This window comes from Streptomyces yokosukanensis, assembly GCF_001514035.1.
Lineage (GTDB): Bacteria > Actinomycetota > Actinomycetes > Streptomycetales > Streptomycetaceae > Streptomyces > Streptomyces yokosukanensis.
In genome coordinates this window covers 372,506-428,560 of the sequence record NZ_KQ948208.1, presented here as the reverse complement: position 1 = coordinate 428,560, position 56,055 = coordinate 372,506, and the positions used below count along the sequence as shown (strand labels likewise).

Annotated in this window: 53 protein-coding genes, 1 pseudogene and 1 riboswitch (1 of these 55 running past the window's edge); of the genes and pseudogenes, 22 read left to right on the top strand and 32 right to left on the bottom strand. The window is 71.8% G+C overall.

Going from position 1 to position 56,055, the window contains the following annotated elements; translation table 11 throughout:
- Positions 1–4: 4 nt before the first annotated feature.
- Complete coding sequence (locus AQI95_RS08545; protein WP_067119844.1) at positions 5–1,234, bottom strand: N-acylneuraminate cytidylyltransferase; 1,230 nt, start codon at positions 1,232–1,234, stop codon at positions 5–7.
- A 17-nt stretch (positions 1,235–1,251) separates the two neighbouring features.
- On the bottom strand, positions 1,252–2,565 hold the full coding sequence (locus tag AQI95_RS08540) for a DUF6716 putative glycosyltransferase (RefSeq protein WP_067119841.1): 1,314 nt from the start codon (positions 2,563–2,565) through the stop codon (positions 1,252–1,254).
- Positions 2,566–2,763: 198 nt separating this feature from the next.
- On the opposite strand from AQI95_RS08540, the gene AQI95_RS08535 reads away from it, so the two are divergent.
- From AQI95_RS08535 to AQI95_RS08520, 4 genes are all read left to right on the top strand, one after another.
- A complete protein-coding gene (locus AQI95_RS08535; protein ID WP_067119838.1) occupies positions 2,764–3,741 on the top strand; it encodes a glycosyltransferase family 2 protein in 978 nt (325 codons plus the stop codon).
- The gene (locus AQI95_RS08530; protein ID WP_067119835.1) at positions 3,738–5,072 is read left to right on the top strand and encodes a polysialyltransferase family glycosyltransferase; all 1,335 of its coding nucleotides are present in this window, start codon (positions 3,738–3,740) and stop codon (positions 5,070–5,072) included. The genes AQI95_RS08535 and AQI95_RS08530 overlap by 4 nt, the downstream gene beginning before the upstream one ends.
- A 180-nt stretch (positions 5,073–5,252) precedes the next feature.
- On the top strand, positions 5,253–6,395 hold the full coding sequence (locus AQI95_RS08525; RefSeq protein WP_208614106.1) for an acyltransferase family protein: 1,143 nt from the start codon (positions 5,253–5,255) through the stop codon (positions 6,393–6,395).
- Between the two features lie 62 nt (positions 6,396–6,457).
- Positions 6,458–7,408: a class I SAM-dependent methyltransferase gene (locus AQI95_RS08520; RefSeq protein WP_067119832.1), complete on the top strand. Its 951-nt coding sequence runs from the start codon at positions 6,458–6,460 to the stop codon at positions 7,406–7,408.
- 22 nt (positions 7,409–7,430) lie between these two features.
- On the opposite strand, the gene AQI95_RS08515 is transcribed toward AQI95_RS08520, so the two are convergent.
- Entirely contained in the window at positions 7,431–8,081 is a 651-nt protein-coding gene (locus AQI95_RS08515) for a TetR/AcrR family transcriptional regulator C-terminal domain-containing protein (RefSeq protein ID WP_067119829.1), read from the bottom strand.
- 68 nt (positions 8,082–8,149) lie between these two features.
- Here AQI95_RS08515 and AQI95_RS08510 point away from each other — a divergent pair, with 68 nt between their 5' ends.
- Positions 8,150–9,523 (top strand): FAD-dependent oxidoreductase, encoded by a 1,374-nt coding sequence (locus tag AQI95_RS08510; RefSeq protein WP_067119826.1) that lies wholly within the window; start codon positions 8,150–8,152, stop codon positions 9,521–9,523.
- Positions 9,524–9,530: 7 nt separating this feature from the next.
- On the opposite strand, the gene leuE is transcribed toward AQI95_RS08510, so the two are convergent.
- Together leuE and AQI95_RS08500 are read right to left on the bottom strand one after the other, a co-directional pair.
- Positions 9,531–10,181: a leucine efflux protein LeuE gene (gene leuE, locus AQI95_RS08505; RefSeq protein ID WP_067119824.1), complete on the bottom strand. Its 651-nt coding sequence runs from the start codon at positions 10,179–10,181 to the stop codon at positions 9,531–9,533.
- Between the two features lie 51 nt (positions 10,182–10,232).
- Positions 10,233–11,813 (bottom strand): acyl-CoA mutase large subunit family protein, encoded by a 1,581-nt coding sequence (locus AQI95_RS08500; RefSeq protein ID WP_067119822.1) that lies wholly within the window; start codon positions 11,811–11,813, stop codon positions 10,233–10,235.
- An 80-nt stretch (positions 11,814–11,893) separates the two neighbouring features.
- Here AQI95_RS08500 and AQI95_RS08495 point away from each other — a divergent pair, with 80 nt between their 5' ends.
- A complete protein-coding gene (locus AQI95_RS08495) occupies positions 11,894–12,721 on the top strand; it encodes a L,D-transpeptidase family protein (RefSeq protein WP_067119820.1) in 828 nt (275 codons plus the stop codon).
- Positions 12,722–12,914: 193 nt separating this feature from the next.
- On the opposite strand, the gene AQI95_RS08490 is transcribed toward AQI95_RS08495, so the two are convergent.
- The 8 genes from AQI95_RS08490 to AQI95_RS48315 all read right to left on the bottom strand — a co-directional run bounded on the left by AQI95_RS08490 (position 12,915) and on the right by AQI95_RS48315 (position 19,642).
- Positions 12,915–13,994, bottom strand: a complete 1,080-nt coding sequence (locus AQI95_RS08490; protein WP_067119818.1) for a coiled-coil domain-containing protein — start codon at positions 13,992–13,994, stop codon at positions 12,915–12,917.
- Positions 13,994–14,656: an RNA polymerase sigma factor gene (locus AQI95_RS08485; RefSeq protein ID WP_067119815.1), complete on the bottom strand. Its 663-nt coding sequence runs from the start codon at positions 14,654–14,656 to the stop codon at positions 13,994–13,996. Before AQI95_RS08485 ends, AQI95_RS08490 begins: the two co-directional genes overlap by 1 nt.
- Before the next feature lie 263 nt (positions 14,657–14,919).
- Complete coding sequence (locus tag AQI95_RS08480) at positions 14,920–15,756, bottom strand: hypothetical protein (RefSeq protein ID WP_067119812.1); 837 nt, start codon at positions 15,754–15,756, stop codon at positions 14,920–14,922.
- A 111-nt stretch (positions 15,757–15,867) separates the two neighbouring features.
- The gene (locus AQI95_RS08475) at positions 15,868–16,509 is read right to left on the bottom strand and encodes an RNA polymerase sigma factor (protein WP_067119809.1); all 642 of its coding nucleotides are present in this window, start codon (positions 16,507–16,509) and stop codon (positions 15,868–15,870) included.
- Between the two features lie 148 nt (positions 16,510–16,657).
- Positions 16,658–17,044: a hypothetical protein gene (locus AQI95_RS08470; protein WP_067120433.1), complete on the bottom strand. Its 387-nt coding sequence runs from the start codon at positions 17,042–17,044 to the stop codon at positions 16,658–16,660.
- A 129-nt stretch (positions 17,045–17,173) separates the two neighbouring features.
- Entirely contained in the window at positions 17,174–17,776 is a 603-nt protein-coding gene (locus AQI95_RS08465; protein ID WP_067119806.1) for a hypothetical protein, read from the bottom strand.
- 76 nt (positions 17,777–17,852) lie between these two features.
- Complete coding sequence (locus AQI95_RS50330; RefSeq protein ID WP_208614105.1) at positions 17,853–18,053, bottom strand: DUF4328 domain-containing protein; 201 nt, start codon at positions 18,051–18,053, stop codon at positions 17,853–17,855.
- A complete protein-coding gene (locus tag AQI95_RS48315) occupies positions 17,987–19,642 on the bottom strand; it encodes a beta-N-acetylhexosaminidase (RefSeq protein WP_159056484.1) in 1,656 nt (551 codons plus the stop codon). The genes AQI95_RS50330 and AQI95_RS48315 overlap by 67 nt, the downstream gene beginning before the upstream one ends.
- 154 nt (positions 19,643–19,796) lie before the next feature.
- Between AQI95_RS48315 and AQI95_RS08455 the strand changes: the two genes are divergently transcribed.
- The 7 genes from AQI95_RS08455 (at position 19,797) to AQI95_RS08425 (ending at position 25,378) form a co-directional block, all read left to right on the top strand.
- Positions 19,797–20,369, top strand: coding sequence for a 2-oxo-4-hydroxy-4-carboxy-5-ureidoimidazoline decarboxylase (locus tag AQI95_RS08455; RefSeq protein ID WP_067119804.1), 573 nt, complete (start codon positions 19,797–19,799; stop codon positions 20,367–20,369).
- Positions 20,370–20,561: 192 nt separating this feature from the next.
- Complete coding sequence (sdhC, locus tag AQI95_RS08450) at positions 20,562–20,942, top strand: succinate dehydrogenase, cytochrome b556 subunit (RefSeq protein WP_079071136.1); 381 nt, start codon at positions 20,562–20,564, stop codon at positions 20,940–20,942.
- A 5-nt stretch (positions 20,943–20,947) separates the two neighbouring features.
- The gene (locus AQI95_RS08445; RefSeq protein ID WP_067119797.1) at positions 20,948–21,430 is read left to right on the top strand and encodes a succinate dehydrogenase hydrophobic membrane anchor subunit; all 483 of its coding nucleotides are present in this window, start codon (positions 20,948–20,950) and stop codon (positions 21,428–21,430) included.
- A 19-nt stretch (positions 21,431–21,449) separates the two neighbouring features.
- Positions 21,450–23,204 carry a succinate dehydrogenase flavoprotein subunit gene (sdhA, locus tag AQI95_RS08440; protein ID WP_067119794.1) on the top strand — a complete coding sequence of 585 codons (1,755 nt, stop codon included), beginning with the start codon at positions 21,450–21,452 and terminating at the stop codon, positions 23,202–23,204.
- Complete coding sequence (locus AQI95_RS08435) at positions 23,204–23,968, top strand: succinate dehydrogenase iron-sulfur subunit (RefSeq protein ID WP_067119791.1); 765 nt, start codon at positions 23,204–23,206, stop codon at positions 23,966–23,968. Before sdhA ends, AQI95_RS08435 begins: the two co-directional genes overlap by 1 nt.
- Positions 23,969–24,113: 145 nt before the next feature.
- The gene (locus tag AQI95_RS08430; RefSeq protein WP_067119788.1) at positions 24,114–24,524 is read left to right on the top strand and encodes a VOC family protein; all 411 of its coding nucleotides are present in this window, start codon (positions 24,114–24,116) and stop codon (positions 24,522–24,524) included.
- 47 nt (positions 24,525–24,571) lie between these two features.
- A complete protein-coding gene (locus AQI95_RS08425) occupies positions 24,572–25,378 on the top strand; it encodes a TetR family transcriptional regulator (protein WP_067119785.1) in 807 nt (268 codons plus the stop codon).
- Here AQI95_RS08425 and AQI95_RS08420 read toward each other — a convergent pair whose 3' ends face one another.
- Positions 25,379–26,923 carry an ABC transporter substrate-binding protein gene (locus AQI95_RS08420; protein ID WP_079071135.1) on the bottom strand — a complete coding sequence of 515 codons (1,545 nt, stop codon included), beginning with the start codon at positions 26,921–26,923 and terminating at the stop codon, positions 25,379–25,381.
- A gap of 215 nt (positions 26,924–27,138) precedes the next feature.
- Complete coding sequence (locus AQI95_RS08415; protein ID WP_067119778.1) at positions 27,139–27,378, bottom strand: SCO4848 family membrane protein; 240 nt, start codon at positions 27,376–27,378, stop codon at positions 27,139–27,141.
- Between the two features lie 172 nt (positions 27,379–27,550).
- Here AQI95_RS08415 and AQI95_RS08410 point away from each other — a divergent pair, with 172 nt between their 5' ends.
- A complete protein-coding gene (locus AQI95_RS08410; protein WP_067119775.1) occupies positions 27,551–28,777 on the top strand; it encodes a D-alanyl-D-alanine carboxypeptidase family protein in 1,227 nt (408 codons plus the stop codon).
- Here the strand turns inward: AQI95_RS08410 and AQI95_RS08405 are convergent.
- Positions 28,725–29,648 carry a YihY/virulence factor BrkB family protein gene (locus AQI95_RS08405; RefSeq protein ID WP_067119770.1) on the bottom strand — a complete coding sequence of 308 codons (924 nt, stop codon included), beginning with the start codon at positions 29,646–29,648 and terminating at the stop codon, positions 28,725–28,727. The two genes, AQI95_RS08410 and AQI95_RS08405, sit on opposite strands and share 53 nt — an antisense overlap.
- A 131-nt stretch (positions 29,649–29,779) precedes the next feature.
- Here AQI95_RS08405 and dprE2 point away from each other — a divergent pair, with 131 nt between their 5' ends.
- The gene (gene dprE2 / locus AQI95_RS08400; RefSeq protein WP_067119767.1) at positions 29,780–30,535 is read left to right on the top strand and encodes a decaprenylphospho-beta-D-erythro-pentofuranosid-2-ulose 2-reductase; all 756 of its coding nucleotides are present in this window, start codon (positions 29,780–29,782) and stop codon (positions 30,533–30,535) included.
- Between the two features lie 32 nt (positions 30,536–30,567).
- Here the strand turns inward: dprE2 and AQI95_RS08395 are convergent, their stop codons facing one another.
- The 3 genes from AQI95_RS08395 to AQI95_RS08385 all read right to left on the bottom strand — a co-directional run bounded on the left by AQI95_RS08395 (position 30,568) and on the right by AQI95_RS08385 (position 33,954).
- Positions 30,568–31,152 carry a 2'-5' RNA ligase family protein gene (locus AQI95_RS08395; protein WP_067119765.1) on the bottom strand — a complete coding sequence of 195 codons (585 nt, stop codon included), beginning with the start codon at positions 31,150–31,152 and terminating at the stop codon, positions 30,568–30,570.
- Positions 31,153–31,320: 168 nt separating this feature from the next.
- Positions 31,321–32,337, bottom strand: coding sequence for a tryptophan--tRNA ligase (trpS, locus tag AQI95_RS08390; protein ID WP_067120430.1), 1,017 nt, complete (start codon positions 32,335–32,337; stop codon positions 31,321–31,323).
- 165 nt (positions 32,338–32,502) lie between these two features.
- Complete coding sequence (locus AQI95_RS08385; RefSeq protein WP_067119761.1) at positions 32,503–33,954, bottom strand: glycine hydroxymethyltransferase; 1,452 nt, start codon at positions 33,952–33,954, stop codon at positions 32,503–32,505.
- Positions 33,955–33,986: 32 nt separating this feature from the next.
- Positions 33,987–34,076: riboswitch (ZMP/ZTP riboswitch) on the bottom strand.
- A 102-nt stretch (positions 34,077–34,178) separates the two neighbouring features.
- On the opposite strand from AQI95_RS08385, the gene rocD reads away from it, so the two are divergent.
- Positions 34,179–35,384: an ornithine--oxo-acid transaminase gene (gene rocD / locus AQI95_RS08380; RefSeq protein ID WP_067120428.1), complete on the top strand. Its 1,206-nt coding sequence runs from the start codon at positions 34,179–34,181 to the stop codon at positions 35,382–35,384.
- On the opposite strand, the pseudogene AQI95_RS08375 reads toward rocD, so the two are convergent.
- Positions 35,381–36,220, bottom strand: a pseudogene (locus tag AQI95_RS08375) (glutathionylspermidine synthase family protein); the annotation flags it as partial. The gene rocD and the pseudogene AQI95_RS08375 overlap by 4 nt on opposite strands.
- Positions 36,221–36,223: 3 nt before the next feature.
- Positions 36,224–36,568: a hypothetical protein gene (locus tag AQI95_RS08370; RefSeq protein WP_067119758.1), complete on the bottom strand. Its 345-nt coding sequence runs from the start codon at positions 36,566–36,568 to the stop codon at positions 36,224–36,226.
- Positions 36,569–36,702: 134 nt separating this feature from the next.
- Here AQI95_RS08370 and AQI95_RS08365 point away from each other — a divergent pair, with 134 nt between their 5' ends.
- Positions 36,703–37,527, top strand: coding sequence for a DMT family protein (locus AQI95_RS08365; RefSeq protein ID WP_067119755.1), 825 nt, complete (start codon positions 36,703–36,705; stop codon positions 37,525–37,527).
- 212 nt (positions 37,528–37,739) lie between these two features.
- Positions 37,740–38,612, top strand: a complete 873-nt coding sequence (locus AQI95_RS08360; RefSeq protein ID WP_067119752.1) for a helix-turn-helix domain-containing protein — start codon at positions 37,740–37,742, stop codon at positions 38,610–38,612.
- A 38-nt stretch (positions 38,613–38,650) separates the two neighbouring features.
- Here the strand turns inward: AQI95_RS08360 and pdxR are convergent, their stop codons facing one another.
- Entirely contained in the window at positions 38,651–40,072 is a 1,422-nt protein-coding gene (gene pdxR, locus AQI95_RS08355) for a MocR-like pyridoxine biosynthesis transcription factor PdxR (RefSeq protein ID WP_067119749.1), read from the bottom strand.
- Positions 40,073–40,118: 46 nt separating this feature from the next.
- Here pdxR and AQI95_RS08350 point away from each other — a divergent pair, with 46 nt between their 5' ends.
- From AQI95_RS08350 to AQI95_RS08340, 3 genes are read left to right on the top strand one after another with little or no spacing between them, the layout of a single operon-like run.
- Entirely contained in the window at positions 40,119–40,619 is a 501-nt protein-coding gene (locus AQI95_RS08350) for a carboxymuconolactone decarboxylase family protein (RefSeq protein ID WP_067119746.1), read from the top strand.
- Positions 40,616–41,056, top strand: coding sequence for a carboxymuconolactone decarboxylase family protein (locus AQI95_RS08345; protein WP_079071134.1), 441 nt, complete (start codon positions 40,616–40,618; stop codon positions 41,054–41,056). Before AQI95_RS08350 ends, AQI95_RS08345 begins: the two co-directional genes overlap by 4 nt.
- A complete protein-coding gene (locus AQI95_RS08340) occupies positions 41,053–41,775 on the top strand; it encodes an isocitrate lyase/PEP mutase family protein (protein WP_067119743.1) in 723 nt (240 codons plus the stop codon). Before AQI95_RS08345 ends, AQI95_RS08340 begins: the two co-directional genes overlap by 4 nt.
- Positions 41,776–41,781: 6 nt before the next feature.
- On the opposite strand, the gene AQI95_RS08335 is transcribed toward AQI95_RS08340, so the two are convergent.
- The 6 genes from AQI95_RS08335 to AQI95_RS08310 all read right to left on the bottom strand — a co-directional run bounded on the left by AQI95_RS08335 (position 41,782) and on the right by AQI95_RS08310 (position 50,128).
- The gene (locus tag AQI95_RS08335; RefSeq protein WP_067119740.1) at positions 41,782–42,747 is read right to left on the bottom strand and encodes an ABC transporter substrate-binding protein; all 966 of its coding nucleotides are present in this window, start codon (positions 42,745–42,747) and stop codon (positions 41,782–41,784) included.
- 1 nt (position 42,748) lies between these two features.
- The gene (locus AQI95_RS08330) at positions 42,749–44,707 is read right to left on the bottom strand and encodes an ABC transporter permease (RefSeq protein ID WP_067119737.1); all 1,959 of its coding nucleotides are present in this window, start codon (positions 44,705–44,707) and stop codon (positions 42,749–42,751) included.
- Positions 44,707–45,897: a quaternary amine ABC transporter ATP-binding protein gene (locus tag AQI95_RS08325; RefSeq protein WP_067119734.1), complete on the bottom strand. Its 1,191-nt coding sequence runs from the start codon at positions 45,895–45,897 to the stop codon at positions 44,707–44,709. The genes AQI95_RS08330 and AQI95_RS08325 overlap by 1 nt, the downstream gene beginning before the upstream one ends.
- Positions 45,897–47,429, bottom strand: a complete 1,533-nt coding sequence (locus tag AQI95_RS08320) for a GMC family oxidoreductase (protein WP_067119731.1) — start codon at positions 47,427–47,429, stop codon at positions 45,897–45,899. Before AQI95_RS08320 ends, AQI95_RS08325 begins: the two co-directional genes overlap by 1 nt.
- 45 nt (positions 47,430–47,474) lie before the next feature.
- Complete coding sequence (locus AQI95_RS08315) at positions 47,475–49,004, bottom strand: aldehyde dehydrogenase family protein (protein WP_067119728.1); 1,530 nt, start codon at positions 49,002–49,004, stop codon at positions 47,475–47,477.
- 194 nt (positions 49,005–49,198) lie between these two features.
- Positions 49,199–50,128: a LysR family transcriptional regulator gene (locus tag AQI95_RS08310; RefSeq protein ID WP_067119706.1), complete on the bottom strand. Its 930-nt coding sequence runs from the start codon at positions 50,126–50,128 to the stop codon at positions 49,199–49,201.
- 102 nt (positions 50,129–50,230) lie between these two features.
- Here AQI95_RS08310 and AQI95_RS08305 point away from each other — a divergent pair, with 102 nt between their 5' ends.
- Positions 50,231–51,667, top strand: coding sequence for an MFS transporter (locus AQI95_RS08305; RefSeq protein ID WP_067119703.1), 1,437 nt, complete (start codon positions 50,231–50,233; stop codon positions 51,665–51,667).
- A gap of 108 nt (positions 51,668–51,775) precedes the next feature.
- Here the strand turns inward: AQI95_RS08305 and AQI95_RS08300 are convergent, their stop codons facing one another.
- From AQI95_RS08300 to AQI95_RS08285, 4 genes are all read right to left on the bottom strand, one after another.
- A complete protein-coding gene (locus AQI95_RS08300) occupies positions 51,776–52,765 on the bottom strand; it encodes a malate dehydrogenase (protein WP_067119700.1) in 990 nt (329 codons plus the stop codon).
- A 351-nt stretch (positions 52,766–53,116) separates the two neighbouring features.
- Positions 53,117–54,502, bottom strand: coding sequence for a helix-turn-helix domain-containing protein (locus tag AQI95_RS08295; RefSeq protein ID WP_067119697.1), 1,386 nt, complete (start codon positions 54,500–54,502; stop codon positions 53,117–53,119).
- Positions 54,503–54,655: 153 nt separating this feature from the next.
- On the bottom strand, positions 54,656–55,324 hold the full coding sequence (locus AQI95_RS08290) for a response regulator (protein ID WP_067119695.1): 669 nt from the start codon (positions 55,322–55,324) through the stop codon (positions 54,656–54,658).
- 34 nt (positions 55,325–55,358) lie between these two features.
- Positions 55,359–56,055, bottom strand: the 3' portion of a protein-coding gene (locus AQI95_RS08285; RefSeq protein WP_167361935.1) for a sensor histidine kinase. It continues 488 nt past the right edge of the window; the window shows 697 of its 1,185 coding nt (coding positions 489–1,185); its start codon lies off the right edge, out of view — the gene reads right to left on this strand; the stop codon is at positions 55,359–55,361.

Here is a 56,055-nt window from a genome sequence, read left to right as displayed (position 1 = left end):
GTCCTTACTTGGGGAGGGAATCGAGAGAGGGGCCGAGGATCCAGCTGGCGATCTCTCGGATCGCGCCGTCACCGCCGGGGAGGGTGGTGACCGCGCGTGCGGCGCCGCGTACGACGTCGTGAGCGCTTCCGACCGCCACGGGCCAGCCGACGAGGGCGAAGCACGGCAGGTCGTTGACGTCGTTGCCGACGTAGAGCACGCGCTCAGGCGCGATGCCCTGCTCCTCGCACCACTGCTTGAGGGCGAGGTCCTTGCGGTCGATGCCGTGCAGCACCGGGAGCTTCAGCTTCCGGGCGCGGGCGGCGACCACAGGGTTCTGTTCCGTGGACAGGATCAGCATCTTCAGCCCGCTCTTGCGCAGGGCCGCGATGCCGAGTCCGTCGCCGCGGTGCACGGAGACGAACTCCCGTCCTTCGGAGTCGATCAGCACCCGGTCGTCGGTCTGGGTGCCGTCGAAGTCAAGTACGACCGCGTCGATGTCGTCGGCGGTGGGCAGCGAACCGGGGCGGTCCGCGTCGAAGAGGGGCGCCAGCGCCCGGGCGCGGGCCAGGTCGTGCGGGTCGTCGATCTCCAGCACGCGCGCGGGGTCGGTACGGACGAGTTCCGTACGGCCGAAGAAGCGGTGCCGGTGCTCGCGGAAGCCGGCCGCGTCCATCGCGTAGGCGGCGCCGGTCTCCAGGAAGTCCTGGGGGCGGTCCTGGCGGCGGGGGCGGAAGGACTTGTCGTGGTTGACGCCCACCCCGCCCTCGCCCTCCGCGTCGGCCTCCCGCCAGACGAAGCCGTGGAACGGGGCCACGGTCACCGCCGTGTCCGCGCCGTTCTCGGCGACCGCGCCGGCCACCCCGTCGATGTCCTCGCGGATGATGAACGGGCTGGTGCACTGCACGAGCAGGACCACGTCGACGGGCGCGCCGTGCAGCGCCTCGTGGGCGTCCATGGCGTGCAGGACCGCGGCCTCGGAGGTCGCCGTGTCCCCGGCGATGGCAGCCGGGCGCAGCACGACCTCGGCGCCGGCCTCCCGCGCGGCGGCGGCGATGGCCTGGTCGTCGGTGGAGACGACGACATCGGTCACCAGCCGGGTCGCGCGGCACTCGCGCACCGCGCGGGCCACCAGCGGGACACCGCCGACGGGGGCGAGGTTCTTCGCGGGCACGCCCTTGGAACCGCCGCGCGCGGGGATCACCGCGAGCACTCGGCGCACCGCGGCGCCTTGGCCCGTTTCCGGGTTGGACATGGGGTCTCCTTGGAAGGTCACAGCTCCCCCATCCGCCGGATCACCGGGGCGACCCGCTGCACGCCGTGGCGGTAGGCGCCACGCGCGGCACGGCGCACGATCTGGCGGACCGGTCCGGGCTCCTTGTCGGCGGCGGGCACACCGGGCAGCGGGACGCCGTCGGGGCCGAGGTGGTGCCGGGCGAGGATGCCGGGCAGATAGCCGGGCGCGGTCTCGGGGGTGTAGTAGGGGGTGAGGGGCGGCAGACCGCCGGGGCGGTCCAGCAGCTCGGCGATGCGTTCGCGGGCGGTGTCGAACGCCGTGGCGTACGTGCCGTCGGCGGCGACACCCTGGCGGGACACCCACTGCTCGTCCGCCGTCGGCCGGTGCCCGGCGTCGAGCTGGTCCCAGGAGGCGAGGCAGCCGGAGCCGGTGAAGTGGTGGTTGCCGAGCACCTCGCGCACCCCGAGGTCGGTGAGGACGACCGTGGGGATACGGCGGTGCAGGGCCTCCAGGGCGGCCGTGGAGCTGACCGTGACCAGCAGGTCGGTGCGGTCCAGCACCTCGCCCATGTGGCCGTACACCAGCCGGAAGTTGGCGGGCAGGTCCTTGCCCTGGACCAGCTTCTGGTACGGCAGTTCCTCGATGTGGGTGGTGTGCTCGCCCGGCTTGGAGCGCAGCTTCAGCAGCACCTCGCGCTCGGGGTGCCTGCGGGCGTGCTCGATGAGCCGGTTCAGCAGGTACGTACGGTCCTTGCGGCTGTCGGGTACGGACGGCTGGGCCGCGAACACCACGGTGTACGGCTCGTGTTCACCGGTGTACGGCGCCCCGCCGAGGAAGGGCAGCGCGACCTCGGTGACCGCGGAGGCGTCGGCGCCCACGCCCTCGTACACGGCCCGGAAGCGGTCCGCGTCGTGCCGGGAGTTGGCGAGGACGAGGTCGGCGCCGTGCCGCAGCAGCAGCCCGTCGGCGAGCTTCTCGTAGACGACACCGACGTATCCGGTGACGACGAGGGGACGCTTGCCGGCGCCTGCCCAGGCGGCGCGCAGCCCGTGCAGCATGGCCTGGACGCCGCCGCCGACGAGCGCGAGGATGAGGACGTCGTACGACGCCTCACCCATGGCACGAAGGAACTCGACGCCGGTGACCTCCCGCAGGGAGTCGGCCCGGACGCCGACCTCCTTCAGCTGGCGGGCCGTCGGGGTGGCGCGTCCTCGCAGGAGGTAGCCGTCGAGTCGGATCTCGGCGTCCGCGGGAGCGAGCCGCTGCGCGGTGAGCGCACCCCATTTCCACCGGGTGTCGGAATCGGCGAGGACGGCGACCCGCAGGGACTTCGTAGCACTTGCTGGCACGCCGAAGACGCTAGAAAGCCATTCCGAGGTTCCGCCCAACCCGAATACAACAAACGGTTAACAGCACATCGCCGAATGGCGAATCAGGCCGCGTAGGCAGCGGAAAAGAGCCCGGTTCACAGGTTCGCCACGTGCCGTTCACCCAGCATCAAGCAGACGGTCAAGACGAATGACGGGCTGCGCCCTAACGTCCCTGACGTGGTCAAGCTCTCCGTCATCGTGCCGTTCTACAACGTGCAGCAATACGCACCCGACACGCTCAGGAGCCTCGAGGCGAACGCGCGTGAGGACTTCGAATTCATTCTCGTCGACGACTGTTCCCGCGACGGGACACCAGAGATTCTCGCGCGCGCGGAGCGCGAGCTGCCCGGGGCGGTCTACGTCCGGCACGAGAAGAACGGAGGGCTGGCGACCGCCCGCAACACCGGCATCGACCGGGCGCGCGGCGAGTACCTGACATTCCTGGACGGCGACGACTGGCTCGCCCCCGGCTACTACCCGCAGCTGGTCTCGGCCATAGACGAACTGGGCTGCGACTTCATCCGCACCGACCATGTGCAGTGCACCGCACGCTCCCGCCAGGTGCACCGGGTGCCGGTCGGGCGGCGCGGCGTGGTGCTGAGCCCGCGCGAGGCGATCCTGCCCGCCGACCGTTCGACGTCCGTCGACTACGCGTACGCGTGGGCGGGCATCTACCACCGCCGGCTCGTGGACAAGGGCCTGCTGCACTTCACCGACGGGCTGCGCACGGCCGAGGACCGGCCGTGGATCTGGAAGCTGCACCGGGAGGCGGACTCGTTCGCCGCGGTGAGCATGCTCGGTGTCTTCTACCGGCGCGGGGTCGCCTCCTCGCTCACCCAGATCGGTGACGTCCGGCAGCTCGATTTCATTCGAGCGTTCGATCAGGTGATCGCGGAAACCGCACAGGACCGGGAGGCGGACCAACTGCTGCCGAAGGCGGTCCGTACCTATTGCGCCATCATTTCCCATCATCTGGGATCCATCGAAAGGTTCGAGCCCCCGGTGGCGAAGAAACTGAAATCCATGAGTGCCGCGGCCCTGCGGCGCATGCCACAGGACGTGCTGGACGAGGCGCTGGACTCCATGGACATCCAGCGCGCCGGCAAGCTGCGCCGACTGCGCCGCCGCCCCGCCTCCGCGGGGGCCGCCGCGTGACCACCCAGATCTTCCAGGCGTCGACCCTGTACGGCACGGCCACACTGGCCGCCGCCCTGGACTCCGGCTGCTTCCGCCCGGCCGACCGGCGGATCCTGCTGGTCTGCAACAACGCGGCCGCGCCCGAGACCACGCCCGCGCTGGACGAGGCCCCCGGCTTCGAGAAGCTGCGCGACCGCTTCGACGACGTGATCTCGTACAACGCGACCATCTTCCCGTTCCACCCGGGCGGCTGGGCGCCCCGCGTGGACGACATGCCGCTGTGGGAACGCTTCTTGCGGCACGAGTGGCAACTGGGCGACGAAGACGTGGAGTTGGCCGTCGAGTCGATCCAGGTCAACCCGTCCCTGGCGCTCGCGCAGATCTTCACCGGCGCCCCGGTGACGGTCTACGCAGACGGCCTGATGAGCTACGGCCCCACCCGCAACAAGATCGACCCGCTGGTCGGCACCCGGGTGGACCGCGTGCTGCACCTGGACCTGGTGCCCGACCTGAAGCCGCTGCTGCTCACCGAGTTCGGAGTGCCGGGCGAGGTCGTGCCGACGGCCGCGTTCACCAAGGTGCTCGCCGGGCTCGCGCCCGCCGGCGTCGAGCTGCCGGAGGTCGAGGAGCCGGCGCTGCTGCTCGGCCAGTACCTGTCGGCGCTGGAGATCCTCACCGCCGAGCAGGAGGAGAACCTGCATGTGCGGATGCTGAGGGGCGCGGCCGCGCTCGGGCACACCAAGGTGGTGTTCAAGCCGCACCCGTCCGCCCCGGCCGGCTTCACGCGCTCGCTGGAGCAGGAGGCGGAGCGGCTGAAGGTCGAACTGACCGTCGTCGACACCCCGGTCCTCGCCGAGGTGCTGTACCAGCGGATGCGTCCCGCGCTGGTCGTCGGCTGCTTCTCCACCGCCCTGCTCACCGCGCAGGCCCTCTACGGCCTTCCCGTCGCCCGGATCGGCACCGAAGTGCTGCTGGAGCAGCTGACGCCGTACGAGAACAGCAACCGGGTCCCGGTGACCATCGTCGACGCGCTGCTGCCCGAACTCGGCGACCGAGGAGCGGTCACCGAGCAGCGTGCCGGCATGGACGTCGAGGCGCTCGGCGGGCTGATCCGCGCGGTGGGCTTCGCGATGCAGCCGAAGATCTACCCGAGGCTGCGCACGGAGGCCGAGTCCTGGCTCGCCCGGAACCTGAACGCGCACACCGTGCGCTACTTCAAGCGCCGGCGTCTGTCGTCGCTGGCCCTGCCGGGCGGGGTGCCGGCCCAGCTGGCGTTCATCCCGCGCAACGCGACGGTCCGCCGGGTGGCGCGCACCGCGCGCAGTCTGCGCAACTCCGTACGACGCTGAGGCCGCAGCTCCGTTCGACGCCGAGGCCGCGCCTCCGCAGGACGCCGAAGCGGGCGGGCCCATCACCGGGCCCGCCCCTTTCCGTTCACCTGGGCGTCAACTCAACTACAAAGTCATTTCAGTTAATTTCACACAAAGTACCGAGACGATCAGCGGTTGTTCGGGTAAACGTCGAACATCATGGCTGCTTCATCCCCCACCCTTCCCGCCGTTCCCGCTGTCTCCAGCCCGAGAACGGCCCCCGTCCCCAGGCCTCAGAGCCGGCTGCTCGCCCTGGACGGTCTCCGGCTGGTCGCCGCGCTGATGGTCTGCCTCTACCACTACGTCGGCCGCGGCGGCACGGTCTCCGCGTCCTGGCACGGGAGCCCGGACCACATATTCCCGACCCTGTCCCGGGCGGCCGTCTACGGCAACTTCGGCGTGCAGTTCTTCTTCGTCATCAGCGGTTTCGTGATCTGCATGAGCAGTTGGGGCCGCACCCTCGGCGACTTCTTCCGCTCCCGGGTCGCGCGCCTCTACCCCGCCTACTGGGTGGCCCTGGTCCTGGTCACGGTCGCCTCGCTCCTGCTGCCCGTCGTGGTCCACGCGGTCCGGCTGGACGAGTTCCTGGTCAATCTGACGATGCTCCAGCAGCCGATGGGCGCGACGCGGATCCTCGGCGTGTGCTGGACGCTCTGGGTCGAGGTCCGCTTCTACGTGCTGTTCGCGCTGCTGGTCGTCCTGCGCGGGGTGACCTACCGCCGGGTGGTGCTGTTCGCCTGCGTCTGGACGGCGGCGGCCGTCCTGTGCCACTCCTCCGGCAACAACCTGCTGAACCAGGTGATCATGCCCGAGTACGCGCCCTTCTTCATCGGCGGTCTGGCGCTGTACCTGATCCACCGCTTCGGCAGCGACCTGCTCGCATGGGGCATCGTCGCGATGTCCTGGCTGCTCGCGCAGAGCGAGGCCACCGGCAACCTGTGGGGCCCGCACCCGCACCGCAACCCGTACGTCGTCGTCCTGATCGTCACCCTCGCCTTCGCGGCCGTGGCCGTCGTGGCGCTGGGCTGGATGCAGTGGGCCTCCTGGCGCTGGCTGGTCACGGCCGGCGCGCTGACGTACCCCTTCTACCTGGTCCACGAGCACCTGGGCTGGTTCGCCATCCGCGTGCTGCACCGGGGCCTCGGCCTGCCCCCGTGGGCGACCCTGGTCACGACCGTACTGGGCATGCTGGTGCTGGCGTGGCTGATCCACCGGTTCGTGGAGAAGCCGTTCGGCCCTCGTCTGAAGCGGGCACTCAAAGAGCGGAAGTTGGGAATCAGTTCACCTGGTGTTGAGCTTTGAACCGAAGGGTCGGGCAGGTGCACTGAACTCATCGACCGCCGAATCTAGGGAGTGCCTCCCGCATGGCCACGACCCAGGAAGTGACGCGACCACCCCAGCGTCTCGACGACGTCCCCGGCTGGTTCCCCGTGCTCGACCAATGGCTCTTCGACTGGTTCCTGAACCGGCAGGAGGCCGGCGGCGCCCATGGCGACCTCCTGGAGGTCGGGGTCTACATGGGCAAGAGCGCGATCTTCGTCGGCAGACACCGGCGGCCCGCCGAGAAGTACACCGTGTGCGACCTCTTCGAGGGCGAGGCCCCGGACGACGCCAACCGCGCCGAGTCGACCAAGTCGTACAGCGCGCTGACCCGACAGGTCTTCGAGCGGAACTACCTCTCCTTCCACGACGAACTCCCCCGCGTGCTGCAGGGCCCCAGCTCGCTGGTGCCCGATGAGGTCGAACGGGGCTCCTGCCGGTTCGTGCACATCGACGCCTCCCATCTGTACGAGCATGTCCACGGCGACATAGGGGCGGCCCGCGATCTGCTGCTCCCGGGCGGCATCGTCGTCCTGGACGACTTCCGCTCCGAGCACACGCCCGGGGTCTCCATAGCCGCCTGGGAGGCCGTGCTCAACCGCGGCCTGCGCCCCATCTGCCTGAGCACCCAGAAGCTGTACGGCACCTGGGGGGACCCGGGGCCGGTCCAGGAGGAGCTGCTGGCGACGGCGCGGGACCGCTCCGACTGCCATCTCAGCGTCCAGGAGGCCGCCGGCCACCGGATCATCCGGCTGAAGTCGAAGGGCATGCAGGCGCCGGAGTTCCCGCCCGCCCGGCACGCGCAGACTCCGACACAGGCCGTGGCGCCACCGCGGCAGGCCCCGGCCCCGACGCCCGCTCCGGCGCCCGCGCCCGAGCCGCCCCCGGCCCGGCGGGCACCGCGCAGCACGAGCCGAGCCCGCCGCGTCGCCGTCGACCTGCTGCCCCCACTGATCACCCGGGCCATCCGCAACGCCCGCACGGGCAGGCGCTAGGCGGTGTCGTCGGCCGGGGAGGTCACCTGAGGCCGTACCGCGCGCCGATTCCCGCGACGACGATCGCCAGCCCTTCCTCGAACTGCGCGTCGTAGCCGTCGAAGAGCAGTCGTCCGGCCTCGGCGGCCAGCGGGAACTCGGCCAGCCGCCGGGCGCGTTCCTCGATGTCGTACCCCTCCCGGCGTTCGCCCGGGAGGGGCTGCACGCCCTGTTCCTCGATGACGAAGCCGATGGTGTAGGCGTAGGCCGTGCGGCCCGCCTGCACCGCCTGGGCGAGGGTGAGTCCGGCCTCCGCCAGCAGCCGCAGGTTCGCCTCCAGCGCGGGGGCGTGCTCCGCGCCCGTGAAGAGTGAACCGCTGTAGACCTTCGCCCCGTCGCGGTAGCCGAGCAGCGCGGCCCGCAGTCCGCGGCTCGATGTCAGCAGCCGCTCACGCCAGGTGTCGGCGGGATCGAGCGGACCGTCGGCGGCCATCCGCCGGTGGATCTCCGTCGCCATCTCGTCCAGCAGCGCCTGCTTGTCCTTGAAGTGCCAGTACAGCGCGGGTGCCTTGACGTCCAGCTCGTTCGCGATGGCCCGCAGGGTGAGGCCCTCCAGGCCGACCTCGTTCAGCAGTCGCAGGGCGGCGTCGGCGACGCGGCGGCGGTCCAGGGGGGCGCGTTTCTCGGGGCTCACGCTTGACAGCTTAACAGCGTTAAGGGCACGCTTGCGAGCGACGGCACTTAACAGCGTTAAGGGAAAAGATGATGGATGTCCTGATCGTGGGCGCGGGCCCCACCGGCCTCACCCTCGGCATCGACCTCGCCCGCCGGGGCGTGGACGCACTGATCGTGGAGCGGGCCGAGAAGCTGTTCCCCGGTTCGCGCGGCAAGGGGCTGCAGCCCCGCACCCAGGAGGTCTTCGACGACCTCGGCATCCTCGACGCGGTCCGGGCGGCGAGCGGCCCCTACCCGAAGCAGCTGGTCTGGAAGGACGGCGAGCGGCTCGGCGAGGAGTCGATGTTCGACAAGGTGGAGACCGGCGAGGGCGCGCCGTTCACCGAGCCGTGGATGATCGCGCAGTGGCGCACCCAGGAGATCCTGTACGGGCGGCTGGTGGAGCTGGGCGGGCAGGTGGCCTTCGGGCGCGAGGTGACGGGCCTGGAGCAGGACGCGGACGGCGTGACCGCGTGCTTCGCCGACGGCACGACCGTGCGCGCGGCGTACGTCGTCGCCGCCGACGGCGGTCGCTCGGCGATCCGCCGCGCGATGGACGTGGGCATGACCGGCGAGACGGTCGACCCGGCGCCGTTCCTGGTCGCGGACGTCCGGCTGCGGGGCCTGGACCGCGACTACTGGCACACCTTCCCCAAGGACGACGGCACCGGCGTCGCACTGTGCCCGCTGGCCGGCACGGACGACTTCCAGCTGCAGGGCCGCCTGGCGGAGGGCACGGAGACCGACACGACCCTGGACGGCATCCGCACCCTGGTGGCCGCGTACACCCACCTGGCCGCCGAGGACATCACGGAACTGCGCTGGGCCTCCGGCTTCCGCCCGCGCACCGGCCTCGCGCACCGCTTCCGGGTCGGCCGGGTCTTCCTCGCCGGCGACGCGGCCCACGTCCACTCCCCGGCCGGCGGCCAGGGCATGAACACCAGCGTCCAGGACGCCTACAACCTGGGCTGGAAGCTGGGCGCGGTGCTGCGGTCCGGGGCGCCGGACGCCCTGCTCGACACCTACGAGGAGGAGCGCCGGGCGAACGCGGCGGCCATGCTCGACCTGACGACGAGCGTGCACCGCGGCGAGGTGCGCCGCGGACGGTCGACGGTGCAGCTGGAGCTCGACTACCGGGAGTCGTCCCTGAGCGCGGAGACCCGGGAGAACCCGTCGCGGGTCCGGGCGGGCGACCGGGCCCCGGACGGCACGGTGGACGGCGTCCGGCTCTTCGACGCGTTCCGGGGGCCGCACTGGACCCTGCTGGGCGCGCAGACCCCGCTCCCCGGCGTGCGGGCCCTCCCGAAGGCCCCGGAGCCGTACGGCCCGGGGGTCTTCCTGGTGCGCCCGGACGGCTATGTGGGCTGGGCGGGCGACTCGGCGGACGGGGTCGAGGCCTACCTGGCGAGGGCCGGCCTCTGACCCGGCCCTACGAACCGGCCAGCGTCAGCTTCACGGCGAACCCCAGGAACAGCGCCCCGGCCGCCGAAGTGGCCGTCGCGGACAGCCGCTTGCGGCGCCGGAACGCGGCGGCGAGCCGGGTGCCGCTGAATATCAGCGCGCTGAGGTAGAGGAAGCTGGCCAGCTGCCCGAAGGCGCCGAGGATGACGAACGACAGGGCCGGATAGGCGTAGTCCGGGTCGACGAACTGCACGAAGAAGGCGACGAAGAACAGGATCGCCTTCGGGTTGAAGAGGCTGACGACGAGCGCGCGCCGAAAGGGCCGCTCATCGGTGGCGCCGGCGGGCGCGGAGTCCGCCTGCGGCTTCTCCTGCCGCGTCCGCCACAACTGCCAGGCGGCCCGCAGCATCCCGATCGCCAGCCAGGTCAGATACCCGGCACCGGCGTACTTCACGATCCCGAACAGCACGGCGTTGGCCTTGAGCAGCGAGGCGACACCCGCGGCCGACAGGGTCATGAGAACGGTGTCCCCGCAGAACACCCCGGCCGCGGCCGTGTAACCGGCCCGCACCCCGCGCCGGGCGGCCACGGAGAGGACGTAGAGGGAGTTGGGCCCGGGCAGCAGGACGATCAGGACCAGGCCCGCGAGATAGGTGGGGAAGTCGATGACGCCGAACATGCAAAGGAGTGTCGCACGGGGGTACGACACTCCGGTCCGGGGCGGTCGGGCTCAGAACACCTCCGACGGCTCGTAGGCCCCCCAGACCCCGCGGAGCGCCCCGCACACCTCCCCCACCGTCGCCCGCGCCCGCAGCGCCGCCTTCATCGGGTACAGGACGTTGTCCTCCCCCTCCGCCGCCTTGCGCAACGCGTCCAGCGCCGTGTCCACCGCCCCCTGATCCCGCTCGGACCGCAGTTCGGCCAAGCGCTCCGTCTGACGGGCCTCGATCTCCGGGTCGACCCGGAGCGGCTCGTAAGGCTCCTCCTCGTCCAGCCGGAAGCGGTTGACGCCGACGACGACCCGTTCGCCGGAGTCGGTCTCCTGGGCGATCCGGTACGCGTTGCGCTCGATCTCGGCCTTCTGGAAGCCCCGCTCGATCGCCGCCACCGCCCCGCCCAGGTCCTCGACCCTGCGCAGCAGGTCGACGGCCGCCTCCTCGACGTCGTCCGTCATCCGCTCCACCGCGTAGGAACCCGCGAAGGGGTCCACCGTCGCGGTCACGTCCGTCTCGTGCGCCAGCACCTGCTGGGTCCGCAGCGCCAGCCGTGCGCTCTTGTCCGTCGGCAGCGCGATCGCCTCGTCGAAGGAGTTGGTGTGCAGCGACTGCGTGCCGCCCAGCACCGCGGCCAGGGCCTGTACGGCCACCCGGACCAGGTTCACCTCCGGCTGCTGGGCCGTCAGCTGGACGCCGGCCGTCTGGGTGTGGAAACGGAGCATCAGGGACTTGGGGTCGCGCGCCCCGAACTGCTCCCGCATCACCCGCGCCCAGATCCTGCGCGCCGCGCGGAACTTGGCGACCTCCTCCAGAAGTGTCGTACGGGCCACGAAGAAGAAGGACAGGCGCGGGGCGAGGTCGTCGACATCCATGCCCGCGGCCACCGCCGTACGGACGTACTCGATGCCGTCCGCCAGGGTGAACGCGATCTCCTGTACGGGTGACGCTCCCGCCTCGGCCATGTGGTAGCCGGAGATCGAGATCGTGTTCCACCTGGGGACCTCGGCGGTGCAGTACTTGAAGATGTCCGCGGTGAGCCGCAGGGACGGCTTGGGCGGGAAGATGTACGTGCCGCGGGCGATGTACTCCTTCAGGACGTCGTTCTGGATCGTGCCGGTCAGCTGGTCGGCCCGCAGGCCCTGCTCCTCCGCCACCAGCTGGTAGAGGAGCAGCAGCAGGGCCGCCGGGGCGTTGATCGTCATCGATGTCGAGACCTGGTCGAGCGGGATGCCGTCGAACAGCACCCGCATGTCCTCGATCGAGTCGATCGCCACGCCCACCTTGCCGACCTCGCCGTGGGCGAGGGGCGCGTCGGAGTCATGGCCCATCTGGGTGGGCAGGTCGAAGGCGACCGAGAGGCCCGTGGTGCCGTGGGCGATCAGCTGCCGGTAGCGGGCGTTGGACTCGGCGGCCGTGCCGAAGCCGGCGTACTGGCGCATGGTCCAGGGGCGGCCGGTGTACATCGTGGGGTACACACCGCGCGTGAAGGGGTACGCGCCCGGTTCGCCCAGTTTCCCGGCCGGGTCCCAGCCTTCGAGGGCCCGGGGTCCGTAGACCGGCTCGACGGGCAGTCCCGACTCCGACTCACGCGCCATGGCCGCCTCCGCAGTACGTCCTGTCACCCCTCACCATGCCCCGTCGTTCGACGGCGGTCACACTGGGAAGCATCCCCGGCATGAGGATCTCGGGAAGACCCGCCGCCGCACTCGCCTCGGCCGCCGCCCTCGCCGCCCTCTGCGGCTGCACCGTGCAGCCTGTGGACGCCAATGGCAAGGCCAGGGCGCCCCTCCACGTCCAGACCCCGGGGAGCCTGCCTCCGGCTCCCGCGGATCCCACCCGGACGGCCCAGCCGTCACCGGCCGCGCCCCCGCCCCGCGTCCTGTGGGCGCGCGGCGACAGCGGACCCCGCGTACGGGAGCTGCAGGCACGGCTGCGCCAGCTGGACTGGCTGTCCGAAGGGCCCTCGGGGTCCTACGGCCGGCTCACCGAGCAGGCCGTACGAGGCTTCCAGGGCAAGCGCGGGCTGCCGCGGACCGGGCGGACGGACAGCGTCACCTGGCGGCGGCTGGTGCTGATGACCCACACGCCCGGCACATGGGAGCTGTATCTGATGGGCGGTCAGCCGGCCGGCGCGCCCGACCCGCGCTGCATGACCGGCCGCGTCCTGTGCATCGACAAGACGACACGGACGCTGCGCTGGATGGTCGACGGCCGGACGGTGACGACGACGGCGGTGCGGTTCGGGACGCAGTACTCGCCGACCCGGGAAGGTGTCTTCCACATCTACTGGAAGGCGCGGAACTGGGTGTCGACGCTCTACCACTCACCGATGCCGTACGCGATGTTCTTCAGCCGCGGCCAGGCCGTCCACTACTCGTACGACTTCGCGGCGCGCGGATACGCGGGAGGTTCGCACGGGTGCGTGAACGTCCGGGACGAGACCGCGATCCAGCAGCTGTTCGCGCAGGTGCGGGTGGGCGACAAGGTCGTCGTCCACTGGTGAGGTGGATTGCGGGGCGCGGGCGGGACCGGGGGAACGTGTCCCGCCCGCGCCAGGTGCACGAGCCTTGGGTACGGGGGGAACCCCGGCTCTGTGCGAGGGCCGATGACCAGTCGGCTCACTCAGTACTGCGCCGCAGCCTTCAAAAACGTCACACCCTGCCCGAAGAATTTTTCACGGGCCTCGAAACCGCAGGTCAGCGGGGTGTGGGAAGGCGGGCTTCGCCGCCGTCGCCGGTCTTGCCACTCCCACGGCCCCCGCCGTGGTGGCCGCCTTCGCCGCCGTGGCCCGGGTGACCGCCGCCGCCCCAGCCCGGGTGGCCGTCGCCGCCCCGGCCGGGGTGGCCGTCGTCGTCGCCGCCCTTGTCGCCGCCCTTGCCCTTGTTCTTGCCGTCGGCTTTTCCGCTGTCGCCGCCGTCGCCGCCCTGGCCGCCGTTCGTCCGGCCGTCCAGCGAGTCGACGGAGGCCAGGACGACCTTGCAGTACCGGCTCACCCGGGCGCTCCCGCCCGCCAGGGTCTCCAGCGCGCGCCGGCGTCCGGAGTCCAGGCCCTTGCCGTCCCGGAAGTCCCGGCAGGCCGCGGCCATGTCCTTCCACCGGCTGCCGGGGCTGCCGGGCGTGCCGTCGGCGCCCGGCGAGGGGCTGCGGCGCGTGCGGTCGTCCGGTCCCGTGGCCTTCCCCGAGGCGCCGCCGCGGTCCGCGCCCGCGCTGCCGCTCGGGGTTCCGGGGTCCGGGGTGCCGCCCGTGCTGCCCTGCGGCGAGACGGTGTCGAGCGGCGTCCCGGAGGGCCCGCCGGCGGAGACGGAGGTGTCGGGGCGGGGGTGCTCGGGCCCGAACGGCACGGGCAGCATCCCGGTCCCGGCGGCCATGGCGACTCCGCCGAGGGTGCCCACGGCCAGCGCGGCGGCGAGGGCCAGACGCACCGGCCGGGCCCAGCGCGGCCGTCGGCCCAGGATTCCGCTACGGGCCGCGGCGCCGAGGCGGACCAGACCCGCGTCGGCACCGGGCCTGGGCAGGGCGAAGGCGCCGTCGGCCGGGTCGGCTGCGGTCCGTTCGGCGTCGGCGGCCTCGCGGGCCTTTCGGAAGGCGGCCAGGGCGGCCTGCTCGCCGGGGAGTTCACCGGTGGCCGCAGCCGTCTGCGCGGACAGCGCGCCGAGCGCGCGGGAGAGGCGTTCGGCCTGGTCACGGGCGGAGGCATCGACGGCTTCCAGTGACTCACCGCGCAGCAGACGTTCCGCCGTCTCACGGTTCAGCCACTTGTCCTGCTCGTCGGCCATCACATGTCCTTCTGCGTCCGCGCACGCGAATCCGTCACAGTTGCGGACGACACCGCGCCTCGGCGCGGTTCTCTCTGAGGGGGGAGCGCGCCGAGCGTGCCTACGGATTCCGCATCGTCGCCGAGCAGCTCCGCGAGCCGCTTCAGACCGCGGTGCGCCGCGGTGCGTACCGCACCCGCGCGTTTGCCGAGGGTCTCGGCGGCGCTCTTGGCGTCGAGGCCGACCACGACACGCAGGACGACCGCCTCGGCCTGGTCCTGCGGGAGCCGCGCGATGAGCGAGAGGGTGCCGTCGGTGGCCAGCGCCTCGATGGCCTCACCTGCCGTGTCGGACTCGGCGGCACGGCCGGTCAGTTCCGTCTCGTCGCCGCCTATGGCGGGGCGGCGGCCACGCATCCGTATGTGGTCCAGGGCGCGGTTGCGGGCGATCCGGGCGGCCCAGCCACGGAAGCGGTCGGCGTCTCCGCTGAACCGGTCGAGGTCGCGGGCGATCTGCAGCCAGGCCTCGGATGCGACGTCCTCGGCGTCCGGATCACCGACCAGTGTGCGGACGTATCCGAGCAGCCGCGGATGCACGGCGCGATACACCGTACGAAATGCCGTCTCGTCGCCGTCCTGTGCCGCACGCACCGCGGCGGTCAGCTCCGCGTCGTCCCCCAGCACCGCACTCCCTTTACGCCTGGTTCCCGGTCGGCGCGAAAGGCACGTTACGGCGTGAAACCGCTCCCCGTCCATGTCCGTAGAAGATGCAACTAACTCGTGACCGGGTGCGGATGTGCGCAGGGTGAGGGCCGGGTGTGCCCGGGGTGTGACAGAAAACGCACTCACGGCGCTGAAGGAAGTACGGGCCGCGCGCGGCCCGTCCGCGCGACGGCCGGGGCCTCTCCTGTGGGGGGTGGCGGCCCCGGCCGTTGCCTTCGCGGGCCTCAACTCCCGCTCTCCCGACCGCCGTTGGCGGTCTTCGCGCTCCTGTCGGCCCGCTTCGGGCTCCCCGTCGCCGCCTTCGCGTCCTCCGTGCCCGGCTTCGGCTTCGCGGTCCCACCGCCCGCCGCCGACGCGCCATCCGACTTGCCCGACTTGGCGCTTTTTCCATCTGTTTGACCGTTGCCGGTTGTGCCGTTCGTCACCCGGGCCGCGCAGTAGGCCGCCACCCGGTCCGTGCCGCCCGCCGACCTGACGAGCCGCCGCCAGGCCGTCGAGTCCAGGGCGCCGCCCCGGTCCCCGGCCCGCTCGTAGGCACGGCAGTGGGCCGCGGTGTCCCGCGCACCGGCCGGATGGTGCGGGCGGGCACCCGGGCCCGCCCCCGGCCCCGCGCTCCCGGCGGACGTACCGACAGCGGCCGACCGGTGCGGGGCGTTCGCCGACGGGCGGACCGATCGCGCGGCGGCGGACCGCGCGCCGGGGCCGGACCCGGCGGAGCCGATCGCCGCGACGGCGACGCCGCCCAGCATGAGGCTCACCAGCGCCACCGAGAGCGTCGCCCTCGGCGCGCGCCGAGGGCGGCTCGGCGCGGCGGGCCGCCAGTCGTCCCGGCGCCGGGTGCGCGCGGGAAGCGCCCGCGCATCGCGGGCGGCCCGGAAGGCGGCCACCGCCCGGCGCTCGGCCCCGGCGTCGACGCCGCCGGCGCGCAGGGCGGCACCGAGCCGCGCCTCGAGTCCCGGGCCGACGGGGTCCGTGCCGGTGCGGCCCGGTACGGAGAGGGTGTCGCCGGGGTGCGCGTGCCGGCAGCCGAAGGGACCGTCGCCGCTGTGCCGTTCACCCATGCCTGTTCCCGTCCTCCTCCGGCGTGCCGGGGACGCGCGACCTTCCGGGCCTCGTACGGACTCCGGGACCGATGGTTCTCCCGTGCCGATACGGGCGGCGGTCGGCGCCGTTCATGTCGACTCACCCAGCGTCGGGGGGCCGTCATCCGTCACACCTGGACCGCCCGTGTCCGCCGCGCCCTGGCCGTCCAGGTGCCGGGCGAGACGTTTCAGCCCGCGGTGCGCGGCCGTGCGGACGGCGCCGGGGCGCTTGCCGAGGACGCGCGCGGCGGCCGGGCCGTCGAGGCCGACGACCACGCGCAGCAGCACGGCCTCGGCCTGGTCGCGCGGCAGGCTGCGCACCAGCTCCAGCGCCCGCCGGGTGGACAGCGACTCCAGGGCCTGGTCGTGGGTGCTGAGCCGGCCGGGCAACTCCAGCACGTCCGGTTCGAGCGGTACGGCCCGGGGCCGCACCCGGCGGCGGCGCAGCTGGTCCAGGGCGCGGTGCCGGGCGATGGTCGCCGTCCAGCCGCGGAACCCGGCACCGTCGCCCTTGAACCTGCCGAGGTCGCGGGCGATCTCCAGCCACGCGTCGGCGGCCACGTCCTCGGCGTCCTCCCCGACCAGGCCCCGCAGATAGCCGAGCAGGCCGGGCTGCACGATCCGGTACGCCACCGCGAAGGCGGCCTCGTCGCCGTCCTGGGCGCGCGCGACGGCCGCGCCCAGCTCCCCGTCGCGCGGCTGCGAGCGGCGGGGTTCCCCTCCCTGGCCCAAGACGTCCTCGTTCGTGCCGAGTTGATGGCCACTGCGTGGCACGCCCCTCACGGTCGGCACGCTCCGGCCGTGCCGCCGCCCTCCACGCTGATCAGCGCCGGGCCTCACAGAAGTGTCACAGCCAGGCGCCGTGCCGCCCCCGTGCCCGTCAGCGGGAGGCGGTCGCGTCCCGGCACAGCAGGCGCAGCGAGCCCTGGCCGCCGTAGGCGCGCCGCGCCTCGTCGACGGGGTCCCAGAGCCGGCCGTCGGGAGTGCGCACCCAGTGGTCGCCGCCGGTCGCCCACCACTCGGCGCCGGTCTGGCGGACGATCACCTCACCGGCGTAGGCCCCGAAACCGCGCAGCACGCTCTCGACGGCGGCGTACGGCGGCCCCTCGCGGCGTATCTCGTCGATCATCCGGTCGACCCGCCACAGGCTCTGCGCCGAGTAGTCGAGCCGGACCCTGGCGCCCTCGCGCATCGTCGCCACGGTGTCCGCGGCCCATCGCACGGGCTTCGCCGCGGCCTGCGGCCGGGTCTCCTGCTGTGGTGTCAGGTACTGGGCTGTCACATAGGGAAGAGCGATCGGACGGGCTGATCCGTCACGCCCGTCCGGCGCGTTCCGCCAAACGTCGCAGGACCGCCCCACGACCGCCGCAGGACGGTCACAGCCTCCCCGTACCCGTCACTCCCCGGACTCCGCTTCGCTGCGCGCCCGCCGGGACACCACCGCGCGCAGCACCCGGCGGCCCTCGACCGACAGATCCAGCGCGCGGCGCAGGCCGGCCGGACCGTGCTCGGCGAGCAGGTCCAGCACCGCCGTCTGGCGCCGCAGCTCGGCCGCGACCAGCGGTGGCAGATCCGCCGCGTCCCCGCTCCGCCCGGCATCGAGGCCGTCACCGTCCGGCGTCCCGGCTTCCCCCGGTGCCCCGAGGGCCGGGGAGGTGCCCCCGGCGGGATCGAGCAGCCGGTGCACACGCAGCGCCGCGACCGAGCAGGCGTCGGCCCAGGGCCGTATCGCGTCGGCGGTGCGCTCGGCCGGCGCCGCCTGCAGCATGCGGCGGACCAGCCGCACCGCCTCCTCGTCGTCGTCCTCCTGCGCGCCGAGCGTCCCGCGCGCCTTCTCCAGACTCGCGCCCCAGCCGGAGCCGTCGGCGAGGCTCGCCCACAAGGGCCGCAGCAGTTCGTCGTCGGCGCCGAGCAGAGGCAGGCACCGGTCCAAACAAGCCAGTCCGCTGGCCGCCAGTCCGCCTTCGTCGGCCTGTGCGATCAGTTCCACCAGGCTCATGAATGTCTCCCTTGCCAGGGCGCCGACCGGTACGGAGCCCGCACTTCCCCTTACTGCGTGCGACGGGGCGGGAGTGTCACAGGTGGACGATTTCAGCCAAAGGACGCCACCGGTACGGGGCCCGCGAGGGCCCTGCGGCGTCCCAAATGCCGCGGACGACGCGGCGCGAGAACCACAGGTTGACCACCGGGCAGAACCAGCTGCCGGGCGTCAGCCCAGCCGGTCCGCCAGCGCCTTGAAGTCGGTCCAGGTCAGCGTGGGCTGGCCCGGGTCCCACAGCTTCTGCACGGTGGCTCGCAGCGGCATCCGGACCCCGGCCGCGACCTGGGCCTCGCTCTGCGCGTTCGGGAAGTCGCACCACACCGCGAACGAACCGCCGAGGATCTGCCCGTCGTAGCTCGCCGGTACGGCGGTCGTGCCGCGCAGCACGCGCGGGTTCCACTGCTCGTAGATCCGCTGTCCGGTCGGATAGACGAAGGTCTGCGGCTGCCCGAGGACGTAGTAGAGGAACTCGTCGTTGTAGTTGAGCACCTTGCGGCCCGTGCTCAGGTAGTCCACGGGCTGCCGGGCGCCGATCTCCTTGCCGGTCCAGTAGGCGACCTGGAGGTCCTTGGCGGGCTGTACGGACGTACCGCGGTAGAAGCCGTCGTTCCAGGCCCGCATGGTCTTCCCGTGGGCGCGGACGGTGGCGGCGCGGTCGTTCAGCCAGCCGGTGGCGAGGTCGGCGACCGTGCCGCCGGCGCCGTACTTCTGCCGCGCGGCGGCCGCCAGCTGCGGATACGAGGCCTGCGGGTCCTTCACGGTCAGCGCCTGGTACTCGTCGCCGCCGAGGTGCCACTGGTTGCCGGTGAACAGCCCCGAATACTCGTTCAGCAGATCGTCGACGATCTTCGCGGAGGCGGGCTTGGAGATGTCGATCGCGCCCTTGGTCGCGATCCCGCTCGCGTTGCGCAGCTGCAGGTCCGGGTGGGCGGCGAGGACGGCGCCGAGATGCCCCGGCGAGTCGATCTCGGGCACGACGGTGATGTGCCGGCTGTCCGCCAGCGCCACGATCCGCTTGACCTGCGCCTTGCTGAGATGGTCCGGGGAGACGATCTCGGGATGGCTGCTGGACTGGATCCGGAAGGCCTGGTCGTCGGAGAAGTGCAGCCCCAGTTCGTTGAACTTCAGGTCCCCCAGCTCCCGTATTCGGTCCTCGATCCAGGACTCGGAGAACGGTTTGCGCGCGATGTCCAGCATGAACCCGCGCACCGGCTTGGCCGGTTCGTCCCGTACGACCCCCTCCGGCGCCGTACCACCGCCGTGGATCTCCTGCTTCAGCGTGCGGGTGCCGTAGAAGACACCGGCCTCGCCCGGTCCGCTGATGTCGACCCGCCCGTCGCGGACGGTCATCGTGTACGACTCCTGGTTCCCGCCCCCGCCACCGAGCGCGAGCCGGACGTCCCCCGCCCGCACGTCGTCCTTCTCGCCGGCGTAGGCGATCCCCAGCTCCCCGGCTATCAGCCGGCCCTCGTCGGCCAGCTCACCGTCGCTGACGACCACCCGGTCCGCCTTCTGCGGCTTCCAGCCGGGTCCGCGCGCCGCGGTGTGCGAGCGCACGGCCGGTATCGTCCGCGGCGCCCGGGACAGCGGATAGGAGCGGCTGGGCGTCGGACTCGCCGACGGCGTGGCCGCCCCGCCGGTGTCGGCCACCCGGCCGGACGACGACTGCCGCGCGCCCCCGTCCTGCGTCCCGCCGCCCCCGCCCGACGAGGCCCACACGCCGACGCCCGTACCGAGCGCGACGGTCCCGACGAACGCGGCGGCCACCACGGCTCGCTTCCGTATCACCTGCTGCGCCGAAGCCCGGCGCTTGTGCTGGGTCACACTGCCAACGTACGACCGATCCGCACTTCGTTCGTCATCCAGACGTTCCGAAACTCTCCCGTTCGAGTGAATTTCAGGCATCCCACGGACACACAGTGACCACTCTCGATAACCTGTCGACACACCTTTCACAGCATCCCCTGCCACACCGCATGTGACGCGAGGACCCACGCTGCCCGCCCACCGTCTCCCGCATCTCCCCAGGCCCCTCGACGCCTTCAACACCGCGCCCGCCGATGAGGCCCACGCCCTGCTGCTGCACTGCCTGCACAGCGTGCGCTGGTCCCGCCGCATCGCGGACCATCGCCCCTATCCCGACCTGGAGTCCCTCCTGGCCGCGGCGGACGAGGCGGCGTACGACCTGTCCCCGGGCGACCTGTCGGAGGCCCTGGCGGGCGAATCGCTCCCCGACCTGCCCGAGGGCACCTACTCGGCCGCCCACATGGCCCTGAGCGCGGCCCACGCGGCATACGAGGCCCGATTCGGACACGCGTTCGTCATCTACCTGGGCGACACCCACCCGGACGAATGCCTGGACCGCATCCTCGAAGCCATCCGATCACGATTGACAAACGATCCGGAGGAGGAACGGGTCATGGCGGCAGAGGAGCTGCGGCGCCTTGCGGGAGAGCGGCTGGGGAAGCTCCTTCGGGCCGCGGGACCCTGTCCACCAGCGGTTCCGCCGCGGGGCGCGACCAGCCAAAACGCCCCCGCACCCGGCAAATAGCAGGACCGACCGCCCTCTCGACCGGCCGGCCGGTAACCCATCCGGTGCCAGTTTGATCACACAGCCAGGCCCCCCGTAAGCCGCAGCGCACCGCATGGATACGATGCTGGGGGCCGGTGGACCGTACCCGGCCGGGCCCGACCGACACCGAAGCCGGCGCGGCCCTAGTCCCCGCTCCCGGAGGGTTCTTCCGTGCCGGCTGGAACGCTGTACCGCGGCCGGGAAGGAATGTGGTCCTGGGTGGCTCACCGAGTCACCGGCGTCCTCATCTTCTTCTTCCTGTTCGTTCACGTGCTGGACACCGCTCTCGTGCGTGTCTCCCCCGAGGACTACGACAAGGTCGTAGCCACGTACAAGACCCCGATCGTCGCGCTGCTGGAGTACGGCCTCGTCGCCGCCATCCTCTTCCACGCACTCAACGGTCTGCGCGTCATCGCCGTCGACTTCTGGTCGAAGGGCCCGCGCTACCAGAAGCAGATGTTCTGGACCGTGCTGGGTGTCTGGGTCGTCCTGATGGTCGGCGCGATCTACCCCGTGCTCGGCCACGCCGCTCGTGTCCTGTTCGGGAGCTGACGCCGATGTCCACGACTGAAACCACCGCGTCCGGCGTCGGCCCCGTCGAGGGCGCCCCCGTCTACGGCGTCGACAACCCGGCCCCGCTGATCGAGGCCCCGCGCAAGCGCACCAAGAAGACCCCGAAGTCGACCCGGGGCAACTTCGAGCTGGCGGCCTGGCTGTTCATGCGCCTGTCCGGCATCGTGCTGGTCGTCCTGGTCCTCGGCCACCTGCTGATCCAGCTCGTGCTGGACGGCGGCGTCTCCAAGATCGGCTTCGCCTTCGTGGCCGGCCGCTGGGCGTCCCCGTTCTGGCAGGTCTGGGACCTGCTGATGCTGTGGCTCGCCATGCTGCACGGCGCCAACGGCCTGCGCACGGTCATCAACGACTACGCGGAGCGCGCGAACACCCGGCTGTGGCTCAAGGGCCTGCTCTACACCGCCACGGTGTTCACCATCCTGCTGGGCACGCTGGTGATCTTCACCTTCGACCCGAACATCCGCTAGGCACGGGGCTGCGAGAATCATGAAGATCCACAAGTACGACACCGTCATCGTCGGCGCCGGTGGCGCCGGCATGCGCGCGGCCATCGAGTCGACCAAGCGCAGCCGCACCGCGGTCCTGACCAAGCTCTACCCCACCCGCTCCCACACGGGCGCCGCGCAGGGCGGCATGGCCGCCGCGCTCGCCAACGTGGAGGAGGACAACTGGGAGTGGCACACCTTCGACACGGTCAAGGGCGGTGACTACCTGGTCGACCAGGACGCCGCCGAGATCCTGGCGAAGGAGGCCATCGACGCCGTCCTCGACCTGGAGAAGATGGGCCTGCCGTTCAACCGGACCCCGAACGGCACCATCGACCAGCGCCGCTTCGGCGGTCACTCCCGCAACCACGGCGAGGCCCCGGTCCGCCGGTCCTGCTACGCCGCGGACCGCACCGGCCACATGATCCTCCAGACGCTGTACCAGAACTGCGTCAAGGAGGGCGTGGAGTTCTTCAACGAGTTCTACGTCCTGGACCAGCTGATCACCGAGGTCGACGGCGTCAAGCGCTCGGCCGGTGTCGTGGCGTACGAGCTGGCCACGGGTGAGATCCACGTCTTCCAGGCGAAGTCCGTGATCTACGCCTCCGGCGGTACCGGCAAGTTCTTCAAGGTGACCTCCAACGCGCACACCCTGACCGGTGACGGCCAGGCCGCGTGCTACCGCCGGGGCATCCCGCTGGAGGACATGGAGTTCTTCCAGTTCCACCCGACCGGCATCTGGCGCATGGGCATCCTGCTGACGGAGGGCGCCCGCGGTGAGGGCGGCATCCTCCGCAACAAGGACGGCGAGCGCTTCATGGAGAAGTACGCGCCGGTCATGAAGGACCTCGCCTCCCGTGACGTCGTCTCGCGCTCCATCTACACGGAGATCCGCGAGGGCCGCGGCTGCGGTCCCGAGGGCGACCACGTCTACCTCGACCTGACCCACCTGCCGCCGGAGCAGCTGGACGCCAAGCTGCCGGACATCACCGAGTTCGCGCGGACCTACCTGGGCATCGAGCCGTACACGGACCCGATCCCGATCCAGCCGACCGCGCACTACGCGATGGGCGGCGTCCCGACCAACGTCGAGGGCGAGGTCCTGGCGGACAACACCACCGTCATCCCGGGTCTGTACGCGGCCGGCGAGGTCGCCTGCGTCTCCGTGCACGGCGCCAACCGACTCGGCACCAACTCGCTGCTGGACATCAACGTCTTCGGCCGCCGCGCCGGCATCGCCGCCGCCGAGTACGCCCACACGGCGGACTTCGTCGAGCTGCCGGAGAACCCGGAGGCGTTCGTCGTCGAGCAGATCGAGCAGCTGCGCGACTCCACCGGCAACGAGCGGGTGGCCACGCTCCGCAAGGAGCTGCAGGAGACCATGGACGCCAACGTCATGGTGTTCCGCACCGAGCAGACGATCAAGACGGCGGTCGAGAAGATCGCCGAGCTGCGCGAGCGCTACAAGAACGTGGCGATCCAGGACAAGGGCAAGCGGTTCAACACGGACCTGCTGGAGGCCATCGAGCTGGGCAACCTCCTGGAGCTGGCCGAGGTCATGGCCGTCTCGGCACTGGCCCGCAAGGAGTCCCGCGGCGGTCACTACCGCGAGGACTACCCGAACCGCGACGACGTCAACTTCATGCGTCACACGATGGCGTACCGCGAGGTCGGCGCCGACGGCGCGGAAACCGTCCGTCTCGACTACAAGCCGGTCGTCCAGACCCGCTACCAGCCGATGGAGCGTAAGTACTGATGGCTACCCCTGTTCTGGACAAGGTGGAGGCGGAGGCCGCGGCCTCGTCGCACCTCATCACGGTCACCTTCCGGGTCCGCCGGTTCAACCCGGAGGTCTCCGAGGAGTCGACCTGGGAAGACTTCCAGCTGGAGATCGACCCGAAGGAGCGTGTCCTCGACGGCCTGCACAAGATCAAGTGGGACGTCGACGGCACCCTCACCTTCCGCCGCTCGTGCGCACACGGCATCTGCGGCTCGGACGCGATGCGGATCAACGGCAAGAACCGTCTTGCCTGCAAGACGCTGATCAAGGACATCAACCCCGAGAAGCCGATCACGGTCGAGCCCATCAAGGGCCTCACGGTCCTGAAGGACCTGGTCGTGGACATGGAGCCGTTCTTCCAGGCGTACCGGGACGTCATGCCGTTCCTGGTCACCAAGGACACGAACGAGCCGACCCGTGAGCGGCTGCAGTCCGCGGAGGACCGCGAGCGCTTCGACGACACCACCAAGTGCATCCTGTGCGCCGCGTGCACGTCGTCCTGCCCGGTGTTCTGGAACGACGGCCAGTACTTCGGTCCGGCCGCGATCGTGAACGCCCACCGCTTCATCTTCGACAGCCGGGACGAGGCGGGCGAGCAGCGCCTGGAGATCCTCAACGACCGTGACGGCGTGTGGCGTTGCCGTACGACCTTCAACTGCACGGACGCCTGCCCGCGCGGTATCGAGGTCACCAAGGCGATCCAGGAAGTGAAGCGGGCGCTGATCACCCGCCGTTACTGATCTTCACACGATCTTCACCGACTCTTCTCAAGCCCTCCCAAGGGCCCTGCTTCCGCTCGTCCGGAAGCAGGGCCCTTGGGCGTTTTTGCAGGATTTCGCGACGCTCTTGACGTGTTTCGCCGACCAACGGCACTAATCTGACGACATGTCAGACGAAGAGTCGTACGAACTGCTCGGTTTCGACAACGTGCTGCTCCCCGTCGGCGACCTCGGCGAGGCCGTCGACTTCTACGAACGGGCCGGGTTCGCCGTGGGGTTCCGGTTCGACGAGGCCGGGATCGCACTGGTGAGGGTCGGCAAGGAGACACCGGGGATCCTGCTGCGAGCCGAGGAGCTGCTGGGGCACCGGACGCCGCCGTGGCCCTCGACGCGGATCTGGCTGGAGGTGCCGGACGCCCGGTCGGCGGCGCGTGAGCTGGCCACCGCCGGCATCACCCCGCTGGACGAGGTGTTCCCGGTGGCCACCGGCTGGACCGTGGAGATCGCGGACCCCTGGGGCAACGTCCTCGGCTTCACGGACTACACCAAGCGCCCGGAGCTGGGCCGCATGAGCTGAACCGGCCTGGTCAAAGAGTGCCCGCGTCACTCGTTAGGCTCTCTGCCGTGCCCGCGAACAACGACGGTCCCGCAACGGCCGGTCCCCCCAGCAGCAAGTCCGAGCAGACCCGTGCGCTGATCCTGCAGACCGCGATGCGATTGTTCCAGGAGCGCGGGTACGACAAGACCACCATGCGGGCCATCGCCAAGGAGGCCGGCGTCTCCGTCGGCAACGCCTACTACTACTTCGAGGGCAAGGAACACCTGATCCAGGGCTTCTACGACCGGATCGCCGCCGAGCACCAGGCGGCGGTCCGCGAGGTCCTGGACCGGGAGAGCGACCTGGAGGCACGGCTCGCGGGCGTGCTGACCGTGTGGCTCGACATCGCCCGCCCCTATCACGAGTTCGCCGTGCAGTTCTTCAAGAACGCCGCCGACCCGGACAGTCCGCTCAGCCCCTTCTCGCCGGAGAGCGAGCACGCCCGCGAGCAGGCGATCAGCCTGCACCGGGAGGTGCTGGCCGGCTCCAGGTCCAAGGTCGCCCCCGAACTGCGGGACGTGCTCCCGGAGTTGATGTGGCTCGCCCAGATGGGACTGGTCCTGTACTGGGTCTTCGACCGCACCGAGGGGCGGGAGCGCAGCTACCGGCTGGCCCGCCGCGGGGCCCGGCTGACCGCACGCGGCGTGGCACTGGCCCGCTTCCGTGTGCTGCGCCCCCTGGTCCTGGAGGTCCATGAACTGTTCACGGACTTCCTGCCCGGCATGACGAAGGCCCTGCCGGATCCCCGGACCAGGGGGACCGGGGAGACCGGGCGGACCGGCCGGAGCGAACGGACCGGGGAGAGCGAGGGGCCCGAGGAGAGCGGGAGCTGATCAGATCCACTGCAGGCGCCACAGGCGGAAGACGCCCGTGCCGTCGTCCAGGTACTGGCCGCCGCCCACGTCCTCGGTGCTGACCACGTACTCCTTGCGCTGCCACAGCGGCAGCAGCGGGACGTCCTGGGCGACGTCCGACTGGATGTCCTTGAAGTCGTTCGCGGCCCGGCTGCGGTCGGCGTACTGCTGGCTGTCCAGGACGAGATGGTCGACCACCTTGTTGCTGTACCCGGTGCTCATCGTGGAACCGGTGCCGACGAGCGCGGCGCCGAAGGTGTCCGGGTCGGGGTAGTCGGCCACCCAGCCGACCGCCCACGCGTCCATCTTCCCGGCGGCCCAGCGCTTTTGGAAGTCGGTCCACTCGTACCCCTGGACGTCCACCTTGAACAGGCCGCCCGCCTCCAGCTGCTTCTTCAGCGCCGCGGCCTCCTCCTTGCCCGCGCCGCGGCCGATGCCGTAGCCGAAGGTGAAGCGCACCGGCAGGCTCACCCCGGCCTGGGTGAGCAGCTCACGCGCCTTCTGCACGCTCTGCGTCGGGTAGTCGTCGAAGAAGGCGGTGGTGTGACCGGTGATGCCGGTCGGGATCAGCGAGTACAGCGGGTCGACCGTGCCCTGGTAGACCGTCGCGGCCAGCTCCTCACGGTTGACCAGCCAGGCCAGCGCGCGGCGCACCCGCACATCGTGCAGCGGGGAGCCGGTGCGGGTGTTGAGGTACAGGTTGCGGGTCTCGGCGCTGTCGGACTCGGTGACGCGGTTGTCGGGGTCGCTCGGGTTCAGCCGCGAGAGCACGTCCGGCGACAGGTTCCGGGTGGCGACGTCGATCCGCCCGCCCTTCCAGGCGCTGTCGAGCTTCGCGGAGTCGGTGTAGTAGCGCAGCTCGATCGGCCGGCCGGTGCCGCTGAGGTAGCCCTTGTAGTGGCTGTTCGGGGCGAGTTCGGCCTGCTGGTCCTTGGTGTACGACGTCAGCGTGTACGGACCGGTGCCGTCCACGGAGGTGCCGGTGCGCAGGGAGTTCGCCGGGTACCTGTCCTTGTCGACGATCGCCCCGGCGCCGGTGGCGACCTTCAGCGGGAAGGTGGCGTCCGGCGAGGACAGATGGAAGGTGACGGTCGTCGCGTCGTCGGCGCTCACCGTGGCGAGCGTCGAGAAGAGCGAGGCGGGTCCGACATCGGAGTTGATCTTCTTGACTCGGTCGAAGGAGTACTTCACGTCCTCGGCCGTCATCGTGCGCCCGCTCGGAAAGGTGATGCCGGACCGCAGCGTGCACCGGTAGCTGCGCAGTGCGCTGTCCTGGAAGGCACAGCTCTTCGCCGCGTCCGGGACCGGCGCGACCCCGCCCGGCTCGAACGTCAGCAGCGACTGGAAGACATTGCTGAACAAGGCCCATGAACCGGCGTCGTAGGCACCGGCCGGATCGAGGTCCGTGACGGCGTCCGTCGTACCGACGGTGATGGTCTTGTTCTTGTTCTCCTGCGACGGCAGCAGCTGCCAGCCGCCGATTCCCACGACCGCGAGTACGAGCAGTGTCACGAGAATGCGCATGCGAACAGATCGCATGGTGGTGCCCTCCCCAGGCCCCTTCGAAGGCCCTACCCCTGGCCAGCACGATTCGGCCACTCCCCCAAGTGACGCGGCTCACCTAATCACACCTGTTTCAGGTGGGGGAAGGGCTTTCTGCACCAGATGGGCAAGAACTTGCCGAGGTGTTGTTTCCCCCGGTTTTCACAGTGCCTTCACAGGTGTGGGAGCGGTTCCCGCTATGACGTCCGGCGCAGTGCGCGCAGTCCGCGCAACCCGATGGCTCCGACGACCGTCCCCAATACGAAGGAAACGACCGCCAGCAGCAGGTGCACCCAGAAGTACGCGGTCGGGTGACCGCCGTCGAACGCGAGCCCGCTGCTGTCCTTGACGAGATTCTTGACGAAAGTGACCCAGATGACCCAGCTCCACACCCCGAAGGCGAGCAGGAACCAGGAGACCGGGCGGCTGAGTTTCACAGCGACTGACCTTTCCGCGCAGCACCGGGCACCCGAAGGCGGCCGGGGGTCCGGGGGACGTCCCCCGGGTGGGCACAGCATGCGACCAGTATCGCCGTCGCGTGTCCGGTTCCGTCTCGGGGGTCGGGCGGGAGACGGGACTTCGCCCTGCGCCCCGGGTACGTTCTCGTCCGTGCCCGCACCGAAGCCGACCGGCAGGCGATCCCTGCTGGTCACCTCCGCCACCCTGCTGTCCCTGTCCGCCACGGCGCCCGCCGCCCTCGCCGCCCCGCCCCCCGGGGCGAGTCCCACGGCCACGCCCCCGGCCCGGATGTCCACCGTGGGCGGCGAGCGGCTCGGCCAGCCCGGCACCCAGGTCAATCTCGCCCCGGGCGTGCCCGTTCTGCCCAAGGACATCACCGCCCGCTCCTGGATCGTCACCGACGCCGAGTCCGGCGATGTGCTCGCCGCGCACAACGCGCACTGGCAGCTGCCGCCGGCGAGCACGCTGAAGATGCTCTTCGCGGACACCCTGCTGCCCCGGTTCCCGCGGACCATGGAGCACAAGGTGGTGCCGTCCGACCTCGCGGGCATGGGTGTCGGCTCCAGCGTGGTCGGGATAAAAGAGGGCCGCACCTACAACGTCCGCGACCTGTGGCTCGGGGTCTTCCTGCGCTCCGGCAACGACGCCGTGCACGTGCTGTCCGCCATGAACGACGGGGTCGCGCAGACCGTGAAGGACATGCAGGCCCACGCCGACGAGCTGCAGGCGCGGGACACGCATGTGATCTCGCCCGACGGCTACGACGCTCCGGGCCAGGTGTCGTCGGCGTACGACCTGTCCCTGATCGCCCGCTCCGGGCTGCAGAAGAAGGACTTCCGCGACTACTGCTCGACCGTCCACGCCAAGTTCGGCGACGCCGAGATCCAGAACACCAACCGGCTGCTGAGCGGCGACGCCGACGTCCCCGTCTACCAGGGCATCGCGGGCGTGAAGAACGGCAACACCACCAACGCGGGCGCCACCTTCACCGGGGTCGCCGAGCGCAACGGCAGGGTGCTGCTGGTCACGGCGATGAACCCGGAGAAGCACGACCACAACGAGGTCTACAAGGAGACGGCCAAGCTGTTCGACTGGGGCTTCCGGGCGGCCGGCAAGGTCAACCCGGTGGGCGAGCTGGTGCCGCCGAAGAGCGCCCTGCCGAGCCCCGGGGCGAGCGCCTCGGCCGGGCAGTCCGCGGGGCCCCACGGGTCCGGCTCGAAGCCGGTGGCCGACGCGACCGCCGAGTCCGGCTCCGGCGGCGTCGGCATCGCCGCGGCCATCGCGGGCGGGGTGCTGGTGCTGCTCGCGGGCGGCGTGTTCCTGATCAATCGCCGGTGGCCGCTGCCGGACCTGATGCGCCGCCGGCCGCGTCCGTGACCTCGGCGCGTCCGGTGGCCTCGGGGCTCCGCGTCGCCGTCCAGGAGGCGCAGAAGAGGATCAGTTTCGCGGTGAAGTTGATCCACAGCAGCAGCGCCACGGGGACGCCGAACGCGCCGTACATGCTCTTCGCGGCGACTCCCTGGATATAGCCGCTGAGCAGCAGCTTGAGCAGTTCGAAGCCGACCGCGCCGAGCAGTGCGGCCACCAGCAGGCGGCGGCGCGGCGGCTCGACCCCGGGCAGCAGGGTCAGGACGTAGATCAGGACCAGGAAGTCGGCGAGCACGGCGACGGCGAACGCGGCGATCCGCAGCAGCAGGCTCCCCCAGCTGTATCCGGCCAGCCCGAGATGGCGTGAGACCAGGCCGACGGCGGCCGAGGCGAACGTGGACGCGGCGAGCGTGACCAGCAGGGCCCCGCCGAGGCCGAGGAGGATGCCGGCGTCCTTGGCCTTGGCGAGGAACGGGTTCTCCTGGCGTTCGGCCAGCTCCCACACCGCGCGCAGGCACTCCCGCATCTGGCCGACCCAGCCGATGCCGGTGAGGAGCAGCACGGCGCCCGCGATGACGCCGACGGTGCCGGCGTTGTGGACGAGCGAGGAGAGGTCCAGCCGGCTGGAGACGACACCGGGGAACTGCTCGGAGATCTTGAGCTCGACGGTCTTCTGCCGGTCCGGGCTGAGCGTCGCGGCGCTGACCGCGGCGACCAGGGTCAGCAGCGGGAACAGCGCCACGAAGCTGATGAACGTCATGGCGGCGGCCAGCCGCGTCCACTTCACCCGGTCCAGCCGCTCGTAGCAGTGCCACGCGTGCGTCTCCGTCAGCCGGGCGACGGCCGGCCCGATGCCGGGGAGTCTTTTCAGCCAGTCCATGATCGCTTCCTGCCCCCGACGGCACGCTCGTATGACATCCCACTAATCACCCATTGTGTGGAGCCCGCGAATGTTCAGTAACTAACCACCCATACCTGGGCGATACGGTCACCGACATGCCTGGATCCACGGTGAAGGACGCCTTCGGCCTCCCCCATTCCCTGCTCGTCCTCGGCGGCACCTCCGAGATCGCGCTGGCCACCGCGCGCCGGCTGATCGCCCGCGGCGCGCGCACGGTATGGCTGGCGGGCCGCCCCTCGCCGGCCCTGGAACAGGCCGCCGAGCACCTGCGCACCCTCGGCGCGGACACCCGCACCGTCGCCTTCGACGCCCTCGACCCCGAGTCCCACGAGGGCGCCCTCGGCAAGGTCTTCACCGAGGGCCCCATCGATCTGGTGCTGCTCGCCTTCGGCATCCTCGGCGACCAGGCCCACGACGAGCGCGACCCGGTACGTGCCGTCCGGGTCGCCCAGACCAACTACACCGGCGCCGTCGGCGCGGGCCTGGTCGTCGCCCGCGCCCTGCAGACCCAGGGCCACGGCTCGCTCGTGGTGCTGTCCTCCGTCGCCGGCGAGCGGGCCCGCCGCGCCGACTTCATCTACGGCTCCAGCAAGGCCGGCCTCGACGCCTTCGCCCAGGGCCTCGGCGACGCCCTCCACGGCACCGGCGTGCACGTCATGGTCGTACGCCCCGGACACGTCCGTACGACGGCCTTGGCGGGCCGGGAGCGGATTCCGCTCGCCACCACCCCGGAGGCGGTCGCCACGGCCATCGAGCTGGGGCTGCGCCGGCGCTCCGAAGCGGTGTGGGTGCCGGGCGCGCTCCGCCTGGTGATGACGGCGCTGCGGCACATCCCGCGCACGCTGTTCCGCAGGCTGCCCCTGTAGCCCGGGGCGCGAAGAGCCCTGAGGGATGCCGCCTACGGCAGGGCGCCGCTGCGGCCCACCTCACGCAGGGCACCGGGCTGCGCGGGCACCACCGATCCTCCGAAGGTGTACTCCCGCAGCTTGCGCCAGACCCCGTCGGCGCCCTGTTCGTGGAACGCGAAGCCGGTGCACGGCCACTGCGCGTCGAAGCCGGCCAGCTCCTCGAAGGCGCGGTCCATCGCGGCCTCGTCGATGCCGTGCGCGACGGTGACGTGCGGGTGGTAGGGGAACTGCAGCTCGCGCGCCAGCGGGCCGGACGCGTCCCGCACCCGCTGCTGGAGCCATGCGCAGTCCTCGGCGCCCTGGACGACGCGGACGTAGACCACCGGGGACAGCGGACGGAACGTGCCGGTGCCGGACAGTCGCATCGGGAACGGGCGGCCGACCCCGGCGACCTCGGTGAGATGCGCCTCGACGGCCGGCAGCTGCGCCGCCGCGACCTCGGTCGGCGGCAGCAGTGTGACGTGCGTGGGGATGCCGTGAGCCGCGGCGTCGCCGAAGCCCGCGCGCCGCTCCTGGAGCAGGCTGCCGTGAGGCTCCGGGACCGCGATCGACACGCCGATCGTTACGGTCCCCACGTCGTCTCCTGTCGTCGCGTCTGTCGTCTTCGGCCGTCTCGTCCGGGCCGTCGGCATCGACTGTACGGCTATGGATGTCCTGTGGGCAGGCGCAGCGGAAGTGATGTGCAGCGCTCCGCCCACTCGGACGTGTGTACGGTCGTGCGCCTCAGCGCCGGTGCGTGCGTCTCAGTGCTTCGCCGGCAGGAAACCGACCCGGTCGTAGGCCTGCGCGAGCGTCTCCGCGGCGACCGCGCGCGCCTTCTCCGCGCCCTTGGCGAGGATCGAGTCGAGCGTCTCGGAGTCGTCCAGGTACTGCTGGGTGCGCTCCCGGAACGGCGTCACGAAGTCGACCATGATCTCGGCGAGGTCGGTCTTGAGGGCGCCGTACATCTTGCCCTCGTACTCCCGCTCCAGCTCGGCGATCGACGTGCCGGTGAGCGTGGAGTGGATGGTGAGGAGGTTCGACACGCCCGGCTTGCTCGCCGCGTCGTAGCGGATCACGGTGTCGGTGTCGGTGACGGCGCTCTTGACCTTCTTGGCGGTGGCCTTGGGATCGTCGAGCAGGTTGATCAGGCCCTTCGGCGTGGACGCCGACTTGCTCATCTTGATCGACGGGTCCTGGAGGTCGTAGATCTTCGCCGTCTCCTTGAGGATGTACGGCGCCGGGATCGTGAACGTCTCGCCGAAGCGGCCGTTGAAGCGCTCGGCCAGGTCGCGGGTCAGCTCGATGTGCTGGCGCTGGTCCTCGCCGACCGGCACCTCGTGCGCCTGGTACAGCAGGATGTCGGCGACCTGAAGGATCGGGTACGTGAACAGGCCGACGGAGGCCCGGTCGGCGCCCTGCTTGGCGGACTTGTCCTTGAACTGGGTCATCCGGCTCGCCTCGCCGAAGCCGGTGAGGCAGTTCATGATCCATGCGAGCTGGGCGTGCTCGGGGACATGGCTCTGCACGAAGAGCGTGCAGCGGTCCGCGTCCAGGCCGGCGGCCAGCAGCTGCGCAGCGGCGAGCCGGGTGTTGGCCCGCAGCTCCTTCGGGTCCTGCGGGACCGTGATCGCGTGCAGGTCGACGACCATGTAGAACGCGTCGTGGGACTCCTGCAGGGCAACCCACTGGCGGACGGCGCCGAGGTAGTTGCCGAGGTGGAACGAGCCGGCGGTGGGCTGGATGCCGGAGAGCACGCGGGGTCGGTCAGCGGTGGCCATGTCGCCCATTCTCTCATCGGCCGAGGGTGGGATCGGCCCGTGAGGTGGGGGGTGGTTCCGGTGCGTGGGGGACCGCGGACCGTGTGTGGCTGGTCGCGCCCCGCGGCGGAGCCGCACATCTGATGCGGCCCCGCGGCCCTGGCGTGCTGCCCCGCAGGGCGTCCATCAGCCCAGGTCGATCTCCGGGTAGAGCGGGAAGCCCGCCACGAGGTCGGTCGCGCGGTGGGAGATCTCGTCGGCGATCTTCTCGTCCAGGATGTGGGCGGCCTTGCTCGGCGCACCCGACTTGGTGGTGCCCGGCTCGGTGGTGGTGAGGACGCGGTCGATCAGGCCCGCCACCTCGTCCATCTCCGCCGCGCCCAGGCCCCGGGTGGTCAGGGCGGGCGTGCCGATGCGGATGCCGGAGGTGTACCAGGCGCCGTTGGGGTCGGCCGGGATGGCGTTGCGGTTGGTGACGATGCCGGAGTCCAGCAGGGCGGCCTCGGCCTGGCGGCCGGTGAGACCGTAGGAGGAGGTCACGTCGATCAGGCTGAGGTGGTTGTCCGTGCCGCCGGTGACCAGGGTGGCGCCGCGCCGCATGAGGCCTTCGGCCAGGGCGCGGGAGTTGTCGACGATGCGCTGGGCGTAGTCCTGGAAGGAGGGCTGCCGCGCCTCGGCGAGGGAGACGGCCTTGGCGGCCATGACGTGCGGCAGCGGACCGCCGAGGACCATCGGGCAGCCGCGGTCGACCTGGTCCTTGAGGGAGTCGTCGCACAGGACCATGCCGCCGCGCGGGCCGCGCAGCGACTTGTGGGTGGTGGTGGTGACGATCTGGGCGTGCGGGACCGGGTCGAAGTCGCCGGTGAAGACCTTGCCGGCGACGAGGCCCGCGAAGTGGGCCATGTCGACCATCAGGGTCGCCCCGACCTCGTCGGCGATCTCGCGCATGATCCGGAAGTTCAGCAGCCGCGGGTAGGCCGAGTAGCCGGCGATGATGATCAGCGGCTTGAACTCGCGGGCCTGGGCGCGCAGGGCCTCGTAGTCGACGAGGCCGGTGGCCGGGTCGGTGCCGTAGGAGCGCTGGTCGAACATCTTGCCGGAGATGTTCGGGCGGAAGCCGTGGGTGAGGTGGCCGCCGGCGTCCAGGGACATGCCGAGCATGCGCTGGTTGCCGAAGGCCTGGCGCAGCTCGGCCCAGTCGGCCTCGGAGAGGTCGTTGACCTGGCGGGCGCCCGTCCTCTCCAGGAAGGGAACCTCGACCCGGCCGGCGAGAACGGCCCAGAAGGCGACGAGGTTGGCGTCGATGCCGGAGTGCGGCTGGACGTAGGCGTGGCGGGCGCCGAAGAGTTCACGGGCGTGCTCGGCGGCCAGTGCCTCCACCGTGTCGACGTTGCGGCAGCCGGCGTAGAAGCGGCGGCCGATGGTGCCCTCGGCGTACTTGTCGCTGAACCAGTTGCCCATCGCGAGGAGGGTCGCCGGGGAGGCGTAGTTCTCGGAGGCGATCAGCTTGAGCATCTCGCGCTGGTCGGCGACCTCCTGGCCGATGGCGTCGGCGATGCGCGGTTCGACGGTGCGGATGACGTCGAGGGCGGCGCGGAAGGCGATGGACTCGGTGGAGAGGGAATGCTGCTCGGGCATGAGGACCTCCGGACGGTGTGCTTACAGCGTTCACGTTCGGCCCAGGCGCACGGCACTCTTTACCGCTCGGGCCGCTCCCCGATGGTCCGTCCCATCCCAGCGCGCCAGTCACGGCCCGCGGATCAGCCTACCGGGCGTGTCCGGCGTGGCAGGCCCTCGTCCACCATGCGAGCGAGGATAAGAAGGAGCCCACCGTCGTGTTCGCGCCGGATCCGGGAGAGGCCATGACCGCTGCTGAAGACCTCGTCGCCGCCGCCGAGGCGCACTGCGCGCCCACCTACCGCCCGCTGCCGGTCGTCGTGGCCACGGCGCAGGGGGCGTGGATGACGGATGTGGAGGGGCGGCGGTATCTGGATCTGCTGGCCGGGTACTCGGCGCTCAACTTCGGGCACGGCAACCGGCGGCTGATCGAGGCGGCGAAGGCGCAGCTGGACCGGGTGACGCTGACCTCCCGCGCCTTTCTGCACGACCGGTTCGCCGCGTTCTGCGCGGAGCTGGCCGACCTGTGCGGCATGGAGATGGTGCTGCCGATGAACACCGGCGCGGAGGCGGTGGAGAGCGCGGTGAAGACGGCCCGGAAGTGGGGGTACCGGGTGAAGGGGGTGCCCGCGGAGATGGCGAAGATCGTCGTCGCGGGCGGCAATTTCCACGGCCGTACGACGACGATCATCAGCTTCTCCACCGACCCGGAGGCGCGGGCCGACTTCGGGCCGTACACGCCCGGCTTCCAGATCGTGCCGTACGGCGATCTGACCGCGATGCGGGAGGCGCTGACGGAGAACACCGTCGCGGTGCTGCTGGAGCCGATCCAGGGCGAGAACGGGGTGGTCGTGCCGCCGGCCGGCTATCTCCCGGCCGTCCGGGAGCTGACCCGGGAGCGGAACGTGCTCTTCGTGGCCGACGAGATCCAGTCGGGGCTGGGCCGGACCGGGCGGACCTTCGCGTGCGAGCACGAGGGGGTGGCTCCGGACATGTATGTGCTGGGCAAGGCACTGGGCGGCGGGATCGTGCCGGTGTCGGCGGTGGTGTCGAGCGCGGAGGTGCTCGGGGTGTTCCGGCCGGGCGAGCACGGGTCGACGTTCGGCGGGAATCCGCTGGCCTGCGCGGTGGCGTTGGAGGTGATCGCGATGCTGCGGACGGGCGAGTTCCAGGCGCGGGCGGCCGAGCTGGGCACACGGCTGCACCGAGAGCTGGGCTCCCTGCTCGGCACGGGCCGGGTGACGGCTGTGCGGGGGCGCGGCTTGTGGGCGGGCGTGGACATCACGCCGAAGATCGGCACCGGGCGGGAGATCTCGGAACGGCTGATGGACCGGGGCGTCCTGGTGAAGGACACCCACGGGTCCACCATCCGCATCGCACCGCCGCTGGTCATCTCCGAGGAGGACCTGGACTTCGGGCTCGACCAGCTCCGCGCGGTGCTGGAGGCCTAGAGGATCACATGGGGCAGGAAGCGGGCGTACTCGTCGGTGATCAGGCCCGAGGACTCGCGGATGCCGAGACCGGCCGGGGCGTTCTGGACGACCCAGGCGCCGAGGACGACGTGGTTGCAGTCGAAGGCGGGGAGCGGGGCGAGCTGCTGGTAGCAGCAGGGTTCGTCGCGGAGTACGGCCGGGGCGCCCGGCTGGTGCACGGTGACGCCCTCGCCCTCACGGCCGAGCAGGGGTTTGGCGACGTAGCCGGCCGAGGAGGCCAGCTCGCGGGGGCCGTCGAGGTAGGCGGGGCGGAGGTTGGGGTGGCCGGGGTACAGCTCCCAGAGGATCGCCAGCAGGGCCTTGTTGCTCAGGAGCATCTTCCAGGCGGGTTCGATCCACAGGGTGGTGCCGGTGCCGCCGCCGTTGTCGAGGGTGTCCAGGACGTGGCCGGCGAAGGCGTCGGTGGTGAGCCACTCCCAGGGGTAGAGCTTGAAGATGCCGCGGATGAAGCGGAGTTGGTTGTCGACGAAGCGGCCGGAGAGGCTGTCCCAGCCGATCTCCTCCATGGACAGCCAGTCGGTGTCGAGGCCGGCCTGTTCGGCGGTCTCCTTCAGATAGGCGACCGTCATCAGGTCCTCGCCGAGTTCGTCGGCCGAGGAGTGCGCGAAGTGCAGCGGGCTGCCGGGCGCGAGGAGCGGGGCCTGGGTCCGCCAGGCGTCGACGAGGCGTTCGTGCAGGGAGTTCCACTGGTCGGCGCCGGGGAAGCGGTCCTCCATCCAGAACCACTGGGGCGAGGCGGCCTCCACCAGGGAGGTCGGGGTGTCGGCGTTGTACTCCAGGAGCTTGGCGGGTCCCGCTCAGCCGCCGGAGCTGTGGTGACCGCCGCCGAAGCCGCCGCGGTGGACTCCGTGGCCGTCGCGGGAGGAACCGCCGGAGCCCTTGCGGGGCTTGGTGAAGGAGCCGCCGTCCACCCAGGAGCCCTTCTTCTTGCCGCCGTAGTACCAGTCGGCGTTCACGGCCGCCTTCGTCGTCCTGCAGTTCTTGTCGGAGACGACCTTGTAGCCCTTGGCGAGGTGGTGGCTGCCGCGGTCGACGCAGCGCTTGTCGGGTTCGGACGAGCAGGCGGTGAGGGCGGCGGCCAGCAGGCCCACGCCGCCGAGGACGACGGTGCCGGAGCGCAGCCTGCGGCGCGCGTTCTCCATGGTGGTGCTCCCCCGTGTGTTCGTCGGACCGCGTGTTCGTCGGACTTCCGGTTCAGCCTAGAGATCGGTGAGAACCGTCGCACAGGCAGCCTGCGGCTTTACCTCTCGCCTAGAGTCCCTTTGTGTTGTTTGGAATGGTGTGCGCCCTCGGCGCGGCGGTCTGCTTCGGTACCGCGACGGTTTTGCAGGCGGTGGCCGCGCGGACGGCCGGTACGGGTGGGGGTGGCGAGGCGGCCCTGCTGCTGCGGGCGCTGCGGCAGTGGCGGTATCTGGTCGGGCTGGCCCTGGACGGGCTGGGTTTCCTGTTCCAGATCGCCGCGCTGCGGTCGCTTCCGATCTATGCGGTCAGCGCGGCCCTGGCGTCGAGCCTGGCGGTGACCGCGGTGGTCGCGGCGCGGCTGCTGCGCGTGCGGCTGAGCGGCACGGAGTGGGGCGCGGTGGGTGTGGTGTGCGCCGGACTCGCGATGCTGGGGGTGGCGTCCGGGCCGGAGGGGAGCGGGGACGGGTCGGACACCCTGCGGTACGTGATGCTCGCGGTGGCGGTCGGGATGCTGCTGCTGGCGTTCGCCGGCGGGCGGCTGTCCGGGGCGGGGCGGGCGCTCGTGCTGGGGCTCGGGGCCGGCTTCGGGTTCGGGGTGGTGGAGGTGGCGGTCCGGCTGATCGAGGACCTGGCTCCGCTGCACCTGCTCACCAACCCGGCGACCTACGCGCTGCTGATCGGCGGAGGCGCCGCCTTCATCCTGCTGACCTCCGCCCTGCAGCGCGGTTCGGTGACCACGGCCACCGCCGGCCTGGTGATCGGCGAGACGATCGGTCCGGCGGCGATCGGCGTGATCTGGCTGGGCGACCGCACCCGCGAGGGCCTGGCCTGGCTGGCCGTCCTGGGCTTCCTGGTGGCGGTGGCGGGTGCGCTGGCGCTGGCGCGGTTCGGCGAGGCGCCGGCGGAAGCGGAAGCCTGAGAGGTTCCGCCCGGCCGGCATCCGCGGTGTGTGCCCCGCACCGTCGGGGAGCGGCGGCGCCCCCCGCGGCGCAACCGATCCGCCAACGATGATGCGGCAGCCGGACCCCTTCGACCAGGAGTTTGTTTTTCCGGAACTGGTGCTTCAGGAAAATGGGCTTCCTCCATGTGCAGGAGAGACGGCTCAAGCAACCCGCCACGAGGGAGTGCAGGATGGACAAGGAAGCTCTGCGGGGGCTCCTGCAGCACAAACGCGCGCTGATCGACCCCGCCGACGTGGGCTGGCCGCGGCGCACCGGGCGTGGCCGGCGTTCCCCGGGACTCTCCCAGGCCCAGGTGGCGCAGGCGCTGTTCGTGTCGGAGCGCACCTACGCCCAGCTGGAGCGAGGGGAGATGCCCTCCGCCACGGCCGAGTTCCTCGACAGTGTGGCCCGGGTCCTGCGGATGGCGGAGCCGGAACGGACCGCCCTGTATGTCTACGCCCTCGGCCACAAGCCGCCCTTCCCCATGGACCTGCGGGCCGGTACCAGCGTGGACGCGGCCTGGCGCACGGCGATCGGCACCGTGTCGGGCCTGCCGTGCTACGTCAACGACGTGGCCTGGAACCTGCTGGCCTGGAACGACGACTTCGTGCGGCTCTTCCCCCGCAAGGCCGACGCCGAGCCGCGGCTGCCCGAACGCAACCTCATCCGCTGGATGCTGCTGCGTGAAGAGGCCCGCGAACACCACCTGGTCGACTGGGAGGGACGGTGGGCGGGGCCGGTGGCGGCCCAGTTGCGGGCGGCGGTGGCGGCGCATCCGGACAACCAGGACCTGCGACAGCTGGACGCGGAGGTAAACGACGACGCCGTCGCGGGGCCGATCTACCGCAAGCACGACATCGCCTACGTCCAGCGCGACGGAGACACCCGTCCCGTGCGGCACCCGGACCTCCCCGCCGCAGGGCCGGGCGAGGGCGCGGCGGCCGACCGGTGCTGCGCCGACCACGCCCCGTCCCGCATCGGCACGGTGACCATCTGCGCGGCGCAGCCGCTGCGGTCGCCCGGCGCACAGTTCTCCTTCCTGGTCTTCAGACCGGCTGGCTGACGGCGCCCCGGGCGCCGCCGCGTCCGCTGCGACAGGGGTTACGGCAGCACCCTGCACAGCGCGTCCAGCGCTCCCGCCCACGCGCTGTCCGGCGGGGTCGCGTAGCCCACGACCAAGGCGTCCAACGGCTCGGCAACCGCCTCCTCGTGGCGGTGGAAGGACAGGCCCTGCAGGGCCAGGCCCTGCCAGGCCGCGGCCTGGATCACGGACTGCTCCAGGCCCGTCGGCAGGCGCAGCACCGCGTGCAGGCCGGCGGCGATCCCGGTGACCGTGACCTCGGGCGCGCGGGCGGCGACGGAGGCGGCGAGCGCGTCCCGGCGGCGCCGGTAGCGCAGCCGGGAGGAGCGGACGTGGCGGTCGTAGGCGCCGGAGGTGATGAACTCGGCGAGGGTGAGCTGCTCCAGCACCCCCACCGTGTCGATGCCGCCCTTGGCCGCGGCCGCCTCCTGCGCCAGGGCCGGGGGCAGCACCGTCCAGGCCAGCCGCAGTCCGGGGGCCAGGGACTTGCTGGCGGTGCCGAGGTAGACCACTCGGTCGGGGTCGAGGCCCTGGAGGGCGCCGACGGGCTGGCGGTCGTAGCGGAACTCGCCGTCGTAGTCGTCCTCCAGGACCAGCCCGCCGGTGTGCCGGGCCCAGTCCACGACGGCGGCCCTGCGGTCGGGGTGCAGGGCCGTGCCCATGGGGAACTGGTGGGCGGGGGTCAGCAGCACCGCGCCGGCGTCGCCCGGCACACGGGTGTCCGTGCCGAGGTCGTCGTAGGCGAGCGCGGGGGTGGCGAGGCCCGCCTGCCGGAGCAGGCCCCGGTAGGCGTCGAGGCCGTAGGACTCGACCGCCACCGTGCGCACCCCGCGCGCCTTGAGCACCGTGCCGAGGATCCGCAGGGCGTGCGCGAAGCCGGAGGTGATCAGGATGGCCTCCGGGTCGGTCCGCACGCCGCGGACGCGGGCGAGATAGCCGGCGAGGGCGGTGCGCAGTTCGGGGCGGCCGCGCGGGTCGCCGTAGCCGAGGGCGTCGTACGGCGCGGTGGCGAGGGCGCGGCGGGCGGCCCTGAGCCACTCGGTGCGGGGGAAGGCGGCCAGGTCGGGGCTGCCGGGCAGCAGGCTGTACGTCGGCCTGGCGGGCCGCCCGTGGCGCTGTGCCGCTCCCCTGCCGTCCGCCCCGGCCGGGGTCGCGGCGGACGGTGGGGCCGCGGCGACTCGCTCCGCCACCCGGGTGCCGGAGCCCTGCCGGGCGGTGAGCCAGCCTTCCGCCACGAGGTCCGCGTAGGCCTCGGCGACGGTGTTGCGGGCGATGCCGAGGTCGACGGCGAGGGAGCGGGAGGAGGGCAGCCGGGTGCCGGGGGCGAGCCGGCCGGTGCGGACGGCGTCGCGCAGGGCGTCGGTCAGGCCCCGGCGCAGCCCGCCGGAGCCGGTCGGTTCGAGATGCAGGTCGACGCCCAAAGTGGCCCAGGATTCCGCCATGGAAATGGACCATACTCCTGGGCTGCCTGGATCCTAGGGTCGAAGCATGAACACTGCACAGGAACCCGTCGAGTACGCCACCGAACACGCCCCCCGGATGCGCTTCGCCGAGCACGCCCCGGCGGTGTACAAGGCGATGATCCGGCTGGACGCCGCGGCCAGGCAGGGGCTGGACCCCAAGCTGTACGAGCTGGTGAAGATCCGCGCCTCGCAGCTCAACCACTGCGCGTTCTGCCTCGACATGCACACCAAGGACGCGCTCGCGGCCGGCGAGACCGTCCAGCGGATCGTGCAGCTCGGCGCCTGGGAGGAGTCGCGGCACTTCTACACCGAGAAGGAGCTGGCTGCGATCGAGCTGACCGAGGCGGTCACCGTCCTGACGGACGGCTTCGTGCCGGACGAGGTGTACGAGAAGGCCGCCAAGCACTTCGAGGAACCCGAGCTGGCCCAGCTGATCTCCGCGATCACAGTGATCAACGCCTGGAACCGGATCGGTGTGACCACCCGGATGACCCCGGGCCACTACCAGCCCGGTCAGCACCAGTGAGCCGTACGCAGGTACTGGACCCGGCCGTCGGGCAGGCGATGTCCGCGCTCAGCGCGGCCGCGAAGAAGGGGCTCGGTGATCCCGCCCTCGCCGAACTGGTCATGATCCGCGCCTCGCAGCTCAACCACTGCGCGTTCTGCCTCGACATGCACCTCCGACTGGCCCGCGGGAACGGGGAGTCGGAGGACCGCGTCCAGCTCCTCGACGCCTGGGAGGAGGCCGGGGACCTCTACAGCGAGCGGGAGCGGGCCGCGCTCGCGCTGACCGAGGCGGTGACCGTGCTCACGGACGGCGTGTCGGACGAGGTGTACGCGCGGGCCGGGAAACACTTCACCGAGGTCGAACTCGCCCATCTCATCGGCCTGATCACCGTCATCAACGGCTGGAACCGCCTGATGGTCAGCCGTCGTGTCCAGCCAGGGGGTTACCAGCCATGAACAAGGTCGAGGTCTTCCGCGCGCTGCATCGGAGGCGCGCCCAGGACGATCCGCTGGTCCTGCCCGGACCGTGGGACGCGGCCGGCGCCCGGGTGTTCGTCGAGGCCGGGTTCCCGGCGCTGGCGACGCCGAGCGCCGGGGTGGCGGCGTCGCTCGGGTACGACGACGGGTCCACGCCGGCCGACGAGATGTTCGCGGCGGTCGCCCGGATCACCCGGGCGGTGGACGTGCCGGTGTCGGCGGACATCGAGAGCGGGTACGGGCTCGCGCCGAAGGAGCTGGTGGAGCGGCTGCTGGAGGCCGGTGCCGTGGGCTGCAACCTGGAGGACTCGGCCGGCGGGGTGCTCAAGGATCCGCGCGAGCAGGCGGAGTTCCTCGCCGAGTTCCGGGAGGCCGCGGCCGGCCGGCTGTTCCTCAACGCCCGCGTCGACGTCTTCCTCCACGGCGACAAGAACCCCGAGAAGGCCATCGAGCGGGCGGCGGCGTACGTGGCGGCGGGCGCCGACTGCGTCTACCCGATCTTCGCCCCGGCGGACGTGCTGCCGCTGCTGCGGGCCGGGATCCAGGTCCCGATCAACATCAACGCCCGCCCGGACGGCGAGGGCCCCTCGTCCGCCGAACTCGGCGAACTCGGGGCCACCCGCATCACGTTCGGGCCGGGACTCCAGAGGATGGCGACGGCCGCCCTGCGGGAGATCGCCGGCAGTCTCGTCCGGTAGGGCCGTTCAGGACAGCCACCGCTTCCACACGTCGGGGTGGCTGTCCACCCACTTCTTCGCGGCGTCCTGGGGCGACAGCTTCTGGTCGGCGATCATCAGGGAGACCTCGTTCTGGTCCTCGGTCGTCCACCGGAACTTCTTCAGGAAGGCCGCCGCCTTGCCGCCGGACTTCGCGAAGTCGGCGTTGAGGTACTTCTGCAGCGGGGTGTGCGGGTAGGCGCAGGTGATCTTCGCCGCGTCCGCGTCGCAGCCGTCCTTGTACGGCGGCAGCTTCACCTCGGTCATGGGCACCTTCTGGAACAGCCACTGGGGTGAGTACCAGTAGGTCAGGAAGGGCTTCTTCTCCTTGGCGAACTGCTTCATCTGGGTGATCTGGGCGGCCTCGGAGCCGGCGAAGACGACCTGGTAGTTCAGCTTCAGGTTGTTCACCAGGGCCTTGTCGTTGGTGACGTAGGACGGGGAGCCGTCCATCAGCTGGCCCTTGCCGCCGCTCTCCGCGGTGCGGAAGAGGGAGGCGTACTTGTCGAGGTTCCGCCAGTCGGTGATGTCGGGGTGCTGCTCGACCAGGTACGTCGGCACGAACCAGCCGATGTGACCGGTCACCCCGAGGTCGCCGCCCCGCGCGATGGTCTTCTTGTCCTCGACGTACCGCTTCTCCTGGTCCGGGTGGCCCCAGTCCTCCAGGATCGCGTCGACCCGGCCCTGGCTGAGCGCGTCCCAGGCGGGCACCTCGTCCACCTGGACGGTGTCGACGCGGTAGCCGAGCTTGTGCTCGAGGAGGTACTGGGCGACGGCGACGTTGGCCTGCGCGCCCACCCAGGACTGCACGGACAGGGTCACGGAGTTCGCGCCCTGGGCGCCCGCGAACGGTGACGCCTGCTTGGTCATGTCGGCGGCGCCGCAGCCGGTGAGCAGCGACACGGTGGCCGCTCCGGCGGCGATCAGCGCCGTCCTGCGCTTGAGCTTCGTCATGTCACGCTCCCTTCTTCGCGCGTCGTTCGGTCGGCTGGGTCACCCGGTCGAGCATCAGGCCCAGGCAGACGATCGCGGCACCGGCCACGAGTCCGGTCGCGAGGTCGCCCTGGGCGAGGCCGAAGGCGACGTTGTAGCCGAGGGCGCCGCCACCGACCAGGCCGCCGATGATGACGACGGCGAGGACCAGGACCACGCCCTGGTTGAGGGCGAGCAGCAACGAGCGCCGGGCGAGCGGGAGTTGGACCTGCCACAGCTGCTGGCGGCCGGTCGCGCCGAGCGAGCGCGCCGACTCCAGCGCGGCCGGGTCGACCTGGCGCAGGCCCTGCGTGGTGATCCGGACGACGGCCGGGAGGGCGTAGACGACGGCCGCGGCGACGGCGGGTGCGCGGCCGACGCCGAACAGGGCGACGACCGGGATCAGGTACACGAACTGCGGCATGGTCTGGAACACGTCCAGGACCGGGCGCAGGGCGCGTTCGACGCGGTCGCTGCGGGCGGCGGCGATGCCGGTCGCGAACCCGAGGACCAGGGTGACGGCGACGGCGGCCAGCACCTGGGACAGCGTGTCGAGGGCCGGCCCCCAGACGCCGAGCACACCGATCGCGGCCATGGCGAGGACGGCGGTCGAAGCGCTGCGCCAGGTGCCGATCGACCAGGCGAGGGCGGCGACGATCAGCAGCACCGACCACCAGGGCAGCCACTGCAGACCGGAGCGGACGGGGTCGAGCGCCCAGGTGGTGAAGTGGCCCGCCCAGTCGGCGGTGCCGCCGACGACCGGGACACCGGAGTAGAGGTGGCCGGTCATCCAGTCGACGGCGTGGTCGACCGGCTCGGCGATGTCCAGGGTCAGGCCGGACGGCCAGTCCAGCCGGCCGAGGAGACGGGTGACCAGGGCGACGGCCACGGTGACGGCGAGCGCGTACGGCCAGCCGACCGTCCGGGACGGGGTCTGCCCCGTCCCCGCGGGCTTCGCGGACCCGGCGGCTCCGGTCACGCGGTCCAGCACGATCGCGAGCAGCACGATCGGTATGCCGGCGGCGAGGGCCTGGCCGACGTCGACCGAGGCGAGGGCCTGGTAGACGCGGTCGCCGAGGCCGCCGGCGCCGATGACCGAGGCGATGACGGCCATGGACAGCGCCATCATGATCGTCTGGTTGAGGCCGAGCAGCAGCTCGCCCCGGGCCAGCGGGATACGGGCGGTCAGCAGCCGCTGGCGGCGGGTCGCGCCGAGTGACTCCACGGCCTCCAGGACTTCGGGGTCGGCGCCGCGCAGGCCGAGCGCGGTGAGGCGGGCCATCGGCGGGGCGGCGTACACGACGGTGGCGAGGACGGCCGCGGGGACGCCGATGCCGAAGACCAGGACGACGGGGAGGAGGTAGGCGAAGGCCGGGAGCACCTGCATGGTGTCCAGGACCGGGCGCAGGGCGCGGTCCAGTCGGTCGGAGAGGCCGGCGGCGAGGCCGAGCAGCGCGCCGACGGCCACGGAGGCGAGGACCGCCACGACCATCAGCGCGAGGGTCTGCATCGTCGGGACCCACATGCCGAGGGCTCCGCAGGTCAGCAGGGCGATCGCCGTGCCGGCGGCCAGGCGGGCGCCGGCGACGCGCCAGGCGACCAGGGCGCCGAGGGCCGTCACACCGGTCCAGCCCGCGGCGAGCAGGGTGAGGTAGACGGCGCGTACGCAGAGGACGACCGCGTTGCTGACGTAGCCGAAGAAGTACAGGAACAGGGGGTGGCTGTCCCGGTTGTCGATGATCCAGTTGCTGGCCGAGGCGAGGGGCTTTGCGAGGCTGACGGTCAGTTCGTGGGGCCAGGCGGCGCCGGGCCAGCGGGTGGCGGCCCAGGGGGCGAGGACCGCCGCGACGAGGGCGAGCAGCAGGAGCTTGCCCGCGGCGCGGCTCTTGAGGACGCGGGGTTTGGCGGTGCGGGCGGAGGTCGGGACGCTGAGTGTGGCCATCACACGTCCTCCGGGCTGGTGCGGGGGGCGGGCGGGGTCGCCTGCCGGTGCTTTCCGGGTGCCGCCGGCTGCGGGACGGGAGTCGCCTCGGCCGTACGGCCGCCTGCGGCCACGACGGCATCGGTGGTGTCCGCGGCCGGGGTGTCGGCGGCCACGCCGGCCACCACGCCCAGGAGGCGCTCGTGGTCGACCACGCCCAGGCACTTGCCCTCGGCCATCACGCGCGCGGGCTCGCCGGAACGGGCCACCGCCTCGATGGCCTCGGAGACCGTGGCCTCCGGAGCGATCGCCGGGCCTTCGGCCGCCTCTCCGGGCGCCGCCGGGCGCATGGCCGTACGGGCCGTCATCACCTGTTCGCGGGGGACGTCGCGGACGAACTCGCGGACGTAGTCGTCGGCCGGGGAGCCGACGATCTCCTCCGGGGTGCCCAGCTGGACGACCTTGCCGTCGCGCATCAGGGCGATGCGGTCGCCGAGCTTCAGGGCCTCGGTGAGGTCGTGGGTGATGAAGACCATCGTGCGGCCCTCCTCGCGGTGCAGCCGGGCCACCTCGTCCTGCATGTCGCGCCGGATGAGCGGGTCGAGGGCGCTGAAGGGCTCGTCGAAGAGGAGCACCTCGGGGTCGACCGCCAGCGCCCGGGCCAGGCCGACCCGCTGGCGCTGGCCGCCGGACAGCTGGGCGGGCCGGCGGTGCTCCATGCCCGCGAGGCCGACCTTGTCGACGACCTCGGCGGCCCGTTCGCGCCGTTCGGCCTTGCCGATGCCCTGGATCTCCAGGCCGTAGGCCACGTTGTCGATGACCGAGCGGTGCGGGAGCAGGCCGAAGTGCTGGAAGACCATGGCGGCGCGGTGGCGGCGCAGTTCGCGCAGCCGGGCCTTGTCCATCGCGCGGACGTCCTCGCCGTCGATGGCGATCGTGCCGGCCGTCGGCTCGATGAGACGGGTCAGGCAGCGGACCAGGGTGGACTTGCCGGAGCCCGACAGGCCCATCACCACGAAGACCTCGCCCTTGCGGACGTCGAAGGAGACGTCACGGACGGCCGCCGTGCAGCCCGTGCGGGCGCGGAGGTCGGCGGGGTCCAGTGCGCCGAGTTCCGGGTCGGCGGGAATCCGCTCCGGCTTGGGGCCGAAGACCTTCCACAGGCCGGAGACGGAGAAGACGGGCGTCTGGGTTGCGGTCGCCGTACTCATCACGCATCACCACCGATCAGCTCGACGGCCTTCTCCCCGACCATGAGCACCCCGATCATCGGGTTCACGGCGGGCATGGTCGGGAAGACGGAGGCGTCGGCGATCCGGATGCCGTCGAGGCCGCGGATCCTCAACTGTGGATCCACCACCGCGAGTTCGTCGTCGGGCGCGCCCATCTTGCAGGTGCCGGCCGGATGGTAGACGGTGTGCGCGACCTTGCGGGCGTACTCGCTCAGCTCGGCGTCGCCGACGACCTCCGGGCCGGGGCAGACCTCGCGCTTGAGCCAGCCCGCGAGCGGCTCGGTCTCGGCGATCTCGCGGGCGATGCGGATGCCGTCGACGAGGGTGCGGCCGTCGTAGTCGTCCTCGTCGGTGAAGTACCGGAAGTCGAGGGCGGGCTTCACGGACGGGTCGGCGCTGGTCAGGTAGAGCCGGCCGCGGCTCTTGGGCTTGGGGATGTTCGGGGTCATCGAGACGCCGTGCGGCGGGCGCTCGTAGCCGAGGCGCTCGGGGTTGTCCGTGAACGGGATCTGGTAGAAGTGGAACATCAGGTCCGGGCCCGCGTGGTCGGGGTCGCGGTGCACGAACAGGCCCGCGTCGGAGTCCATCGCGGAGTTCTCCGGGATCGGCCCGTGGGTCTCCCAGACGATGACCGACTCGGGGTGGTCCAGCAGGTTCTCGCCGACGCCCGGCAGATCGTGGACGACGGGGATGCCGAGCGCCTCCAGGTCCTCCCGGGGGCCGACGCCCGAGTGCATCAGCAGGCGCGGGGAGTCGACGGCGCCCGCGCACAGCACCACCTCGTTGCGGGCGCGGACCAGCAGCTCCTCGCCGTCCTTGGTGCGTACGTGCACGCCCTCGGCGCGGGTGCCGTTCAGCTCCAGCCGGTGCGCCCAGGTCTCCAGCAGGATCGTCAGGTTGGGGCGCTCGTCCATGACCGGGTGCAGATACGCCACCGACGCCGAGGAACGCTTGTTGTCCTCCGGGTGGTAGGCGAGGTCGAAGAAGCCGACGCCCTCGGTGAACGGCTTCTTGTTGAAGCCCTCGACGCGGGGCACGCCGAGTGCCGACTGGGCGGCGTCGACGAAGTCGCGGGCGATGGCGTTGCGGTCCTTCTCGTCCACGGAGACGATGTTGTTCTTCAGGCGGGCGAAGTAGGCCTCCATGGGGACGGCGCCCCAGCCCTTGGCGCCGGCCGCCTCCCACTCGTCCCAGTCGGACGGCAGCGGCTTGAAGGAGATCAGGGTGTTGTGCGAGGAGCAGCCGCCGAGGACGCGGGCGCGGCTGTGCCGGATGTGGGAGTTGCCGCGCGGCTGCTCCACCGTCGGGTAGTCGTAGTCGAGGTCGCCGCCGAGCAGGCCCATCCAGCGGCGCAGGGTGAGGACGTCGTCGCGGCCGACGTCGCTCGGGCCGCCCTCGATGACGGCGACGGTGACGTCCGGGTTCTCGGTGAGCCGGGAGGCGATGACGGATCCCGCGGTGCCGCCGCCGATGACGATGTAGTCGTAGACGTGGGGGGTGGTCTCGGACATGGGGGTGCTACTCCAGGGGTGTGGAAGAGAGGGGTCTCGGCCGGTTCAGTCGGTTCCGCCGGCGAACCAGCGCACCGGCTTCGGCGCGAGGTTCTGGTAGACGTGCTTGGCCTCGCGGTACTCGGCGAGTCCGGCGGGTCCCAGCTCGCGGCCTGTGCCGCTCTTGCCGAAGCCGCCCCACTCCGCCTGCGGCAGATAGGGGTGGAAGTCGTTGATCCAGACGGTGCCGTGGCGCAGCCGGCCGGCGACGCGGCGGGCCCGGCCCGCGTCGGCGCTCCAGACGGCGCCGGCGAGGCCGTACTCGGTGTCGTTGGCGAGGAGGACCGCCTCGTCCTCGGTACGGAAGGTCTCGACGGTGAGGACGGGACCGAAGACCTCCTCGCGGACGACCTTCATCTCGCGGTGGCAGGCGTCGAGAACGGTCGGCTCGTAGAAGTAGCCGGATTCCGGGCGGGTCTCGGCGGGTGCGGGACGCTTGCCGCCGCAGGCGAGCACCGCGCCCTCGGCGAGCGCGGAGGCGACGTACGCCTCGACCTTCTCGCGCTGCTGGGCGGAGACGAGCGGGCCGCACTCGACGCCGTCCGCCGTGCCGCGCCCGAGCCTGATCCGCTGCGCCCGGCGGGCGAGTTCGGCGACGAAGCGGTCCTTGACGGACTCCTCGACGATGAGCCGGGCGCCGGCCGAGCAGACCTGGCCGCTGTGGATGAACGCGGCGTTGAGTGCCTGGTCGACGGCGGTGTCGAAGCCCTCGTCGGTGGCGCAGGCGTCGGCGAAGACGACGTTGGGGTTCTTGCCGCCGAGTTCGAGGGCGACCTTCTTCACGGTGGGCGCGGCGGCCTGGGCGACCTTGACGCCGCTGACCAGGCCACCGGTGAAGGAGACCAGGTCGACGTCGGGATGCTCGGCGAGCCGGGCGCCGACGGTGTGACCGGGCCCGGTGACGATGCCCGCGACGCCCTCGGGCAGACCGGCCTCGATGAGCAGCTCGATCAGCGCGACGGTCGTCAGCGGCGTGATCTCGCTGGGCTTGACGACGAAGGTGTTGCCGGCCGCGAGTGCCGGGGCGATCTTCCAACTGGCCTGGAGGAGCGGGTAGTTCCAGGGGGTGATCAGCGCGCACACGCCGACGGGCTCGTGCACGACCACGCTGTGGATGTCCGGTGAGCCCGCGTCGACCACCCGGCCCGGGGCCTCGGCGGCGACCAGGTCGGCGAAGTAGCGGAAGGCGTCGGCGACGCAGTCGATGTCGATGCGGCCCTCTTCGAGGGTCTTGCCCGCGTCCCGGCTCTCCAGCAGACCGAGTTCCTCGCGGTCACGCACGAGGAGGTCGGCGACGCGGCGCAGCAGGGCGGCGCGTTCGGCGACGGGGGTGTGGGGCCAGGGGCCGTGGTCGAAGGCCTGCCGGGCGGCGGCCACCGCACGCTCGGCGTCCTTCTCGTCACCCTCGGCGACCACGGCGAACGGCCGGGCGTCCGCGGGGTCGAGGATCTCGCGCGTCGCGCCGGAGACCGCTTCCAGCCACGCGCCGCCCGCGTGGACGGTCGCCTGGGCCTGTCGTTCCGTTCTGTCCGCCATGATCGGTGTTGCCTTCCGTTCCTGATCCATGCCCCTGTGTCACGCACGTGTCACCCTTGGGGACCGCGGCCGCCTGCCCCGACCCGATGGAGGGCATGCGTAATCCACGGCCGAAAGTGCCCGGCGTCACGGAAAATACGGGACAAGAGCGAGCAAAACCGACATAGCCGCTCGGCGGGGCTGGCGGGAAGCGGCTATCCGGCTCGTGAGGCCTGGACGATCAGGTCCCGTACGCAGTCGCGCAGCCAGGCGTGGGCGGGGTCGGCGTCATGGCGGGGGTGCCAGGCGAAGCCGACGCCGACCGCCGGGAGCGGCAGCGGGATCTCGAACGTGACCAGGCCGAGGACGTGGGCCAGCGGACTGCCCCAGTGGCTGATCAGCCCGATCAGATCGGTCTCGCGCAGCACGAACAGCGAGGCGGGGTAGGTCCCGACACTGCCCACCACCCGGCGCTTCAGGCCGCGTTCGGCCAGCGCATCGTCGATCGGCCCGTGCTGCTTGCCCCGCCGGGAGACGATCAGATGACCGGCCTCGCCGGCGAACCGCTCGGGCGTCAGCTCCCCGGCGAGCAGGGGGTGCCCGGCCCGTACGACGCCCAGCATGCGCTCCTCGTACACCGTCTCCACATGCACCTCGGGCGCGGACGTGTCGATCACCCCGACCTCCAGATCGGCGGTGCCCTGGCGCAGATGCGGCAGGTCCACATGGCTCTCGGAGAGGAAGCGCAGCCGGATGCCGGGGGCCTCGCGGGCGGCGCGGGCGAAGAGGGCCGCACCGTGGGAGGCGGCGATCGAGTCGTGGCCGAGGATCGTGAAGGTGCGGGTCAGCGTGCGCAGATCGGCGTCCTGGCCCGGCGCGAACAGGGCGCGGGCCCGCTCCACCACCGCGCCCACCTCGGCCCGCACGGCGAGGGCGCGCGGGGTGGGCACCATCCGGCGTCCGGCGCGCACCAGGATCGGATCACCGAGCGCCTTGCGGATCCGGCCGAGGGTGCGGCTCATGGCGGGCTCGGACAGATGCAGCCGGTGCGCGGCACCCTGGACGCTCTGCTCCTCCAGCAGCACATCCAGCGCGACCAGCAGATTCAGGTCCAGTCTCGGATCCGGCCCGGCGGATTGCGTCATGTGCAGGCATCCCTTGCAAAGGTTGCACTGGAAAGCAGGTCATTGGCGAGCCTACGGTGAGGGCGATCCCGACACCACCTTTCGAAGCTCCTGGGAGGAGCCGTGCCCTCGCACGCCCTGAAACGCCCCACCCTGCTCGCGCTGTGCGCCTGCGTCCTGGTCGCGCAGAGCATGGTCGCCGCCATCAACCTCCTCATACCGCAGCTGAGTTCGTCGTCCCTGCACCCCTCGCACGCCGAGATCCTGTGGACGGTCGACGCCTATGTCATCGTGTTCGCGGGCCTGTTGATCCCGGCCGGTGCGCTGGGCGACCGGTACGGCCGCAAGGGCGCCCTGCTCGCCGGGCTCACGCTGTTCGCGGCGGGCGCCGCCACCAGCGCGCTCGCCTCCGGCCCGGCCGTCCTGATAGCCGGGCGGGGCCTGTCCGGCGCCGGAGCCGCGCTGATCACACCGGCGACGCTGTCGATCCTCATGCATCTGTCCGGACCCGAGCAGCGGGCCCGCTCGATGGGCGCCTGGACGCTGTCGATCGGCCTGGGCGGCGCGGCCGGCAACCTGGGCGGGGGCCTGGCCGGCCAGTTCCTCACCTGGCGGGCCCTGTTCGCGGTCATGGTCCCGCTCGCCGCGGTGCTCGCCGCGTCCGTCGCGCTCGCCGTCCCCCGCACCGAGCGCTCGGTGCGCAGCGCCCCCGCCCCTTCCCCGAGCACTCGACCTCGTTCCAGTGGGGGAGCCCCTGTGGGCGCCCTGCTGCTGACGGCGGGCCTGGTCGCCGTCCTGTTCGGCATCATCGAAGGCCCGACCTACGGCTGGACCTCCGCGCACATCCTCGGCTCCTTCGCGGCGGGCGCGGCGCTGATCGCCCTCTTCACCGGCCACGCCCTGCGCGCGTCCGCGCCCCTCTTCGACCCGCGGGTCTTCGGCTCCGCCCGGCTGCGAGCCGCCTCCCTCGGCACGGCCACCGGCTTCTTCGGCCTGTTCGCCCTGTTCTTCGTCAACTCGCAGTATCTGCAGGAAGTGAAGGGCTTCGGCCCCGCCGTCACCGGTGTGGCGATCATGCCGCTGGTGTTCGGGATGGCCGCCGCCCAGAAGCTGGCCACCCGCTGGACCGGCCGCCCCCGCGCGGTGATCGGCGCCGGTCTCGCCCTGATCGGCCTCGGTCTGCTCGGCGCGTCCACCGCCGACGCGGGCACGCCCTACGCGCTGTTCGTCTGCTGGCTGCTGGTCATCTCGGCCGGCGCCGGACTGTCCATGCCGGCCCTGACCCTCGGCGTGGTCACCTCGCTCCCCGCCCACCAGGCGGGGATCGGCTCCGGCCTCGGTACCACCGCCCGCGAGACCGGCGCGGCCCTCGGCGTCGCCGTCACCGGCACGGTCCTCTCGTCCCACAGCGACCTTCTGCACGGAATGGGCCCGGCGCTGCGGACGGTGGCGGTGGTGGTGCTGGCGGCGACGGTGCTGGTGGTGGCGGGGTACCGACCGCTCGCCCGAGCCGGCGGGGTGCCGCTGCGCCATGGGGCGGGCGGCACCGCGGTCTCCTAAGGGGGCGCGCGGAACTGCGGCCCCAGGGAACCGCGACGGACCCGCACACGGCAGACGCTCGGCACCCCTGCGGCGGGATGCCGAGCGTCAGCAGTGTCCAGTGGACCCTCAGATGAGGCCGAGGGAGCGCACCGCCTCGCGCTCCTCCGCCAGCTCCTTGACGGAGGCGTCGATGCGGGCGCGGGAGAACTCGTTGACGTCCAGGCCCTGGACGATCTCGTACGCGCCGTCCTTGACGGTGACCGGGAAGGAGGAGATCAGGCCCTCCGGGACGCCGTAGGAGCCGTCCGACGGGATGCCCATGGAGGCCCAGTCGCCCTCGGCGGTGCCGTTGACCCAGGTGTACACGTGGTCGATCGCGGCGTTGGCGGCGGAGGCGGCCGACGAGGCGCCACGGGCCTCGATGATCGCGGCACCGCGCTTGGCGACGGTCGGGATGAACTCGTCGGCCAGCCACTTCTCGTCGTTCACGACCTCGGCGGCGTTCTTGCCGGCGATCGTGGCGTGGAAGATGTCCGGGTACTGGGTGGCGGAGTGGTTGCCCCAGATGGTCAGGCGCTTGATGTCGGCGACCGTGGAGCCCGTCTTCTTCGCGAGCTGGGTCAGCGCGCGGTTGTGGTCGAGACGGGTCATCGCGGTGAAGCGCTCGGCCGGGACGTCCGGCGCGGCGGCCTGCGCGATGAGCGCGTTGGTGTTGGCCGGGTTGCCGACGACCAGGACCTTGATGTCGTCCGCGGCGTGGTCGTTGATGGCCTTGCCCTGCGGCTTGAAGATGCCGCCGTTGGCCTCCAGCAGGTCGCCGCGCTCCATGCCCTTGGTGCGCGGACGGGCGCCGACGAGCAGGGCTACGTTGGCGCCGTCGAAGGCGACGTTCGGGTCGTCGGTGATGTCGATGCCCTGGAGCAGCGGGAAGGCGCAGTCGTCCAGCTCCATGGCGGTGCCCTCGGCGGCCTTGAGCGCCGGGGTGATCTCCAGGAGGCGGAGCCGGACCGGCACGTCCGCGCCGAGCAGCTGGCCGGAGGCGATGCGGAAGAGCAGGGCGTAACCGATCTGGCCGGCCGCGCCGGTGACGGTGACGTTCACGGGAGTGCGGGTCATGGCGTTCTCCGTATGACAGCTGGCGGTGGGGCGTCCCTGCCCCGGGCGGATGATCGATCTCTTGGCATCAAGAGAGATCCAGCGGTCAGGCTATCGCGCATCCGGCATGCGAGATGTCCGGGGCCGTGTGGCTCACCCCACAAGTCGGACACGCGGTGAACAAAGAGGCGGCCGCCCGTCCGGGAGAGGAGAGAGGACGGAGGCGGCCGCCTTGTGGGGGTACCGGACGGCCGGACTCCCGTGGGGGTACTCCTCGCGTGCCCAGGATCCGTCCCGGCATGCGCCCGCCCCCGGAATTTCATCCTCCCGATGTCCCGAGCCGTACCACCGGCACCACCCGTACTGGCCGTCCTACTTCGTGCACCCCGTCCGCCCGGACGCCAGCGTCGCGCAGGCCTTGGCCCGGGTCGGGCCCTCGACGGCGACCATCGGGGTGTAGGCGATGGTGTCGCCGAGGCCGCTGGTCCGCCCGGTCTGCCGGGCCCTGCCGGCCGAGACCTGGACCGTGTCGCCCTGGGCGGCGCCGGTGATCCGGCCCCAGGCCGTGCCGCAGGCCTTGCTGTAGCGGACCTCCAGGGTGGTGGTGCCGACGGTGGCGGTCTGGGCGGTGGTGACCAGGTCGCCGCTGCACCCCATGGCCTCGGCGTCCTTGCCGTCGCAGGCGGAGCCGGTGCACTTGACGCCGGGCGGCGGGCTCGCGTGCGTCGCGGACGGGGACGGCCGCCCGGTGGCGCTGTCGTGCCCCGCGCCGCCCCGGTCGGTGAGGAAGTAGACGGTGCCGATGACGACGAGCACACCGACGAGCCCCGCGACGAACATGAGCACCCGCTGCCGGCCGGCGCTCCCCCGGGCCGGTGCGCCTTCCCCGGAGGGGCCGCCCCCGGCGAGCCGGGCCGCCGACAGCAGCTGTCCGTCGTACGGGTTCGGGGTGCTCGGGGTCCAGCCGGGGCCGTCGGGCGAGGCGGCGGGCCGGGCACCGCCCGCGGCGCCGTCGTCGTCGGCACCCGCGTGTGCCCCGGCGCCGGGGCGGGCGCTCGCCCGGGACGGGCCCTGATACCCGGCCAGGCCCCAGGAGTTGCCGCCGGAGGTCCCGGTGCCGCGCCCGGTGCCGTCCCGGTCGGCCGGGCCGCGGCCCGCGCCCTCGCGGGCGTCGGCGTCCGGGGCCGTCGGCTGCGGGGGGATCGTCGGGGAGACACCGGCCGGACCGGCGATCCCCATGGCCGCGCCGAGGCCACCGCCGACACGGCCGGGCGTGCCGCCGTTCGTACGCCCGGATCCGCTGCCGTTCGTACGGCCGGGTCCGCTTCCGTTCGTAGAGCCGGATGCGCCGCCCTTCGTACGACCGGATGCGCCGCCCTTCGTAGTGCCGGACGGGCCCCCGGTGGCCTCCGCCGCCCCGAACTCGCCGAGCGCGGCACGCGCCTGGGAGATCCGGATCGCCTCCATGGTGCGGTCGTGCCGCATCTCCGCCCGGCTCCAGGCGCGTTCGGCCAGCTCCCACATCGTCGTCAGATGGACGGGGTTGGTGCCCGTGACCTCGGCGAGTGCGACGACCGCGCCCTTGGGCGCGAGCAGCCGGCCGCCCAGATAGCGCTCCCAGGACGTCTTGCTGTAGCCCGTGCGATCGGCGAGTGCCGCGACGCTCAGGCCGCTGCGGTCCACGAGCCGCCGCACCTGGCTGGTGAACTCCTTGATCTGCGGGTCCAGTTCCTCCGGCAGATCTTTCCAACGAGGCATCGCTTCCCCCCTGCTTTCCCCCGTCCTGGCTACCCACAAGGATGCACTGCCTGAGGGTCCCAGTTCCCGGACCGGGGGCGCGCGGGAGCACGGACGGGCGCGCGCACACCGTATCGGAACGATCACTTCCGCGCCGCCCGCCCGTGGGAGCGGTCATCCGCCCGGGGTCACCAGTCCCGTCTCGTAGGCCAGTACGACCGCCTGGGCCCGGCTGCCCAGATCGAGCTTGCTCATCGTGCGGTTGAGGTGGGTCTTGACGGTGGCCTCGCTGATGTAGAGGCGGTCGGCGATCTCCACGTTGGACAGACCGCGGGCGGTGAGCTCGAGGACCTCCATCTCCCGGGAGGTGAGGACGGCGAGGTCGGGCAGGGCGGTGCCGGCCGGATCCGGGGCCTGCTGCCGCGCGAAGGCCTCCACCAGGCGCCGGGTGACGCTCGGCGCGAACAGCGCGTCGCCGCCGTCGACCGCGGTGACCGCGGCGAGCAGCCGCTCGGGCCCGGAGTCCTTCAGCAGAAACCCGGAGGCCCCGGCGCGCAGCGCCCCGTACACGTACTCGTCCAGATCGAAGGTGGTCAGCACCAGGACCCGCGGCGGGCGCCCCTCGGCCTCGGCGAGGATCCGCTCGGTGGCCTCGATGCCGTTGACGCCGGGCATCCGGATGTCCATGAGGACGACGTCGGGGCGGGTCTCGGCGGCGAGGCGTACAGCCTGCGCACCGTCCCCGGCCTCGCCCACCACCTCGAAACCCGGCGCGGCCTCCAGCAGGCCGACGAGCCCGGCGCGGATGAGGAACTGGTCGTCGACGACGAGCACTCTGGTCATGCCGTACGGTCGCCCCCCGCCGTGCGCCGGCTGCCTACCGCTCCGCCTCCGGCGCGTCCTTGCGCATGTCCTTCGCCGCACCCCCGCGGCCGCGTTCGGCGGCCGAGGTGGGCAGGGTCAGCCGGACCTCGAAGCCGCCCTCGGAGCGTGGGCCGATCGTGATCGTCCCGCCGTAGAGCTTGGCCCGTTCGCGCATGCCAATCAAGCCATGCCCGCCGCCTGCCGGCACTCTGGCCAAAATCGCCCCCTTTCCGTCGTCGGTGACCCGGACGGTCAGCTCATGGGCGCCGTACCGGAGTTCCACGCGCGCGTGTGCCCGGCCCGCGTGTCTGAGGGCGTTGGTGAGGGCCTCCTGGACGACGCGGTAGGCGCACAGTTCGACGCCGGGCGGCAGCGGGCGCTCGGTGCCCGCGACGGCGAGGTCCACGGGCAGTCCGCCGGCCCGGACCCGGTCGACGAGTTCGCCGAGCCGGGCCAGCGTGGGCATCGGGGCCCGCTCGGGCGCGTCGGGGTCCTCCTCGCGCAGCACCCGCAGCATGCGGCGCAGCTCTTCCAGCGCCTCGCCGCTGGTGTCGGCGATGGTGCCGAGCGCGCCGCGCGCCCGGCCCGGGTTCGACTCGAAGACGAACCGGGCGAGGCCCGCCTGCACCGAGATCACCGACATGTGGTGGGCGACCACGTCGTGCAGCTCACGGGCGATCCGGCCGCGCTCCTCGGCGACCGCGTGCCGG

Coding starts and splice junctions, on each gene's coding strand:
- AQI95_RS08350 (WP_067119746.1), top strand. CDS start 40,119: ATGAACACTGCACAGGAACCCGTCGAGTACGCCACCGAACACGCCCCC.
- sdhA (WP_067119794.1), top strand. CDS start 21,450: ATGAAGATCCACAAGTACGACACCGTCATCGTCGGCGCCGGTGGCGCC.
- AQI95_RS08490 (WP_067119818.1), bottom strand. CDS start 13,994: ATGGCCGACGAGCAGGACAAGTGGCTGAACCGTGAGACGGCGGAACGT.
- AQI95_RS08370 (WP_067119758.1), bottom strand. CDS start 36,568: ATGGAGAACGCGCGCCGCAGGCTGCGCTCCGGCACCGTCGTCCTCGGC.
- AQI95_RS08495 (WP_067119820.1), top strand. CDS start 11,894: ATGAGGATCTCGGGAAGACCCGCCGCCGCACTCGCCTCGGCCGCCGCC.
- rocD (WP_067120428.1), top strand. CDS start 34,179: ATGACCGCTGCTGAAGACCTCGTCGCCGCCGCCGAGGCGCACTGCGCG.
- AQI95_RS08310 (WP_067119706.1), bottom strand. CDS start 50,128: ATGACGCAATCCGCCGGGCCGGATCCGAGACTGGACCTGAATCTGCTG.
- AQI95_RS08360 (WP_067119752.1), top strand. CDS start 37,740: ATGGACAAGGAAGCTCTGCGGGGGCTCCTGCAGCACAAACGCGCGCTG.
- AQI95_RS08290 (WP_067119695.1), bottom strand. CDS start 55,324: ATGACCAGAGTGCTCGTCGTCGACGACCAGTTCCTCATCCGCGCCGGG.
- AQI95_RS08500 (WP_067119822.1), bottom strand. CDS start 11,813: ATGGCGCGTGAGTCGGAGTCGGGACTGCCCGTCGAGCCGGTCTACGGA.
- AQI95_RS08320 (WP_067119731.1), bottom strand. CDS start 47,429: ATGTCCGAGACCACCCCCCACGTCTACGACTACATCGTCATCGGCGGC.
- AQI95_RS08335 (WP_067119740.1), bottom strand. CDS start 42,747: ATGACGAAGCTCAAGCGCAGGACGGCGCTGATCGCCGCCGGAGCGGCC.
- AQI95_RS08525 (WP_208614106.1), top strand. CDS start 5,253: ATGGCTGCTTCATCCCCCACCCTTCCCGCCGTTCCCGCTGTCTCCAGC.
- AQI95_RS08405 (WP_067119770.1), bottom strand. CDS start 29,648: ATGGACTGGCTGAAAAGACTCCCCGGCATCGGGCCGGCCGTCGCCCGG.
- AQI95_RS08295 (WP_067119697.1), bottom strand. CDS start 54,502: ATGCCTCGTTGGAAAGATCTGCCGGAGGAACTGGACCCGCAGATCAAG.
- AQI95_RS08325 (WP_067119734.1), bottom strand. CDS start 45,897: ATGAGTACGGCGACCGCAACCCAGACGCCCGTCTTCTCCGTCTCCGGC.
- AQI95_RS08300 (WP_067119700.1), bottom strand. CDS start 52,765: ATGACCCGCACTCCCGTGAACGTCACCGTCACCGGCGCGGCCGGCCAG.
- leuE (WP_067119824.1), bottom strand. CDS start 10,181: ATGTTCGGCGTCATCGACTTCCCCACCTATCTCGCGGGCCTGGTCCTG.
- AQI95_RS08510 (WP_067119826.1), top strand. CDS start 8,150: ATGATGGATGTCCTGATCGTGGGCGCGGGCCCCACCGGCCTCACCCTC.
- AQI95_RS08445 (WP_067119797.1), top strand. CDS start 20,948: ATGTCCACGACTGAAACCACCGCGTCCGGCGTCGGCCCCGTCGAGGGC.
- AQI95_RS08315 (WP_067119728.1), bottom strand. CDS start 49,004: ATGGCGGACAGAACGGAACGACAGGCCCAGGCGACCGTCCACGCGGGC.
- pdxR (WP_067119749.1), bottom strand. CDS start 40,072: ATGGCGGAATCCTGGGCCACTTTGGGCGTCGACCTGCATCTCGAACCG.
- AQI95_RS08465 (WP_067119806.1), bottom strand. CDS start 17,776: ATGAGCCTGGTGGAACTGATCGCACAGGCCGACGAAGGCGGACTGGCG.
- AQI95_RS08480 (WP_067119812.1), bottom strand. CDS start 15,756: ATGGGTGAACGGCACAGCGGCGACGGTCCCTTCGGCTGCCGGCACGCG.
- AQI95_RS08430 (WP_067119788.1), top strand. CDS start 24,114: ATGTCAGACGAAGAGTCGTACGAACTGCTCGGTTTCGACAACGTGCTG.
- AQI95_RS08545 (WP_067119844.1), bottom strand. CDS start 1,234: ATGTCCAACCCGGAAACGGGCCAAGGCGCCGCGGTGCGCCGAGTGCTC.
- trpS (WP_067120430.1), bottom strand. CDS start 32,337: ATGGCCACCGCTGACCGACCCCGCGTGCTCTCCGGCATCCAGCCCACC.
- AQI95_RS08435 (WP_067119791.1), top strand. CDS start 23,204: ATGGCTACCCCTGTTCTGGACAAGGTGGAGGCGGAGGCCGCGGCCTCG.
- AQI95_RS08340 (WP_067119743.1), top strand. CDS start 41,053: ATGAACAAGGTCGAGGTCTTCCGCGCGCTGCATCGGAGGCGCGCCCAG.
- AQI95_RS08330 (WP_067119737.1), bottom strand. CDS start 44,707: ATGGCCACACTCAGCGTCCCGACCTCCGCCCGCACCGCCAAACCCCGC.
- AQI95_RS08420 (WP_079071135.1), bottom strand. CDS start 26,923: ATGCGCATTCTCGTGACACTGCTCGTACTCGCGGTCGTGGGAATCGGC.
- AQI95_RS08385 (WP_067119761.1), bottom strand. CDS start 33,954: ATGCCCGAGCAGCATTCCCTCTCCACCGAGTCCATCGCCTTCCGCGCC.
- AQI95_RS08365 (WP_067119755.1), top strand. CDS start 36,703: ATGGTGTGCGCCCTCGGCGCGGCGGTCTGCTTCGGTACCGCGACGGTT.
- AQI95_RS08520 (WP_067119832.1), top strand. CDS start 6,458: ATGGCCACGACCCAGGAAGTGACGCGACCACCCCAGCGTCTCGACGAC.